The 57,671-nt window shown below is 60.2% G+C and carries 51 protein-coding genes, 1 tRNA gene and 1 riboswitch (1 of these 53 running past the window's edge); of the genes, 17 read left to right on the forward strand and 35 right to left on the reverse strand.

All coding sequences use genetic code 11. The annotated features are described in order from the left end of the window. From IU397_RS15190 to IU397_RS15220, 7 genes are all read right to left on the reverse strand, one after another. Positions 1 to 371, reverse strand: a 371-nt coding sequence (locus IU397_RS15190) for an XRE family transcriptional regulator (RefSeq protein WP_204415333.1), incomplete at its 3' end; no start/stop codon positions are given. Between the two features lie 190 nt (positions 372 to 561). Then, positions 562 to 891 carry a hypothetical protein gene (locus IU397_RS15195; RefSeq protein WP_239479837.1) on the reverse strand — a complete coding sequence of 110 codons (330 nt, stop codon included), beginning with the start codon at positions 889 to 891 and terminating at the stop codon, positions 562 to 564. 30 nt (positions 892 to 921) lie between these two features. After that, a complete protein-coding gene (locus tag IU397_RS15200) occupies positions 922 to 1,224 on the reverse strand; it encodes a hypothetical protein (protein ID WP_204415334.1) in 303 nt (100 codons plus the stop codon). Further along, on the reverse strand, positions 1,225 to 1,380 hold the full coding sequence (locus IU397_RS15205) for a hypothetical protein (protein ID WP_204415335.1): 156 nt from the start codon (positions 1,378 to 1,380) through the stop codon (positions 1,225 to 1,227). A 148-nt stretch (positions 1,381 to 1,528) separates the two neighbouring features. Then, the gene (locus IU397_RS15210; RefSeq protein ID WP_204415342.1) at positions 1,529 to 2,512 is read right to left on the reverse strand and encodes a relaxase/mobilization nuclease domain-containing protein; all 984 of its coding nucleotides are present in this window, start codon (positions 2,510 to 2,512) and stop codon (positions 1,529 to 1,531) included. A 221-nt stretch (positions 2,513 to 2,733) separates the two neighbouring features. Further along, positions 2,734 to 2,810: transfer RNA gene (locus tag IU397_RS15215), tRNA-Pro, on the reverse strand. 15 nt (positions 2,811 to 2,825) lie between these two features. Then, complete coding sequence (locus IU397_RS15220; protein ID WP_204415593.1) at positions 2,826 to 3,821, reverse strand: DMT family transporter; 996 nt, start codon at positions 3,819 to 3,821, stop codon at positions 2,826 to 2,828. Between the two features lie 151 nt (positions 3,822 to 3,972). On the opposite strand from IU397_RS15220, the gene IU397_RS15225 reads away from it, so the two are divergent. After that, positions 3,973 to 5,196 (forward strand): Coenzyme F420 hydrogenase/dehydrogenase, beta subunit C-terminal domain, encoded by a 1,224-nt coding sequence (locus tag IU397_RS15225; RefSeq protein ID WP_204415351.1) that lies wholly within the window; start codon positions 3,973 to 3,975, stop codon positions 5,194 to 5,196. Between the two features lie 42 nt (positions 5,197 to 5,238). Here IU397_RS15225 and IU397_RS15230 read toward each other — a convergent pair whose 3' ends face one another. From IU397_RS15230 to IU397_RS15280, 11 genes are all read right to left on the reverse strand, one after another. Then, a complete protein-coding gene (locus IU397_RS15230; RefSeq protein ID WP_204415353.1) occupies positions 5,239 to 5,697 on the reverse strand; it encodes a hypothetical protein in 459 nt (152 codons plus the stop codon). A 91-nt stretch (positions 5,698 to 5,788) separates the two neighbouring features. Then, positions 5,789 to 6,766: a tripartite tricarboxylate transporter substrate binding protein gene (locus IU397_RS15235; RefSeq protein ID WP_204415355.1), complete on the reverse strand. Its 978-nt coding sequence runs from the start codon at positions 6,764 to 6,766 to the stop codon at positions 5,789 to 5,791. 372 nt (positions 6,767 to 7,138) lie between these two features. Beyond that, the gene (fdhF, locus tag IU397_RS15240; protein ID WP_204415357.1) at positions 7,139 to 9,919 is read right to left on the reverse strand and encodes a formate dehydrogenase subunit alpha; all 2,781 of its coding nucleotides are present in this window, start codon (positions 9,917 to 9,919) and stop codon (positions 7,139 to 7,141) included. Between the two features lie 21 nt (positions 9,920 to 9,940). After that, positions 9,941 to 10,435 (reverse strand): hypothetical protein, encoded by a 495-nt coding sequence (locus IU397_RS15245; protein ID WP_204415359.1) that lies wholly within the window; start codon positions 10,433 to 10,435, stop codon positions 9,941 to 9,943. Beyond that, positions 10,432 to 12,129, reverse strand: a complete 1,698-nt coding sequence (locus IU397_RS15250; protein WP_204415361.1) for an NAD(P)H-dependent oxidoreductase subunit E — start codon at positions 12,127 to 12,129, stop codon at positions 10,432 to 10,434. The genes IU397_RS15245 and IU397_RS15250 overlap by 4 nt, the downstream gene beginning before the upstream one ends. A gap of 87 nt (positions 12,130 to 12,216) precedes the next feature. Further along, complete coding sequence (locus IU397_RS15255; RefSeq protein ID WP_204415363.1) at positions 12,217 to 13,104, reverse strand: LysR family transcriptional regulator; 888 nt, start codon at positions 13,102 to 13,104, stop codon at positions 12,217 to 12,219. Between the two features lie 41 nt (positions 13,105 to 13,145). Next, on the reverse strand, positions 13,146 to 14,012 hold the full coding sequence (locus IU397_RS15260; protein WP_204415367.1) for a DmsC/YnfH family molybdoenzyme membrane anchor subunit: 867 nt from the start codon (positions 14,010 to 14,012) through the stop codon (positions 13,146 to 13,148). 18 nt (positions 14,013 to 14,030) lie between these two features. Then, on the reverse strand, positions 14,031 to 14,807 hold the full coding sequence (locus IU397_RS15265) for a 4Fe-4S dicluster domain-containing protein (protein ID WP_204415369.1): 777 nt from the start codon (positions 14,805 to 14,807) through the stop codon (positions 14,031 to 14,033). A 196-nt stretch (positions 14,808 to 15,003) separates the two neighbouring features. Beyond that, entirely contained in the window at positions 15,004 to 15,243 is a 240-nt protein-coding gene (locus tag IU397_RS15270; protein WP_204415371.1) for a DUF6882 domain-containing protein, read from the reverse strand. Positions 15,244 to 15,447: 204 nt separating this feature from the next. Continuing rightward, the gene (locus tag IU397_RS15275) at positions 15,448 to 15,984 is read right to left on the reverse strand and encodes a DUF6882 domain-containing protein (RefSeq protein WP_204415373.1); all 537 of its coding nucleotides are present in this window, start codon (positions 15,982 to 15,984) and stop codon (positions 15,448 to 15,450) included. A 2-nt stretch (positions 15,985 to 15,986) separates the two neighbouring features. Further along, positions 15,987 to 18,764 (reverse strand): molybdopterin oxidoreductase family protein, encoded by a 2,778-nt coding sequence (locus tag IU397_RS15280; RefSeq protein WP_204415375.1) that lies wholly within the window; start codon positions 18,762 to 18,764, stop codon positions 15,987 to 15,989. A gap of 339 nt (positions 18,765 to 19,103) precedes the next feature. Between IU397_RS15280 and IU397_RS15285 the strand changes: the two genes are divergently transcribed. After that, positions 19,104 to 19,502 (forward strand): ACT domain-containing protein, encoded by a 399-nt coding sequence (locus IU397_RS15285; protein WP_204415383.1) that lies wholly within the window; start codon positions 19,104 to 19,106, stop codon positions 19,500 to 19,502. Here the strand turns inward: IU397_RS15285 and IU397_RS15290 are convergent. Genes IU397_RS15290 through IU397_RS15300 form a run of 3 tightly spaced genes read right to left on the reverse strand, consistent with a single transcriptional unit; the run spans position 19,499 to position 28,306 of the window. Continuing rightward, a complete protein-coding gene (locus IU397_RS15290; protein WP_204415385.1) occupies positions 19,499 to 22,657 on the reverse strand; it encodes an AAA family ATPase in 3,159 nt (1,052 codons plus the stop codon). The genes IU397_RS15285 and IU397_RS15290 overlap by 4 nt on opposite strands. 31 nt (positions 22,658 to 22,688) lie before the next feature. Beyond that, positions 22,689 to 26,804: a GMC family oxidoreductase N-terminal domain-containing protein gene (locus IU397_RS15295; RefSeq protein WP_204415387.1), complete on the reverse strand. Its 4,116-nt coding sequence runs from the start codon at positions 26,802 to 26,804 to the stop codon at positions 22,689 to 22,691. Further along, the gene (locus IU397_RS15300) at positions 26,801 to 28,306 is read right to left on the reverse strand and encodes a hypothetical protein (RefSeq protein WP_204415389.1); all 1,506 of its coding nucleotides are present in this window, start codon (positions 28,304 to 28,306) and stop codon (positions 26,801 to 26,803) included. Before IU397_RS15300 ends, IU397_RS15295 begins: the two co-directional genes overlap by 4 nt. Positions 28,307 to 28,484: 178 nt before the next feature. Then, a riboswitch (glycine riboswitch) is annotated at positions 28,485 to 28,572 on the forward strand. A 146-nt stretch (positions 28,573 to 28,718) separates the two neighbouring features. On the opposite strand from IU397_RS15300, the gene IU397_RS15305 reads away from it, so the two are divergent. From IU397_RS15305 to IU397_RS15320, 4 genes are all read left to right on the forward strand, one after another. Further along, positions 28,719 to 29,957 carry a D-amino acid dehydrogenase gene (locus IU397_RS15305; protein WP_204415391.1) on the forward strand — a complete coding sequence of 413 codons (1,239 nt, stop codon included), beginning with the start codon at positions 28,719 to 28,721 and terminating at the stop codon, positions 29,955 to 29,957. A gap of 167 nt (positions 29,958 to 30,124) precedes the next feature. Continuing rightward, positions 30,125 to 31,015 carry an SPFH domain-containing protein gene (locus tag IU397_RS15310; RefSeq protein WP_204415393.1) on the forward strand — a complete coding sequence of 297 codons (891 nt, stop codon included), beginning with the start codon at positions 30,125 to 30,127 and terminating at the stop codon, positions 31,013 to 31,015. Continuing rightward, entirely contained in the window at positions 31,015 to 31,302 is a 288-nt protein-coding gene (locus IU397_RS15315) for an NfeD family protein (protein WP_204415395.1), read from the forward strand. The genes IU397_RS15310 and IU397_RS15315 overlap by 1 nt, the downstream gene beginning before the upstream one ends. An 82-nt stretch (positions 31,303 to 31,384) precedes the next feature. Next, complete coding sequence (locus IU397_RS15320; protein WP_204415397.1) at positions 31,385 to 31,816, forward strand: NUDIX hydrolase; 432 nt, start codon at positions 31,385 to 31,387, stop codon at positions 31,814 to 31,816. A gap of 40 nt (positions 31,817 to 31,856) precedes the next feature. On the opposite strand, the gene pyrF is transcribed toward IU397_RS15320, so the two are convergent. After that, positions 31,857 to 32,546: an orotidine-5'-phosphate decarboxylase gene (pyrF, locus tag IU397_RS15325; RefSeq protein ID WP_204415399.1), complete on the reverse strand. Its 690-nt coding sequence runs from the start codon at positions 32,544 to 32,546 to the stop codon at positions 31,857 to 31,859. A 455-nt stretch (positions 32,547 to 33,001) separates the two neighbouring features. Beyond that, positions 33,002 to 33,295, reverse strand: coding sequence for a hypothetical protein (locus IU397_RS15330; RefSeq protein ID WP_204415401.1), 294 nt, complete (start codon positions 33,293 to 33,295; stop codon positions 33,002 to 33,004). A 222-nt stretch (positions 33,296 to 33,517) separates the two neighbouring features. Between IU397_RS15330 and clpB the strand changes: the two genes are divergently transcribed. After that, positions 33,518 to 36,133 (forward strand): ATP-dependent chaperone ClpB, encoded by a 2,616-nt coding sequence (gene clpB, locus IU397_RS15335; RefSeq protein WP_204415402.1) that lies wholly within the window; start codon positions 33,518 to 33,520, stop codon positions 36,131 to 36,133. Positions 36,134 to 36,329: 196 nt separating this feature from the next. Here the strand turns inward: clpB and IU397_RS15340 are convergent, their stop codons facing one another. Together IU397_RS15340 and IU397_RS15345 are read right to left on the reverse strand one after the other, a co-directional pair. Next, the gene (locus IU397_RS15340; protein ID WP_204415404.1) at positions 36,330 to 36,902 is read right to left on the reverse strand and encodes a L,D-transpeptidase; all 573 of its coding nucleotides are present in this window, start codon (positions 36,900 to 36,902) and stop codon (positions 36,330 to 36,332) included. 106 nt (positions 36,903 to 37,008) lie between these two features. Continuing rightward, on the reverse strand, positions 37,009 to 37,662 hold the full coding sequence (locus IU397_RS15345; protein ID WP_204415595.1) for a peroxiredoxin: 654 nt from the start codon (positions 37,660 to 37,662) through the stop codon (positions 37,009 to 37,011). Between the two features lie 248 nt (positions 37,663 to 37,910). On the opposite strand from IU397_RS15345, the gene IU397_RS15350 reads away from it, so the two are divergent. Then, positions 37,911 to 39,167: a RimK family alpha-L-glutamate ligase gene (locus IU397_RS15350; RefSeq protein WP_204415406.1), complete on the forward strand. Its 1,257-nt coding sequence runs from the start codon at positions 37,911 to 37,913 to the stop codon at positions 39,165 to 39,167. 57 nt (positions 39,168 to 39,224) lie between these two features. Here the strand turns inward: IU397_RS15350 and IU397_RS15355 are convergent, their stop codons facing one another. Together IU397_RS15355 and IU397_RS15360 are read right to left on the reverse strand one after the other, a co-directional pair. Next, entirely contained in the window at positions 39,225 to 42,374 is a 3,150-nt protein-coding gene (locus tag IU397_RS15355; RefSeq protein ID WP_204415408.1) for an efflux RND transporter permease subunit, read from the reverse strand. A 3-nt stretch (positions 42,375 to 42,377) separates the two neighbouring features. Beyond that, complete coding sequence (locus IU397_RS15360) at positions 42,378 to 43,520, reverse strand: efflux RND transporter periplasmic adaptor subunit (protein ID WP_204415410.1); 1,143 nt, start codon at positions 43,518 to 43,520, stop codon at positions 42,378 to 42,380. A 59-nt stretch (positions 43,521 to 43,579) separates the two neighbouring features. On the opposite strand from IU397_RS15360, the gene IU397_RS15365 reads away from it, so the two are divergent. Next, positions 43,580 to 44,209, forward strand: coding sequence for a TetR/AcrR family transcriptional regulator (locus IU397_RS15365; protein ID WP_239479838.1), 630 nt, complete (start codon positions 43,580 to 43,582; stop codon positions 44,207 to 44,209). A 31-nt stretch (positions 44,210 to 44,240) separates the two neighbouring features. On the opposite strand, the gene IU397_RS15370 is transcribed toward IU397_RS15365, so the two are convergent. After that, complete coding sequence (locus IU397_RS15370) at positions 44,241 to 44,669, reverse strand: hypothetical protein (protein WP_204415412.1); 429 nt, start codon at positions 44,667 to 44,669, stop codon at positions 44,241 to 44,243. A 53-nt stretch (positions 44,670 to 44,722) separates the two neighbouring features. Next, a complete protein-coding gene (locus IU397_RS15375; protein ID WP_204415414.1) occupies positions 44,723 to 45,592 on the reverse strand; it encodes a branched-chain amino acid aminotransferase in 870 nt (289 codons plus the stop codon). A gap of 151 nt (positions 45,593 to 45,743) precedes the next feature. Here IU397_RS15375 and IU397_RS15380 point away from each other — a divergent pair, with 151 nt between their 5' ends. The 6 genes from IU397_RS15380 to dxs all read left to right on the forward strand — a co-directional run bounded on the left by IU397_RS15380 (position 45,744) and on the right by dxs (position 51,124). Continuing rightward, positions 45,744 to 46,241 (forward strand): MarR family winged helix-turn-helix transcriptional regulator, encoded by a 498-nt coding sequence (locus tag IU397_RS15380; RefSeq protein ID WP_204415416.1) that lies wholly within the window; start codon positions 45,744 to 45,746, stop codon positions 46,239 to 46,241. A 2-nt stretch (positions 46,242 to 46,243) separates the two neighbouring features. Beyond that, complete coding sequence (locus tag IU397_RS15385; RefSeq protein ID WP_204415418.1) at positions 46,244 to 46,942, forward strand: response regulator; 699 nt, start codon at positions 46,244 to 46,246, stop codon at positions 46,940 to 46,942. 206 nt (positions 46,943 to 47,148) lie between these two features. Further along, positions 47,149 to 48,084 (forward strand): histone deacetylase family protein, encoded by a 936-nt coding sequence (locus tag IU397_RS15390; RefSeq protein WP_204415420.1) that lies wholly within the window; start codon positions 47,149 to 47,151, stop codon positions 48,082 to 48,084. Continuing rightward, positions 48,081 to 48,323, forward strand: coding sequence for an exodeoxyribonuclease VII small subunit (locus IU397_RS15395; protein WP_204415422.1), 243 nt, complete (start codon positions 48,081 to 48,083; stop codon positions 48,321 to 48,323). Before IU397_RS15390 ends, IU397_RS15395 begins: the two co-directional genes overlap by 4 nt. Next, a complete protein-coding gene (locus IU397_RS15400; RefSeq protein ID WP_204415424.1) occupies positions 48,320 to 49,183 on the forward strand; it encodes a polyprenyl synthetase family protein in 864 nt (287 codons plus the stop codon). Before IU397_RS15395 ends, IU397_RS15400 begins: the two co-directional genes overlap by 4 nt. A 12-nt stretch (positions 49,184 to 49,195) precedes the next feature. After that, positions 49,196 to 51,124 (forward strand): 1-deoxy-D-xylulose-5-phosphate synthase, encoded by a 1,929-nt coding sequence (gene dxs, locus IU397_RS15405; protein ID WP_204415426.1) that lies wholly within the window; start codon positions 49,196 to 49,198, stop codon positions 51,122 to 51,124. Here the strand turns inward: dxs and IU397_RS15410 are convergent. Then, positions 51,107 to 51,742: an exopolysaccharide biosynthesis protein gene (locus IU397_RS15410; RefSeq protein ID WP_204415433.1), complete on the reverse strand. Its 636-nt coding sequence runs from the start codon at positions 51,740 to 51,742 to the stop codon at positions 51,107 to 51,109. The genes dxs and IU397_RS15410 overlap by 18 nt on opposite strands. A 98-nt stretch (positions 51,743 to 51,840) precedes the next feature. Between IU397_RS15410 and IU397_RS15415 the strand changes: the two genes are divergently transcribed. Next, the gene (locus tag IU397_RS15415) at positions 51,841 to 52,533 is read left to right on the forward strand and encodes a hypothetical protein (RefSeq protein ID WP_204415435.1); all 693 of its coding nucleotides are present in this window, start codon (positions 51,841 to 51,843) and stop codon (positions 52,531 to 52,533) included. Here the strand turns inward: IU397_RS15415 and IU397_RS15420 are convergent. Both IU397_RS15420 and IU397_RS15425 read right to left on the reverse strand, forming a co-directional pair. After that, on the reverse strand, positions 52,466 to 53,311 hold the full coding sequence (locus IU397_RS15420) for an SDR family oxidoreductase (protein WP_204415437.1): 846 nt from the start codon (positions 53,309 to 53,311) through the stop codon (positions 52,466 to 52,468). The genes IU397_RS15415 and IU397_RS15420 overlap by 68 nt on opposite strands. Before the next feature lie 6 nt (positions 53,312 to 53,317). Beyond that, on the reverse strand, positions 53,318 to 54,079 hold the full coding sequence (locus tag IU397_RS15425) for a class II aldolase and adducin N-terminal domain-containing protein (RefSeq protein ID WP_204415439.1): 762 nt from the start codon (positions 54,077 to 54,079) through the stop codon (positions 53,318 to 53,320). A gap of 173 nt (positions 54,080 to 54,252) precedes the next feature. Between IU397_RS15425 and IU397_RS15430 the strand changes: the two genes are divergently transcribed. Further along, positions 54,253 to 54,519 carry a hypothetical protein gene (locus IU397_RS15430; RefSeq protein WP_204415441.1) on the forward strand — a complete coding sequence of 89 codons (267 nt, stop codon included), beginning with the start codon at positions 54,253 to 54,255 and terminating at the stop codon, positions 54,517 to 54,519. On the opposite strand, the gene IU397_RS15435 is transcribed toward IU397_RS15430, so the two are convergent. The 3 genes from IU397_RS15435 to IU397_RS15445 form a co-directional block, all read right to left on the reverse strand. After that, on the reverse strand, positions 54,516 to 55,757 hold the full coding sequence (locus IU397_RS15435; protein ID WP_204415443.1) for a glycosyltransferase family 4 protein: 1,242 nt from the start codon (positions 55,755 to 55,757) through the stop codon (positions 54,516 to 54,518). The genes IU397_RS15430 and IU397_RS15435 overlap by 4 nt on opposite strands. Then, positions 55,757 to 57,022 carry a nucleotide sugar dehydrogenase gene (locus IU397_RS15440; RefSeq protein WP_204415452.1) on the reverse strand — a complete coding sequence of 422 codons (1,266 nt, stop codon included), beginning with the start codon at positions 57,020 to 57,022 and terminating at the stop codon, positions 55,757 to 55,759. The genes IU397_RS15435 and IU397_RS15440 overlap by 1 nt, the downstream gene beginning before the upstream one ends. A 71-nt stretch (positions 57,023 to 57,093) precedes the next feature. After that, positions 57,094 to 57,671, reverse strand: partial view of a mannose-1-phosphate guanylyltransferase/mannose-6-phosphate isomerase gene (locus IU397_RS15445; RefSeq protein ID WP_204415454.1) — the 3' portion only. Its footprint extends 835 nt past the window's final position; only the last 578 of its 1,413 coding nucleotides appear in the window; the start codon falls outside the window, past its right edge; its stop codon occupies positions 57,094 to 57,096.

Genomic DNA, 57,671 nt, shown 5'->3' on the forward strand with positions numbered 1-57,671 from the left:
TCTTCCAAGGCCATGTGCGCGCGGGTGCGTTGTATGATGCGTTTGGCCTTCTTGCGAGCCTGAGCCATTACGATCTCCCCGACCGCTCCCTTGTGCGGAATGATCGCGTAGACCAGTTTGCCGCCCATCGCCTCAGCCATCTTGTCCAGCTGGTTAAGGGAGATTGTTCCAGCTTTTTCCTTCTGGATAGAGCTGTAAACGCTGTTCCTGGACACCCCGAGCCGTTCGGCTAGCGCTGGTGCGCTCATGCCAATGGCTTCCTGGAAGGTCGCGATCCAACCTCCCAGTGGCTTTGCGAAGGCTTGAGCCACTTGTCTAGCTTGATTTATCTTGCCTTCGGCTTGCCGCTGTTTTGCGCTTGAAGCGGACATATGCCAACCTATAGGTTTGCATAATTTTTATATTTGTAATATCTTAACATGTCATAAAAGAAAAATTTGCAACACTGTAGTATTTCTAAAACTTTTACTTTACTCTGCTATAGTATCACAAAAATATTAAGCACATTCAAATCCGGAACCACTCAAACTCATTGATTGTGCGGGGAAGTTCGAGCAGCAATCACTCAGTTTCCGCGAGGAAAAATTGCTGTCCAACGGCAATTTTCTTCGCATCAATACCCAACTCCTTGATCGGATAACCATTATCGCCCCACCAACGGATATTTCGCATGTAGCCATTTCCAGCGACGTCCACAAATAAGCAGCGCATGTTCTGGTAGTCGCCCCAGACACCCGCTACGGCAATAAGCAAAACCCCTTCTGGAAGGCAGGCCACCTTTTCAAAACCGCGATAGTCGATGCCATAGTCGCGGGCTTGATAGTAGCCCATGGTGAAGTGGTCGTGTGCAAAACTCATTGGTTTCCCTTGCTCGCTAAAATTCCAGGCCATGGTTGCGGCCTCGTTCGCTCTGCAATTCGTTCAGCTCTGTTTCAGCCTCTCTTCGGCGGCCTTCACTAAGCTCAAGCTCTCGCTCAACTGCGCGTCCAGCGCGTTGTAGGTGGCCTCTTCGTTCAGCAAGCCACGCAACGCCCTCATTGACGCGATCTGCGAGCGTATGAGCAACGTCGCGCAGGCCGCGATACCATCCAACTGGGCTTGCATCCTCTTCGTCGAGCGTGCTTCCAAGCCGCTCAATTCCGCTGCTGAGGTTTCGCAGGCCGTCACCAACCGCTCGACGCAGGCGAGCAAGTTGCGCTCCAAGGCTGTCAGGGGCGTCGTCATTCATTCCTCCTTGATCTTGATGCAGATGACCGGTGTCCCGGCCAGCGTGCAGGTCTTCAGCTCGGTCCGGGCCGGGTCTAGCGTCAGCAAGATCTGTTCCCCCTGGTCGATCCGCATCAGGCCGAGTTCTGTCAGCCCCGCGCGTGTCAGTTGCACCGTTCAGAACCAGCTCGCGGCCATCATCGAGGCGATCCCCGTCACGATCAGCCCTGAGATCACCCAAGGAGAGATCGTCAGCCAGCGCCTGATCTGCTCGGTCCGTGTCTCGAACAAGCTCCTGCTCTCGTTCAGGAAGCGGCGCGTATCATTCTCGATGGTACGCCGCGCGTCGCTCGCAATGCTCGTCAAATCGGTCCTGAAGTTCTCCAGCTGGGAGGACATCGAGGCGGCGTAGTCTTGGCGTATCGTGTCCAGTTCCGCGTTCAATTTCTCGCTCAGCCGGGCCAGCTTGCCAGTTTTCATGAAAAATCTCTCCTTTCAGGCGCCAACGTTCGCCGGTTTCGGGGTCCTGGGCGATTAGGTAAGCTTTGCCGACTCGCGACAGGTCGAAGCCCGCATCGGCAAGGGCATCGAGCATGCTGGCGCGATCCTCGATCAGACCCATCGATATCTGATCGAGGATCCACGCATGCAGCTCGTCGCGGCCCTGAGCGCGGGTCGGGGCCTCGACGGTGTCGCGGACTTCTTGGGTACGCTCCAGCTCCATCGGATCGGCCCAACCGTGGCGCTGGTTCATCAGGTGGCGCAAGCTGTCATAGGCGTCCTGGTAGCCCGGCAGTGCGATGTTGAGGCTGCGCCCTGTGGTCAGCTCCAGGCGCGGGGTGCAGAAATGCAGTTCAATCCGATCCTCGTGGCTGTGACGGACCCGGAGCATGTCATACTGCTCGCTGTCCATCCCGGCAAAGGCCAGCTGCTCAAAGGTGTCCATCACTTCGGCCTGTTGGACCTCGCTCGGCGCATCCACAGCGGCAAAGCTGATCACGCCCGCGCGGTAGGTCCATTGGTGGCGGCTGGCGTCGATCAGAGCTTCTGTGCGCGCCGGATCGCCACGCAGCATCTCGGGCAACGGGTCAACCTTGTTCAACGCTCGCTTGACCGACTTGGCGTGTTTGTCAATGGCTGCACCGATGGTCTCAAAGGATGGGCGGCTTTCCCCGGTCTCATGGTCGGCATGTGCCAGCGCCGGGTAAAGCGCTACGCGCAGGGCGTTGTCGTCCAGCTCATGGTCAGTGACCATCTCCAGCAGGTATTGCAGCTTGATCTTGCAGAAGGGCAGAAGCTCAGACATCGACCCCTCCCGCGATTGCGGTCAAGGGCGCGTGCTGGTATCCATTCAGTGTAAAATTTTCGATTTGGCCGTTGACGCGGGTGCCATCCCAGTCAGCGGCCTTTCGGTTTTCAAAGGCTTTTTCTCCAAAGAATCCCGCCCGAATAGCCGCGTAGTCCGGATCAAATCCGGAGCGGCCGTAAATTGGCGCAACGTAGAACGGGCTAAGTATCTGGATTTATTGGTCGGAGTGAGAGGATTCGAACCTCCGACCCCTGCCTCCCGAAGACAGTGCTCTACCAGACTGAGCTACACTCCGACCGTGCGGGAGGCTCTACCGTTCGAGTTCGGGTTTGTCCAGCGGGTCGGGGGGCGTGCCCTCCCGCATCTCGTCACGCTCCAACAGCGTGCCGGCACGGGGATAGGTGCCGGTTTCCGGGCGGCTGCGGGTTTGCAGATTGGGCCGGTTCTCAGACACTTCCTGGCGCCCCTCTCGCGTCAGAATGTAGATACCGCTTGCAATCACAACGCCTGCGCCGATCAGCGTGACACCATCCGGAAATTCGTTGAAAAACAGCGCGCCATAAAAGGTGGCCCAAAGGATTTGCGAATACTGCATCGGGGCGACAATCACAGCCTCCCCCGCCCGATAGGCTGCGATGATGAACAGCGTCGCCCCGAACGCGCAGGCCGCGATCAAGGCCAGCATCCCAAGATCGATCAACGGCATCGGAACGTACACAAACGGCAAGATGCACCCCATGACCACGAAATTGGCCACCATCGGGTAAAGTATCATCACGACACTGCGCTCCTCCCGCCCGATCTTGCGCACGATGATCGAGGCGAAGGCCCCCCCAAAGGCTGCGATCAGGGCAGCCAGGTGGCCCAGGGTCAGATCCGATGACCCCGGCCTGAGCACGATCAACACGCCGCCCAGGCCAACAAGAACGGCCATCCAACGGCGCAACCGCACGGTCTCTCCCAATATTGGAATGGACAGCACCGTGATGATCAGCGGTGTCGCAAAAAGGATCGCGTAAACCGTCGTCAAAGGCAGGGACGAAAATGCATAAAAGGCGGATGTTGCTGTGACAACCACGGCCAAGCTGCGAAATCCCATCCAGAACGGATGGACAGGGACCAGATTGCCACCTGCCCGATCACGCATCAGCATCAACGTGGCGATGGGAAAGCCGAGCAAAACGCTGAAAAAGACAATCTGGACGGCGTTGTAATTCCCGCCAAGGACCTTCACCAAAACATCATGGCCCGCAAATATTCCAAAGGCCGCAAGGGCCATCAGGGCACCTTTGGTGTTGGCTTGCAGGGTCATGGCGGAACGACTCGGATTTGTGCGGTTAACCCTCCCCTACCCCGCCAGATACCGGTTCCCAAGTGCGAACTCCGCAAAGCCGCTTGGCGTCGCACGCAACGCTGCTTACGTTCGGCACTGGCAACCAGAACGGGGATCACTATCCATGCCGCACCAATCGGACAGCCAAGGCGTTGTGGCACCAGAACTTCCAGCGCCGAAGCCGCGCCCGCTTTGCACCGATTGCGGCCTGTCTCGCATGGCGCTTGCCGGGGAATGTGGCCGGGCCTGCCAATTCATCCAGCCCGATTTTCCTGCACTCGAAGAGCAGGTCCAGGGGCGCCAGCGGGGCAACGTGGATGAAACGTTTTTCGGCCCCCACCTGACCATGCACCGGGCCGCCTTGGACGATCCGGCTCCAGGTGCGCAATGGACCGGCCTGGCGACCCGACTGGCCCAGCGATTGCTGGAAACCGGCGCGGTGGATGCCGTGTTGACCGTCGGACCGCATCCCAATGACCGGTGGCGGCCCCAGCCCATTATTGTCACCGATCCCGCCGGGATGGCACAGGCGCGTGGGATGCGCATGGGATATGCCCCGGTTCTGGCTTTGCTGGAACCAGCAGCTGCGGCAGGCCATCGCAAGATCGCAATCATAGGCATACCCTGCCAGGTCCATGCCCTGCGCGCGGTTGAAGCCAAACTGGGCCTTGATCGGATCTACGTGATCGGCACACCCTGTTCCGACAACACGACGACTGCGAACTTTCATCAGTTTCTTAGCCTGTTATCCGATCAACCCGACACGATCAGCTATCTGGAATTCTGCGCTGATTATCATGTGGAGTTGCGGTTTGACGACGGTCACACAAGGCGCATACCCTTCTTGAAACTGCCGCTCGCCGATTTGCCCGGTGACTTCTTCCCGCTGACCTGCAAGACCTGCGTGGATTACACCAACGTTCTGGCAGACATCACCGTCGGCTACATGGCTGGACAGGGAGAGCAATGGCTGATCGTCCGCAATGCGCGCGGGCAGGAGATGCTGGACGGGATCGCGGGGGAGGTTGAGCTATCCGACCTTGATACCGGCGGGAACAGGGACGGGGCCGTCCGCGGTTTTCTTAAAAACACCGAACGTGCCGCAGGCGGATTGCCCTTGCGCCGCATGCCGGGCTTTCTGCGCGGTATCGTCGGGTGGCTCATGCCCCGAATTGGCCCGCGCGGCCTGGAGTTCGCCCGCGCCCGAGTGGAGATGAAGGCCATCGAAACCATCCTTCACCTCAGGCATGCCCGCCCGGACAAGCTCCGCTCCATGGTTCCGGCTCATGTCTGGGATCTGGCGGCGCGCTACGGACTGAGCCCCAAAAAGGGTGAGCGGTCAGACTGACACAGCCATAACCCCTTAGATACCAGCCCCAAACCGGAACCGTTACGATTGACCTTGCCCTAGGTATCCAGGCGCATCGGGGGCATCGCCCATCATATGAACGCGCCATGCTTCCTGTTCGGCCTGGATCAAGCCGAGTTCCCAAACACAGCCGATCACCGGGCGGGAAGTGGCGTCCATCGGTTCCCGCGCGCCATAGAGCTGGCGGTGCATATGTTGACACAGCACACATCCTTGCACCCACCAATGGGCCGAAATCGACAGACCCAGATCACCGGGATGGATGATCACAAATCCCAACCCGTTGCTATCGCCCATTGCATCGACACGGGTCAAAACACCGCTTTGCAGAAACTGCTCGGCCGCCGCACTCATCTCATCGGTCAATTCCTGACCGTCCGCCAGCAAACCATAGATCTTGAAACGAACGGGGCCGACCTCCCAGACACCGCATCTCAAGACGGTACGTGGCCGATACGCCTCTGTCGGTCCAATGGTCATCAATCTGCACCCTTGTATCGACGGGTCTGCGCCTTGACACGAAAAAGGGCGCCCGCATCGCAGGCGCCCCTGTAACTGTGGTCGATCAGGGTTAGTTGATCGCGCCCGATGCTTTCAGGATGTTTTGATGACGGTCGCGCTGTGTGCCCCAGTAGGACTTCAGATCTTCGCCCGCCATGAACTCACCCATCAGCGACTTGTCGCTTTTGTACTTCTGCCATGCCTCGGACTCGTACACCTTGGTGAAAAGATCCGTGTAATAGGCAGCCGCCTCAGGCGACATGCCCGGCGCACCGACAACGGCCCGCTGCATGAAGTAAGAGAAGTCACCCCCAGCTTCCTTCAGTGTTGGCACGTCGGGGAAAAGCGGCAGGCGCTCATCCGTGAAAGCCACCAGGGGGATCACGTCGCCAGATTCATAGAAACCCAATGCCTCGGACGGGTTGTTGACCGAACTTGTGATCTGCTGGCCGGCCAATTGCTTGGCCACTTCACCGCCACCCTTATAGGGGATGTACTTGATCGAGAGGTCGTAATTCTCGTTCAGGAAATCGGTGATTATGTTGTCTTCTGAGTTCTTGCCGGTGCCGCCCATGACCCAGCCGTCGCCCCGCTCCTGCGCTGCGGCAACAAACTCATCAAACGTGGTGATGCCTTCATCCTTGTGTACCCACAGCAGGAACGTGTCCTCGGCCATACGACCGACCGGGGCAAATTCCATGATGTCCACAGCGAGGCCAGGCTGACGCAACGGTGTCGTGAAAAAGGAGTTCAACGTGACCATGATGGTGTGATCAGGGTCGGTGGCGCCCTTCATATGAACAAGCGCTTCGGCACCGGATCCGCCCGACTTGTTGGTCGGCACAACGGGACGTGCCGCCAGCTTTTCTTGTTCAATGATGGACTGCATGAGACGCGCCATCTTGTCAGCACCACCGCCTTTGCCGGCCATGATTACGAAATCGATTGGTTTCGTCGGCTCAAAGCTGTCGGCATGGACGGCACCGGTCAGGCCAAAGGACACTGCTGCGGCGGTAGCAACTCCCAGAATGGAGCGTTTGGTGAACATCTTTTGTTTCTCCCTAGTCGTCAGATGTGTCTGCGTGCTGCGACACTCCCGCAATTATCTTGCCCCCAGCGACCGGACGTCCAGCGAATAACGCAAACAATGTGGCAATTTCTTCAATGATCTTGCGTCAGGTTGAAATTGTTAACACGCACCAGCGCTATTAACTGTTTGTTATCAAAATCTTGCGCGACAGTGAGGTATTATGCGGATTTGAACTATGTATACGTCGATTTTTACTCGGTTTTTCAACAAAAATGGCCTCGTCCAGCGCTGCTGGCGAGGGTGGTATAGAGATAAGAGGACACCGATAGATGCCCCCAATTAGTCAGGAAAACGAATCACTCAGGACGCAATTTGGTCACAAAGCCGCCATCATTCGGCAGCCATGGCAGACCCTACCGGATTGATCCGACAGGCGGAATACTTGAATTCCGGGATCTTGCCGAAAGGGTCCAATGCGGGGTTCGTCAGGGTATTCGCCGCGGCCTCCACATAGGCGAAAGGCACGAAAACGTTGTCTTCGGCGACGGCACGATCAGCCCGTGCCATGATCTCGATCGCACCGCGCCGGGTTTCGATCCGGATCATGTCGCCCGGCTCCAGCCCCATGGCCCGCAAGGTACGAGGATGGATTGAGGCATTGGCCTCCGGCTCCAACCCATCCAGCACGTTTGCCCGTCGCGTCATCGACCCCGTGTGCCAATGCTCCAGTTGCCGCCCGGTGATCATGACAAACGGATATTCCGCATCGGGCACCTCAGCGGGCGCGATGACGTTGGCAGGGGTGAACTTGGCGCGGCCCTCGGCGCGCGGAAAGCCATCGCCAAAGACAATTGCCTGACCGGGATCCTCGGGGCTAAGCGATGGATAGGTCACGGCATTTTGCTCCAACAACCGGTCCCAGGTGATGTTATCCAGCGACGCCATGTTGCGTTTCATCTCGGCAAAGATCTGGCTGGGGTGGTCATACTCCCAGCCCAGCCCAATGCGGGTGGCCAACGCTGTCGTGATCGCCCAATCCTCCCGCGCCTCACCGGGTGGCGGCACGGCGGGGCGGCCCATCTGGACCTGGCGATTGGTGTTGGTCACGGTGCCGGTCTTCTCGGGCCAGGCCGAAGATGGCAGGATGACATCCGCATAATTCGCCGTTTCCGTCAAAAATATATCTTGCACCACCAGATGATCCAGCTTGGCCAAGGCCGCGCGAGCATGGGTCACATCCGGGTCCGACATGGCCGGATTCTCACCCAGAATATACATCGCCTGGATGTCACCGGCATGGATCGCATCCATGATCTCCACAACGGTCAGTCCCTTTTCAGCACTGAAATCGCCTGATCCCCAGACATCCGTAAATGCGCTGCGCACGCTGTCATCGGTCACCGTCTGGTAATCCGGCAGGAACATCGGGATCAGCCCGGCATCGGACGCGCCCTGCACATTGTTCTGCCCCCGCAACGGGTGCAGCCCCGTCCCCGGACGCCCCACATGGCCTGTCATCAGCGCCAGACTGATCAAACACCGCGAGTTATCCGTGCCGTGGATATGCTGGCTGACGCCCATCCCCCAAAAGATCATCCCGGCGGAGCCACCGGCAAAATCCCGGGCGACGGCGCGCAGGGTGTCGGCATCAATCCCGCAAATCGGCGCCATTTTCTCGGGCGAGAAATCGGCCAGATGCGCCTTCTGCGCCTCCCAATTCTCGGTATAGGCCTCGATATACTGCCGGTCATACAGCTCTTCATCCACGATCACATGCATGATCGCATTCAGCAGGCTGACATCGGCCCCGGGCTTGAATTGCAGCATATGGGTGGCATGGCGCTTCAGCGCCTGTCCCCGCGGATCCATGACGATCAGCTTGCCCCCGCGCTTGGTGAACTGTTTGAAATAAGTGGCGGCGACGGGGTGGTTCTCAACCGGGTTGCAGCCAATGACAATCGCCACATCCGCATTCTCGATCTCGTTAAAGGTCGCGGTGACGGCCCCTGATCCGACATTCTCAATCAGCGCCGAGACGCTGGAGGCGTGGCACAGCCGCGTGCAATGATCGACGTTGTTGTGGCCAAAACCCTGGCGGATCAGCTTTTGGAACAGATACGCCTCCTCATTCGAACATTTGGCAGACCCGAAGCCCGCCACTTCACGCCCCCTGCCCTTCAGACCGTTCGCAGCGGCGTCCAATGCCTCGTCCCAGGTTGCTTCGCGGAAATGGGTCAGCACATCGCCCGGATCCACATTCAACCCCTTGGCCGGCGCATCGTCTCGGCGGATCAGCGGTTTGGTCAGCCGGTGGGGGTGGTGGATATAGTCGAACCCGAACCGGCCCTTGACACATAACCGCCCCTCATTGGCGGGGCCGTCGATCCCTTCGACATACTTAATCTTGCCGCCCTTCACTTTGAACGACACCTGGCAACCCACACCACAGAATGGGCAGACCGACTTCACCTCTTCATCAAAGTCCTTGCGATCGCCCCGCTGGTCTTCATCGATAACGGTCGACGGCATCAGCGCGCCCGTTGGACAGGCCTGAACGCATTCCCCGCAGGCCACACAGGAGGACGCACCCATCGGATCGGCCTGGTCAAAAACCGGATAGGCGTCATGCCCCCGCCCCGCCATGCCGATCACGTCGTTCACCTGCACCTCGCGGCAGGCCCGCACGCACAGGCCGCACTGAATACAGGCATCCAGGTTGACGCTCATGGCGACATGACTGTCATCCAGCAGTGGCACGCGGGTCTGTTCCAGTTTGGGAAACCGGCTCTCGGTCACGCCATTGGCATCGGCCATATCCCAGAAATGCGCGCTGGCATCATGGGCCGCGTCGCGCTCAGGCTGATCCGCCACCAGCATCTCTACAACCACGGCGCGCGCCTTCTCCGCCCGTGCGCTGGCCGCGTTAACCACCATACCATCCGTTGCCTCACGGATGCACGATGCCGCAAGAACCCGCTCGCCCTCGATCTCGACCATGCAGGCCCGGCAATTGCCATCGGGCCGATAGCCCGGGCTGGGCTTGTGGCACAGATGCGGGATGACGAGACCCTTGCCATGGGCCGCTTCCCAAATCGTTGTCCCCGCGGGGACAGTCGTCTGCGCACCGTTCAGGGTAAAGGTCACGGTTTCCAGATTGGCCTGATCAAGCACGGCAAAAATCCTTAAATTGCCCTAGGGCGTGATAGCGGTGACCGCGCGGGTCAGTTCGTTTTGCATGGCCTCCAGATGTGCCCAGAAGGCCTGAAAAGGCTGCAGATCTTTGGGAGCCACAATCTCGGGTTGCTCCATCAGGAACGCGGCAGAGCCTTGAGGCCATGGTATCGTCTGCGCCATCCTGCAGAATTGGGCATAATCGCGAGGCGACCGTTGGCGCAGCATACCAAGGCCAGGATGGCGGTTCTGATCGGTCAGCGGTGCGTCGAGGCGATCCTTGAAATACTGGCCCACACCGCTGTCCACCGGGCAGCCCAGCGAGATATGCAGCGATTGAATGGCCGCCACGTCGCGATCGTCGAACTGCCCGCATTCCTTGCGGTAGTTCACGGCGATCAGCAGATGGGACAGGGGCCGGAACTGCTGATAAAGCCGCCGTGCCTCGGTAAACGGGCACGGGTCCTGCGCTGCGGCCGGACCGCACATCAATAGGATGACGATGAGCCATCTCACCCAATTTCCTCAGGGAAATGTTTCATGACCAGCTTGATCGGGTTGGGGGCCGCCTGGCCCAGCCCGCAGATGCTCGCATCGACCATGACATCGCACAGGTCGGTCAGCAGATCCTGATCCCAGGCATCGGCTTGCATCAGCTTCACGGCCTTTTCGCAACCGACCCGGCAGGGGGTGCATTGGCCGCAGCTTTCATCCTCAAAGAACCGAAGCATGTTCAGCGCGGCGGCCTTGGCGCTGTCCTGATCCGACAGGATCACGATGGCCGCCGACCCGATAAAGCTGCCGTGCGCCTGCAGTGTATCGAAATCCATCGGCACATCACTGATCGTGGCAGGCAGGATCCCCGCGGAGGGACCGCCGGGTTGATAGGCCTTGAAGACATGGCCCTCCAGCATCCCGCCGGCGGCCGCGATCAAGTCGGTAATCGTGGACCCGGCCGGCAGCAGATGGACACCCGGTGCCTTCACCCGGCCCGAGATCGAATAGCTCCGAAGCCCTGTGCGGCCATTCTTTTCGACGCTGTTCAGAACCTCGGGCCCCTCGCGGCAGACGCGCGCGACCCAATGCAACGTCTCGATATTGTGGACCAAGGTCGGCTGCCCGAACAAACCGACCTGCGCCACATAGGGCGGGCGGTGGCGGGGCAGCCCGCGCTTGCCCTCGATGCTTTCGATCATCGCGCTTTCTTCGCCGCAGATATAGGCCCCAGCCCCGCGGCGCAGATCGATATAGCCCTTCGCGACGATCCCGGCCTCTTCCAAGGCACTAATCTCGGTACGCAGAATGTGCAAAACCGCAGGATATTCGTCACGCATGTATATGTAGCAGCGCTCTGCCTCCACGGCCCAAGCGGCGATCAGCATCCCTTCCAGGAACAGATGCGGGACCCGCTCCAAATAGTAGCGATCCTTGAACGTGCCGGGCTCGCCCTCATCACCGTTCACGGCCAGATAGCGGGGGCCGGGATTGCCACGCACGAAACCCCATTTCTTACCCGAGGGAAAACCGGCGCCGCCCAGGCCACGCAGGCCGCTGTCGAGCATATCCTGTTGGACCTGCTCCCAATCGCCGCTCTCACGCAGGCGTTGCAAGGTCTGGTAGCCACCCTCCGCACGATAGGCCAGCAGGGTTTCATAATCCGCCGCGTGGGCATGGATATCGCCCGTAGCGATGGCTGTCTGCACCTTTTCCGGCGTGGCCTGATCGATATGATTGTGGCCGATCTCCAGCACCGGCGCGGTATCGCAGCGCCCCATGCAAGGCGCGCGCAGGACGCGCACCTCGGACGGGTCCAGCCCGTCCTCCAAAGCCGCCTTCAAATGTTGGGCGCCCGCCAGTTCACAACTCAGCGAGTCGCAGACCCGGATCGTCAGCGCAGGCGGGACCGGGTCGCCATCGCGCACCACATCGAAATGAGCGTAGAACGTGGCGACCTCGTAAACCTCGGCCTGGCTCATCCGCATCTCATGGGCCAGCGCGGTGATATGGGCAGCGGAAAGATGGCCGTGGGCGTCCTGGATCAGATGCAGGAATTCGATCAACAGATCGGCACGGCGGGGGCGGTCGCCCAGCAGGTGCTGCACCTCGGCCAAGGCCGCGTCCGTGTATTGACGGCCCTTGGGCGTGCGACGGCCCTTGCCCTTCCCGCTTTTCCAAACGCCTTTGTCAGAGTTTGCATCTAGCGGTGCCATGGCTACTCTCCCGTTTCGCTGAACGCAGCTAAAGCGGTTTGCCTGGGTCGCTCAAATTGCGTCTGCAAATGCCTTCATAAGCAAATTTTATGAAGCAGCCTCGGTAAAGGCCTGGATCAAAGCGGTGGTGGTCGCAGATGGCGGCTCCTGAACCTGCAAGGCAAGGCCAATGGGCTCACTCACATCCGGGTCAGTCAGGGGAAGGCCGACAAGTTCCGATCGGATGGGCAGGGTTTCCACCAGCTTTTCGGGCGCAATTGTTGCCGCGAGCCCGGCGGCGGCCTGGACAAGTGCTGCGGTAAAGGCATTGGTTTCCAGCTCCAGATCGGGGGTGACGCCCAGATCGGTGAAGACCTGGTCGATGATCTTGCGGTTGTTCATGTCCGATGACAGCAGGCAAAGCGGTAATTCCGCAGCCTCCGTCCAGGTGATCGTCTCGCGCAGCGGATCCACCAGACGGCGGGGAGCGATCAGTTCGTAGCGTTCATCATAGAGGGGTCGCGTCTCAATCCCCGGCGGAAAGCGGGTGCGCAGATAGGTCACCCCCAGATCCAACGACATGTCGGTCAGGCCCAGCTTGATCTGGTCGGAAGAGCAGGAGCGTAGTTCCACATTCAAGCCGGGATGTTCGCGGCGCAGCAGGATCGTGGCCTGCGCGGCAAAGGTGGCCGCCGTGGGGACCACGCCAATGCGGACCATGCCGGTCAAGCCAGTACGCGCAGCGGTCAGATCCTGTCGCATGCTTTGCGCCTCTTGCAGGAAGCGGCGGGCCCAACGCAGCGCAATCTCCCCCTCTGCCGTGAACCCGGCAAAGCGGTGCCCGCGGCGGACGATGGGCGTGCCGAGGCGCTGTTCGAGGTTGCGAATGCGGGTCGAAAAGGCGGGTTGCGTAATCCCGCAGGCCTCTGCCGCGCGGCCAAAATGGCCGTGGCGCGCCAGTGCGGCAAGCAGTTCCATATCGCGAAAATCCAACATCGACTGCAGCCTAGGCCGGATTGCCGTTCAGGGACAGGGGCTTAGCGCATCCCGTAGTAAAGGCCGACCACGTGTTCTGCCTGCGCAAAGAACAACCAACGGCTGACCAAGGCCCCCGCGATGTGGCACAAGGCAGCGATCACAAAGCCGACCGGGTTGGGAAAGGCGATGCAGATCAACAGCGGCAGCGCGATGAGCAGGCCAAAAGCGATGACCCGCAGCTTGGTCGCGTGTTTGCGGCCCAGCACATGGACCATTTCGGTCAGCAGGTAGTTGGTGCCGGTATGCGGTGGCTCAAACGCGCGAACCTTGCCAGGCAGGCCGGTTGCGGTGGCGAGAGTCGTGCCGGAGTTTTTGAACGCGCCGTCACCATCATGCCAATGGAGGGCGAGGAGTAAGCCACTGAGAATAAGCAATAAGGTGGTGGCCATGACCTGCCCGGTCAGCATCGCACCGCCGGTGAGCGACAGCGCGATGAAAAGGCCGGGGACGGTCCAGTTGTTCCAGCGCGGCACAGTCTTCATCTGCGCATAGATCATCGAGGTCGTGTAGACGGTGGCAACGGCGGAGGCCGCGCCCAGCCAGCCAAGTACAGTCAAATGAGTGCCGCCAAAGACCGCGAAGAGCGCGTAAAAGCCCATCAATATCAATGTGATAACAGCCATCACACCCTCGCGCGACAACCAGCTGGACTGCCATTGGCTGAGCGCCCGCCAGGCCCGTTCGGGGTGGCCCAGGTGGAAGGTGGAGGAGATGAGGCCGCCGACGGCGAGGGCGAAGGCCAGCACGAAGTATCCGAATGCGACCCAGCCAGTTGGGGCGGGTGAGCCGATGCCAAGCCAGGCCAGCATGCCGAAACCAAGGCCAGACAGAACGGTGAATGCGATGATGGAGGGCGCGGGATGCATGGCTTAAGCCTTTGTCTTTTAGTTATTTTTCTCAGCACCCGGGAGCGCGTCGAGAGCTTTGTCGAGCCAGCCCAGAAAACCCTTGGGCTCTTCACTGACCGGAGCCAGAAGGGGGGCCAACAGGTCGATATCGCCTTTTGGCGTGTGGTCTTGCTTGGGACGCGGGGGCAGATATTTGTTGACCGGTTTGGTGCCTTGTTCCGGCATCAGATCGAAGCCGCCACGCTCGGCAACCAGTTGAGAAACCTCGCTATTTTCGTCACCAAGGTCACCGAAATGGCGGGCACCCGCCGGGCAAGTACGCACACAAGACGGGACGCGGTCCTCCTCCGGCAAGTTCTCATTATAGATCCGGTCAACGCAGAGGGTGCATTTCTTCATCACGCCCTCGGCGGCGTCCATCTCGCGCGCGCCATAGGGACAGGCCCAGGCACAGAGTCCGCAGCCTATACAACTGGATTCATTGACTAAAACGATGCCATCTTCGACCCGCTTGTAGCTGGCTCCCGTAGGGCACACGGTGACGCAGGGTGCATCTTCGCAATGCAGGCAAGATTTCGGGAAATGGGCGAGTTGCGCTGTTCCCTCATCTGGTGTGATCTCATAACTGTGGATCCGATTCAGGAAAGTCCCTTTGGGATCAGCACCATAGGGATCCTGATCACTGAGGGGCGCGCCGTAATTCTCGGTATTCCAGCCTTTGCAGGAGATCACACAGGCATGGCAACCGACGCATGTATCGAGATCGATCACGAGGCCCATCTTGCGGGCGGTGGAGGCAGGGAGTTGGGTCATATCTGGCTATGCACATTCCATGCATATCGCGTATGTATGGCATACATACGCGACATGGGTTTCAGGCGGTGGTTTGGCTTGGCGAAGATCGACGGGAGCGCTGCAATCGCCGATGGGATTGAACCCATGGCGCCGCGACTGTTAACCCCCGGGATGTTTTCAACAACAGGAAACGAGAAGGCCGAACAGGACGCGGTTAGATCGCCCAGACCCGTCGCTCGATCGCGTAGTAGTGGTAATTCGCGTCGTTGACCTTGACGCGATAGACTAGAGACATGTTCGACAGGTGAGCCGTGAGTTTGGTCAGGTGCCAGGCCGCGTGTTCGTCGACCAGCAGCATCCAGTTGGTCAGGATATCCCACGCCTTTTGCTCTCCGACCTCGCGGGATTGTGTGACCCCTTCCAACGCATTGGGATGGATCCCGCCATCCGTCATGCCCCACCACCCCTACATCCAACTGTGCGTGTCGACATTCCAGGACGCAACCAGGCCGTAGCGGGCGAACGAGGACCGACCGCTGGCGGTGGCAAACTGAAAAAGCGCCTTGGTGTCCTGGACGTTCCACCGGCGAAAATGTGACAGTACCGCCAGCGGCGTGGCATGCAGGCCGCATGGCCTTGGAGGAGGCGGGATCACGGATCATTGGCGGGACAGGGTGACGGTGTCAAAGCCGATATAGGCCCAGGGCCCACCGGCATCGAGGCGATAGATGCCCTGCAGGTCGGCCACCAAAATGGCGGTAGCGGCGATGGAAAAACAGGCCTCGAAATCGCATGTGATCTTTGGAGTGGAAAGCTGGTCGATGCCATGCTGCGAGGCATGGCCACGCAGGGCGGCGGAGGCGGTCGCGGTTCCGAGTGGGGCCGATGGGTGATCCCATCCCCAAAGGAAGGTTTCGTCGTTCGGATTCCAGGTGCCCAAAAGCTGTGCCGCTGCTTGGGCTTTTTTTCCGTCTGGAAGGAAGAAGGTGATTGTGCCCGCGCTTAGGTCAACATCGTAGCTCGTGGCTTTGTCCATGCCCCAACCGGCATTATGGCCCGCCTGGAGGGCTTGCGCATGGTGGAAGGCCATTTCGATCAGTTGTTCATAGGTTTCCGGCAGCGGTGGGCGATCCTGCGCCGGTGCACCGGTTGCGGCCAGCCCGGCCAATAGGCCTGTCATAACTTTCTTGATCACGTCTAATCCCCATCAAAGATTGTTTTGGTTCCTTTAGGAACAGGGGAGGACAGAGATGGAAATGCGGGCTGGGCCTCAACCGGGGCCCAACTTTTTTCGATGCGGACTTTTAGATCGAACCAGGCAGCCTGGCCGGTAACCGGGTCGGAATTGGCCCAACGTAGGCCGTCGCCTTTGGCAGGCAGCAGTTCGTGGATCAGGTGGTTTAGGAGGAAGCCCTTGGTGGCCTCAGGCGCCTTTTCATCGAGCGCCCAGGCGCCCTTGCGTTTACCGATGGCGTTCCAGGTCCAGACGGTGTTTTCATTCAGCGCGGCCATATGGGCGACAGGCACGGTGATTTCCCCGTGCGGGGACATGACGCGCGCCCAATCGCCTTCGGCAAAGCCGTTTTCCTCCCAGATCTTGGTCGGGACATAGAGCGGGTTCATCCCGTGGATCTGACGCAACCAGGCATTTTGCGTCCCCCAGGAGTGATACATCGCCATGGGCCGCTGGGTCAGGGCGGTTACGGGGTAGTCGTCGCCCTTGTTGTCATCGGCGGGGTCCCACCAGATGGGCAGCGGGTCGAGCTTTTCGATGATCTGGGCGCGCAGGTGATCCGGCGGTTGGCGGTCGCCGTGCCCCTCGGCTGCGCGCTGGAATTTGCGCATTGGCTCGACATAAAGGTTGAAGAGGTAGGGTTGCGGGCTGTCATAAATGCCCATGCCAACGGCCCAATCCTGGTATGCAGTGTTCCAGGGTTTATAGAATTGTGCCTCTTCAGGGATGTGGTTGACCCAGAAACCGCCATTGTCGATGTATTTCTGGATCTGCTGTTGGTTTACGTCGCCGCGCCCCGATTGGTCGCCGTTTTCGCCGCGGAACCCGGCCAGGGGGCCGATCCCGGGCTTGCGCTGGTGGTTGACGATGTAATCGGCGTAATCGGTGTATTTCGCGCTGCCGTCTTCGTTGGTGAAGTTCGGTAGTTTGAGTTTGTTGGCCAGTTGGACCAGCACCGTTTGGAAACCACGGACGTCGCGGTCAGGTTCGATCACCGGCCAGCGGATGGCATCGGCGGCGGCCTCGGCCTCACAGATCGGGCGGTCGAGCAGGCTGATGCAATCGTGCCGTTCCAGGTAGGTGGTGTCAGGCAGGATCAGGTCGGCATAGGCCACCATTTCCGAGCTATAGGCATCGGAATAGATGATATGGGGGATGACATAGTCGCCATTGTCGTCCGTGTCGGTGAGCATCTCCATGACGCCGCCGGTGTTCATGGAGGAGTTCCAAGACATGTTTGCCATGTAAAGGAACAGGGTGTCGATCTTGTAGGGGTCGCCCGCATGGGCGTTCGAGATCACCATATGCATCAGCCCGTGCGCCGACATGGGGTTTTCCCAGGTGAAGGCCTTGTCGATTCGAGCGGGAGTGCCGTCGGGTTTCAGCGCCAGATCTTCTGGTCCGTGGACAAAGCCCAGATGGGGGCCGTCGAGCGGGCTGTCGGGCGTGACCTTGCAGTGCGGTTTGGGATGCGCCTCGGGCGGCTTGGGATAGGGTGGCTTGAAGCGGAAGCCGCCGGGGACCTCAACCGAGCCGAGCAGGATTTGCAGGACATGGAGCGCGCGGCAGGTTTGGAATCCGTTGGCATGGGCGGAGATCCCGCGCATGGAGTGGAAACTGACAGGGCGGCCTGTCATCTTTTTGTGGCGTTCGCCACGGAAGTCGGTCCAAGGCTGGTCAAGCTCGATCGCCTCGTCAAAGGCGGTGCGGGCCAGTTCGGCGGCGATCTTGCGGATGCGGTCGGCGGGGATGCCGGTCCGGTCGGCCACGGCTTCGGGCGCGTAATCATCGCTGAGGTAGCGCTCGGCGATCTTGGCCATGACACTGTCGGGGCGGGAAAGGTCGGGCTGCACGCCTCTCTGGTCGAACGGGGTGAGTTTGCCGTCTTGCGCGCGGTCGGCGACCAGGATCTTACCATCGTTGTCGCGGACCAGCAGGCCGGTATCGGGGTCAATCAGCGCGGGCGCGTTGGTGTATTGCGCCAGGTAGTGCAGATCGATCTTGCCGGCCTTGAGCAGACAGTGGACCAGCGACAGGATGAACAGGCCGTCGGTGCCCGGCGTGATGCCGACCCATTCATCGGCGACCGCGTTATAGCCCGTGCGGATCGGGTTGACGCCAATGACCTTGGCGCCGCGTTCCTTGAGCCGGCCCAGACCCATCTTGATCGGGTTGCTGTCATGGTCTTCGGCGACACCAAAGAGCATGAAAAGCTTGGTCCGTTCCCAATCGGGTTGGCCAAACTCCCAGAACGCGCCGCCCATCGTGTAGATCCCAGCGGCGGCCATGTTGACCGAACAGAACCCACCATGGGCCGCGTAGTTCGGCGTGCCAAAGCCCTGAGCCCAAAAGCTGGTAAAGCTTTGCGACTGATCGCGGCCGGTGAAAAAGGCGAGCTTTTCAGGATTATCCCTGCGAACAGGTTCAAGCCAGGAAGCGGCGAGGTCGAGTGCTTCATCCCACGTGATTTCCTCGAATTCGCCGGAGCCACGGGGGCCCACGCGTTTCAAGGGCATGCGCAGGCGGGAAGGTGCATTGACCTGCATGATCCCGGCGCTGCCCTTGGCGCATAGGACGCCACGATTGACGGGGTGGTCGCGATTGCCCTCGATATAGGCAACCTTGCCGTCCTTCATATGGACGTTGATCCCACAACGGCAGGCGCACATGTAGCAGGTGGTTTTCCGGATCTCGTCCGACACTTTTGGAGATGTGTCGAGTACGGGTTGCACGGGGGCCATGGAGAGACGCTCCTGCTTGTAATTTTGTCGCCCGAGCGGGCATTTGACCGAGAGGCGATCCGGTTGTCGCCGTGCCCATTGGGCGGCCATAGGACCAGTTTAGCAAGCGCTATGTGGCCAAAACTGACAATTGGTCGCTAACACGTTGTTTTCAGATTTAAATAGTTCATGCGGACCCGTTCGCGTACCAAGTGCGATATCTTGGCCAGCAGTCTCAATAACCGACCAATCCGAGAACAAAGTACCTGTTCGCTCACGTATCATTAGAAATGAGACCAAAAATACCAGTTGATGTTTTAATGAAATTACGGGTCTCAAATTTAACGATGGATGCTTGAAATGACTGTCGTGGTAGATCTGGAGCTGTTGGCGGAAACCTACGCGGTCACACGGCTGGATCCCAGCGGGCCACTGCCTGACTGGATCCACGGCCCGGGCCTGATCAACGTGACCCAAGCGGCGGACGAAACGTCAATTCTGTGCCAAGCGGATCGAGTGCCGGACGGGGTGGAGACATCGCCGGATTGGGTCGCGATCAAGGTATCGACCAAGTTTGAGTTCGACGAAGCCGGCGTAGTGTTGTCTGTTGTGCGCCCGCTTTCGGAGAACGGGTTGGGGCTTTTCGTAATCTCGACCTTTTACCGCGACTATCTTTTGATCCAGGGCAAGGATCTTACGGCTGCGCGGAACCATCTGGCAAAGGCCGGGCATCGCTTTGTCGGGGATCAGGCGGATTAAGCCGCCAACAGGGCATCGATCCGGCGCATGAGGTGACCCAGTTGGTGCGTCGCGGCGATCCTGTGCGCCTCTGCCAATGCCGCGCTTTTTTCGGCGCCCTTGCGCATCAGCGCGGCTTCGCAGATCCGCAGGCGCGCATAAATGGCGCCCTCGGGACGACGGAACAGTTCACGGGCGGCGCGCAGATCCCGGCGTGCCATGCGGCGCCCCGCCACCCGGATGCGAAGCGCCGTGAAGATATCGGCACGGGTCATGCGCGCGGGATTGACGACCGACCGGTCCGGTCGATCAGGGGCCGCGGGCAATGGGCGCAGAATGCCCGCGATGGTCATTGCAACCTCGGCCCGCAGGATCAGGACAAACTTGGCATAGGGCACATTGCTAACTGAGGCCACGTCATGCACCAAGGCATCAAGCTGTTGCCAGCCAAGCGCCAGCCGTTTTGTCCGCAGGTTTGCCACGGCCTGTGTCATCCGATTGCCGTGGATCATGTTGTAATCGGACAGGCGTTCAGCCTTTTCGATCAGATCCTCCATGACGTCGCGCAACTCGTCCGGATTGGGGCCCTGGGCCGTCGCGGCCCCGAGGATCGATAGGCAGACATAGCCATCCGCGGTGCCGGGAACAGCCAATGCCTGACCCTTGCGGGCCAGGTCCGCGCTTTTTTCGATCTCGTCACTGGTTTGCAGAACGATGGCCTCGGACCAGCAGGCATAGGAGCGGGCGCGCATATCGTCATTGGCATCAGCGAACCGCATCAGTTCCTGCCCCGCGAGGCGGGCGCGGCTGACATCACCCATGGACCTGAAATGAGCTGACAAAAGGTAACGCGCCATCATCTCTAGCCGGTGATCCAGATTGTATCGGGCGTATTGGATCGTGGTCTGCGCCAGTTCCTGGATCGTATCGGGCTCTTCCCAATCGGTTTCTTCCAACACACGTATCAAGGCGGCACGGCACCAGCCGCCCCCGGATGTATCTGAACGGGCATCGCAGCGGGCGATCGCCTCTTCCAGGATCTGGCGGGCGCGGGTGTAATCGCGCACATGGGCCAAGGCCATGCCGAGCATGGCGATAACGCGATCCGCCTCGGCCACGGCCCCACTGGATTTGATGCGCGGCAAAAGCTCCTCACCCACATTGATGAGGCCACGGAAATCGCCCATGTCGTTCAAGGCCGTGACCCAGATGATGCACATCTGATTGTGGGTATCGTCATCAATGATCGCGGGATCCCGACGTATGAAGTCCAGTGCGCGCGACAGGTCAGCATTGACCTGATCCAACGCGTAGACCCGGGCGTTGCGCATGGCGCTGGCGACCAGGTATTTCACGGCGCGCGCCGGGTCATCGGCACGGGTGAAATGATAGGCCAAGGCAGCGCTGAGATCCGTGTTCTGGGTGGTTTGCCACTCCACCATCGCCGCACCGATCTGTGCGTGGATCTGTTGGCGTTGCCCTTCCAAAAGGGCGTCATAGATCGCGTCGCGCAAGAGGGCATGGACAAACCGCCAGTCTTCGGAACCAGCGGTCGGGTCCTGTTCGATCAGGCCAGCCTCAACCCCCGATGACAGGACCTGCGCCACATCCTCTTCGGTCACCAGGCGGCCCAACAGGGCGGTGGCGAATTGCCGACCGATAGCGGCGGCATAGGACAGGGTCGTGCGCACCTCTTGCGACATCGCGTCGACCCGGCGCAGGATCAGTTGTGCGACGTTGCCCATGACCAGATCGGGCATATCGGCCGTCTCCAGCGTCAGACCGTCCGGTCGATCCTTGAGCAGGTCCCTGGCCGTCAGGAACCGCAGGATTTCCTCTGCAAAGAGCGGAACACCTTCGGCCTTTTCATAGAGAAAATCGTTGAGTTCGACAGACAGGTCGCGGTCCGACAGGTGGCGGGTGGCCAACACTTTGGTCTGATCGCGGGTCAAGGGTTCGAGCGGCAACCTTTGGACCGCACCATGGCCCATCCACACGGGCGCAAATTCCGGACGGTGGGTCAGGATCAGCGCCCAGGGCGTGTCCATCTGCTGGGGGCCGCTGCTGAAAAGGCTCCCCAAGAGGTTGGCCGACGCGCTGTCGAGCCAATGGGCATCTTCGATCACCACGATCGTTTCCTGCTGTTGAAAGAGCGCAGCCATGGTGGCGACGATGGCGTTGCGCAGGCGCACGAGGTCTTCACCCGCGGCAGGGCTGTCGCCCTCCCTGGAAAAGAGCAGCGACAGATCGGTGACGGGAACGCCTGACGGGATGGCTTGAGACAGCGCGGCGAGGGTTGCCACGCCATCCTCCTCGGATGTCGTGCCGGCGGCGGCGCAAATCAGCTCGGCAAAGGGTTTATAGGGGATCTTGGCCGTGGCGGGATTGCATTGCCCCAGCAGGATCCGCGCGGCACTTTGGTTTTGAAAATCATGCAACAAGCGGGATTTGCCGATCCCCGGCGGGCCCGAAATGGCGGCGATGGTAGGTGCGGTGACATGCGCAAAGATCTGGGAGAGGCGGGCCATCTCAGCCTCCCGCCCGACCATGGGCACAAGGCCGCGGCGAGCCGTGGCATCGAACCGGGCACGGGTCTGGTGCAATCCGATCAACTGATAGATCCGGGTCGGCTGGGCAAAGCCCTTCAACTTGCGTTCGCCCAGATCCGTCAGGTCCAGCCAGCCTTCGGCCTGGGCGGCGACAGCTTCGGAGATCAGGATCTGCCCCGGTTCGGCCAGCGCCTCAAGCCGGGACGCCTCGTTGACCGGGGCGCCCATGATATTGAGGTCCATCTTCCCCTCCAGCCCCATGCGCCCCATCACGACCATGCCGCCGGAAATGCCCACGCGAAATTCGGGCCGGACGCCAAACTGCTGGTCCAGCCGGTCACATTCGGCCACGAGTTGGCGTTGAAATTCCAGACTGGCCCGGCAGGCCTGCAACGCGGCATCCTCCAGCGCCTCGGGCGCCCCGAACGAGGCCAGAAGACTGTCACCGGCAAAGGTCAGGGGTTTTCCGCCATGCTGTTCGACGACGGAGACCGCAATTTCAATGACACGCGAAACCAGTTGGTAAGTCCGTTCGGACCCCAACGCCTCGGTCACAGCCGAAAAATTCGCCATGTCAGTGAAGAAGACTGCGGTCCATCGCCGTGTGCCTTCGGCCAGCTTGTTCATGGGCCTCCCCTAAGGCCAGTGCGCGCGCAAACTATCCGGGTTGTCGCCGTTTTTCCAGTCGCTCCAATAGGTAGGGGAAGATGTCGGTGTGGCTATTGCGCCCGACGAACAGGTCCATATGGCCATAATTGCGGAAAACATAGCGGGAGAACATATCCTTTGGCGCCTCTGGGTGGGTCTTTTGCAGCCAATGGAGCGTGCGCAGGGTGGTTTCGGGGTAGAAGATCTGGTTGCGGGAACCCGCGATAAAATCGATAGGCACGCGGATCTTTTCGGGTGTGGTCATGTAGGTATCGGCGCCGGTGACATCGACGGCGCGGCCCGCACGCATGATGGTAGCGAGTTGCAGAAACGGGGTCGAAGAGACCTCCCCAAACACCTGTCGGAGGGCGTTATGGGTGGCCTCGTTCAGTTGATCATGGACGTAGCTGGCGCCAAACACACCGAAAACGCGGTGACAGACGGGATTGAGGCACGGCATTTCCCCCGGGAACGGGATGTTGAAGAGGAACGCGTCGATGGCCTTGTCGCGCTTGTAATTGGGGTCGGCCGGGTCATCGGTGGTGGTCATGCTGACCGTGGGCAGGCCGTTTTTCAGCAGTTCGGCTGTGGCGGGATCCAGGCCCAGCCGGTCGATCATGCCATCCATGCTTTTGGGTGCGCCGTCTTTCAGGACGCTGGCCAGGTGCATGTCGGCCTTGGCGTAGTTGAGCCAGGAGGTAACGGGGTGGAGCGAGGTCTGGGACGAGATCACCGACCGCACGCCTGTCACACCCTTCAGCAGTGACATCAGCAGCGACATGGAACCCACGCAATGGGCGATGATCTGGACATCGTGGCCGGTTGCCTCGCGCACCATCCTGATCGCTGTGGGCCAATCCTTTTGCGCGACGTTATCGATGGTGAATGGCTGTTGGGTAGCTTTCAATACAGGGCTGCCGCGATAGTCAAAAAGCCAGACGTCATAGCCTTGGGCGCACAGGTATTCCGTCAGGTTCACATCCGTTGTGTCCATGACATAGGACGCGGCCGTGACGCCAAAACCGGGGGCGAGGATCACCGGGCCCTTGCTTCCGCCATTGTAGCGGGTCAGCGCCAGATCGACGCCAGCCTCTGGGCGTGGGATGTGGTGTTCAGGCTTGGGCGCGGGGTGTTTGCGCGTCAAAGGGTGAGTTTTGAGGTATTCCGTGCGCTTGGCATCGTCGGCGCCGGGATAGTCCTGCAAATAGGACAGGATGCCGCCATAGCTGCGGAAAATCAGGTTGGCGAAAAGCGCGCCGAACCGCGCGACATAGCTTTGCCGGATCAGGTTGGCGAGCGCGGGGTGGCCAGCATGTGCCGCCTTGACCAGCATCAGCTTCATCAGATCGGCGCGCATTTCGGGGTCTTCCAGCTTGTCAGCCAGATGATCGCGGAACCAGCTCCACCCGAGTTTCAGACCAAGCGTGGTTTCATCGGGGGCATCGAACTCTTCCACCAGGGTCGAGCCCTGCTTGGCCAGGTCCTGCAGGCCAAGGGTCATCATTCCGCGCGCCACGACAGGCGCCGCGCGGCTGTCACCATCGTGGATATCAACGGCCAGGGTGGTGACATCGCCCCACCACGTGCTGCCGTGGCGTTTTTGCAGGGTCTTCTGACCGTGAAAGTAATAGCTGTGGCCAAAGAAACCGGATGAGATCTGCCCGGCATAGATCATATTCCAGCATTCGACCTTGCCATCGTTCGGTTTGAACAGCTCGAATGTGGCACCGTCTTGGATGGTGAACGGGCCTTTCAGGTAATCGCATTCGATCGTGCCGCTCAGGATCGCGGGATGGGTTTCATCCGCCAGCATCGCATCCAGTGAATCCGTAGCGATATGGAAATGGCCGGTGATTGCGTGGTCATCGCCCAAAGCCGCGCCATCGCGGGCGGCCACGGCATGGGCATCGCTGATCGGGTGCGCACGGTCGAGACCGCTGGGCGAGATGTGACCGCGCATCGTCTCGGAAAACGCCAGACCGGGGGAGAAATCGCCCATCGCGTCGCGTAGCACCTTGAGGGCTTGCCCGTAATTCTTGGCCGTGATGGCCCGTTCCAGATCCGTCAGGATTGGCATGAACTCGGCAATCACCGGCCCGACATTATGCTTGAGCTTGCCGTCGGTGAGCAAAAGGGCAAGGATAGCATCGCTGAGGATGTGTTTCAGGTCATCTTCAGGTGCCAGGACGGTGTCATAGGCGGCAATCACAGCGTCCCGGGCGGCACCAAAATCACCGGTATCAATGTCATGCTTGATCGTGGCGAGGATTGTGATGACCCCGGCCAGCATTTCGGCAGTCGTCTGGTCCGGCAGGGCCGGTGCGGCGGCGTCTTCGGCGATCTGGGTCGCGGCAGGCAGCGGTTTAAGGCTGTCATGGTCGATGCGCCATCCCTGCCGGTGGGCCAGCTTGTCCATCGCATGTTCGGTCAAGGCAGAGATCGTGAGCAACGGATTGACGCCCAGCGCGCCGGGGATCGTGGCACCATCGCAAACCATGAGCCCGTCATGGACCGGTTGGCCATCGGCATCGCGATGGTCCCCTGCTGGGGCAAAAACCTGACCAAACGCGTTGACCACGCCCTGTTCGGGGCCGTCGCCCATGACGCAGCCACCGATGGGATGGACGGTGATCAGCTTATCCCCGAACGGGTCGGTCCAGATCGGGTTTGGCATGAATTCAGCCCAGATCCCGTCGGCAGCCTGTTGCAGGATATTGTTGTCGCGCGCATAGGTTGGCTCGCGTCCGACATGGGGCCAGGTGACCCCGGCGCGACCCGTCCCGTGATCTAACGTAATTGTGCCGCTGCTGGTGTCATGGCTCATCACCAGGTAGGTCTGGGTACGCGAAATCGGGCCCTTATAGGACCATTCGGTCAGATGGGTCGGGTCAGTCTGAACGGCGGCGCCGATATCCGCGGCATCCTGCAGGCGCATCGCGAAATCACCGTAGCGGGACATGTTGCCCGCCACAGCCTCGTTCAGGAAAAAGATCGCGGACCACGCGGCCTGGAGCGGGCCAGGAAGAATGCCGTCTTCGATCACCAGACCTTCGGTCACTGGGCGATCCTTGGGGCGCATGTCGATGACACCGGCGATCACCGGGCCGGGCTGATATTCAGGGCCGTCGGGCGCGTGGGCTCCTGCCCCTACCCCATAAAGCGGCGTGCGTTTGTCGGCATCGTTGGCCTCGGCCTGAACATTGGCGTTGTAACCAAAGGCCAGCACATCGCCGTTGCCCGAGAAGCGTTTGCCCAATTGGCCCGAGAATTTCAGGTCGGTCTTTTGGGCGCTGCGCAACAGGATCTCAGTCGACCCCAATGTCCCTGCTCCAAGGATCACATGTTCGGCGGTGATGGGCGTATCGCAACCCGTAATATGGACCTGCCAATGGGTGGCTTTCGACAGATGGCTGACCTCAGCCCCCGTAAAGATCTGCGCGCCCCAGGCCACGGCATCGGGCAGGTAATTCATCAGCGTCGTGTTCTTGGCGGCGTAATTGCAGCCAGTGCAACAATCGCCGCACAGGGTGCAGGCGCTTTGGTCGAACCCAAAAGCGTTGGCGCCGTCTTTGAACGTAACGTTAATGGGGGGGTTATAGACCGGTTGCTGCATGGCGCGGGCGGATTGGCGCAACGCGTCCAGCTTGGGCAGGTCTTGGTACTCATCGGGATAGGGGGTGGCGCCAAGCCCCTTGCGCGCCCGGTCAAAATAGGGGGCCAGCATGTCGGGATTGTCGCGATAAAGCTTGGGCCAGCCGAAATAGTCCATTAGCCGCGTGTCAAATTCGAGCGAGACATTGGCGTTGATCAGGGACGTGCCGCCCAGGCCGCAACCGACCAGCACATTCATGTCGCCGTTCAGACGGACATCGAACAGGCCATCCTTGCGGCCGAGCGTCTCGCCCGAGTTCTGGATGGTGACCTGCGCCTCCTCCAGAATGTCGCCCATGGCACGGGGGTAATCGCCCGGACGGATCTCGCGCCCGCGTTCCAAGACTGCGACATCGCGGCCAGCGCGCGCCAGGCGGGAGGCAGAGATTGCGGCACCGTAACCAGACCCGACGACGATAACATCGTAATGATCGGCAGCTTTGGCCAGGGGCTGAGACAGGCGGATCTGGGTCATAGGATCGCTCCGGTCTGGCCAGCTTCGGCATCCATGGCGTCAAGTTGCGCGAACATCATCGTTTGGCGGAGGCGGTAGGCGTCTGCTGCGGTCTCGGACAGTGCGTCCCATACGGCCAGCCCGTCCTGCACATAGCCGCTGATCTGGTCATGAAACGCGGTGGCCGAGGGGGAAGGCCTCGACACCAGATCGACGCTGACCCGGGTCGGGATGTCGTTGGTCGGCACCCCGAAATAGCGGATGGAGACGGCATTCAGATCCTCGTCAATCAGGACCATGGCGGCCCCGTCGCGACTATCAAGCCGGGTATTGTCCAGATACCACCCGCCGGTATTGGCGACGGAGATGGATTGGCCAGCGGCGGTCAACACCTGATCAACGAACGGTTTGTGGGTGTGACCGAAGATAAAGGTGAGGTCGGGGGGGACCGCACCCAATTCCTCGACCAGTTGAGGTTTGACCGCGCCGTCCAGATAGGTCGTGAGGCCGGTCAGCCCGTCGGGGGACAAATATAGGGTTTTCGAATATCGTTCACTGTCGGACCAAGCCCCCAGCGTGGTGTCGAGCCCCGCGAGCACGCCGCGTTCTATCCAGGTTTGCAGGGTCGTATCGCCGCCCATGGGCAGCTTGGCAACGATGGCACGCTCGATCAGCTTGGCGGCGCGGTCGCGGAGTTGGCGCGCCTCGGCGCCATTCTCGGCCCCGGTGTAAAGATCGTTAACAATTTTGCACAGATCAGAGGCCTCGCCAAAGCTGGACCAGCCAAAATCGATCCAATTGGCGTTTTCATCGGCCAGGGCTTGCGCAGAATGGCGGCGGCGCTTTCCGGTTAGCACATCCACGAGGCGGCTCATCATCGTGTAGGTCGCATCGACGAAATGACCGTGATGAAAGACAACGGCGCGGGCGTGATCGTCTGACACAAGCGCGAAGTTCGGATAGTTGATGGTGACCGTGCCCGGCAGACCGCAGCGCCGGTTCAGGGCGGTGATCATGGGGGCAAGGATGCCGGAAGCCGTGGCAGACCCGCGCAATCCATCAGCCAAGGCGGGTTGCGCTGCCTTGGTGGCCGCAAGCAAACCCTCGACCTGGCCCGTTTCGGCCGCGCGCGCCTCATCCGCGAACCGGGCGGCTGTCCATAGGGAATGGTCGTGGTTGCCCGGCAGCATCACTGCGTCATCGGCGAACCAATCATTGCCGCCGCCGGTGATGGCACTGAACCAGCTGCAATAGCTCACCGCCGCGTCGGCCCGGTTGCAAAAGGCAAGGTCCAGCAAATCCCCCATCAGGATCGCCATGGGTTTGTGGGCCCCGGCATAGGGCGCCCCGAACTGATCCTGATTGTGCCGCGTGAGCAGATCCTGCATCGCGGTGCCAAAGGCGGCAGAGGTCGGGCTGGGCGCTGCGGGATGCACCGCCAATGCATCATCAACACGGGTCGCCAGGCTGGCAGCCGCCCCCGCATGAACATCCGACAAACAGACATGCGTGATGCGGCCCATTCAGCTTTCCCCCGTCGCATTTTGTTGAATTGACCAAACCATGGCGCGCCGCGTCAGGCAACGATTGCAGCTTTGACATATCGCAATGCTGCACCAGCAAAATCACGCGCATCTCATAAACATGTTGAATGGATTTGATTTGAGAAAACAGGCGCTTCATGTCATGTATCCAAGTGTACACGACAGACCGGGAGAGTGCGGGAAAACCCGCCGCCGAAGGAGCAATCGCCCCGAAAACTCTCAGGCAACCGGACCGGTCTGGCGTTCACACTCCGAAGAGTGGCTGAAAGGCCCGCCGCAGGAGCAAGCCGGATGCGAAACGCGTATCAGGTGAATCTCTCAGGCCAGTGACGGAGGGGGTTAGGGAGGTTCGCTGCGCGCGGCCTGTCTGCGCCCCAAGGAGACTGTCAAAATGCCCCATATCGCTGTTCTTGGTGCCGGGATTACCGGTGTCACCACGGCCTTTCATCTGCATCAACGCGGGTTTGACGTGACGGTCTATGACCGGCAGCGATACCCGGCCATGGAGACCAGCTTTGCCAATGGTGGCCAACTCAGCGCCAGCAATGCCGAGGTGTGGACAACCCTTGGCACCGTGCTGAAAGGTTTGAAATGGATGTTGCAGGCGGAGGCACCGTTGCTAGTCAACCCGCGCCCCTCCTGGCACAAGGTCAGCTGGATGGCGCAGTTTCTGGGCAATATCCCGAACTATCGCCGCAACACGATCAAAAGCGCCCGTCTGGCCATCGCGGCCCGCCCCTTTCTGTCAGAGATGGCAGACAGGGCCGGTGTGGATTTCGATCTGGAAAAGCGCGGCATCCTGCATGTCTATCGCGAGGTTGGCGCGCTCCATCATGCGCGCAAGGTGACCGGCCTTTTGGCAGAGGCCGGGCTGCACCGGCAGGAATTGACGGGCGACGAGGTGCGGGCCCGCGACGCCGCCCTGACCGGTCCGTTTGTCGGCGGTTTTTGGACGGAAAGCGATATGACGGGCGACATCCACAAATTTACTGTCGGCGTGGCGCGGTGGCTGGAGCGCCAGGGCGTGGTTCTACGGTTGGGGCACGAGATCACGGATCTGCGCCGCGGCGGTGACCAGGTCCATGTCAATGATCAGGCCTTTGACGGCATCGTCGTTTGCGCCGGGGTGGCCAGCCGCTGGATGGCGCGGGCCCTTGGAGACCATGTGAACATTTATCCGGTCAAGGGATATTCGATCACCGTCAACCTCAATGATCAGACCAGTCAAGGGGCCGCGCCATGGGTGTCGCTGCTCGATGATGAGGCCAAGATCGTGACAAGCCGCCTGGGTCCAGACCGGTTGCGCATCGCTGGCACGGCAGAATTCAACGGCGAAAACCGGGACATCCGTGCGGATCGCATCGCGCCACTGGTGCGCTGGTCCGAAACCATGTTCCCTGATGTCTCAACCCAGGATGTGACACCATGGGCAGGTTTGCGCCCCATGATGCCCTCGATGATGCCAAAGGTTGGGCGCGGGCGGCACCCGCAGGTCTTTTACAATACCGGTCATGGCCATCTAGGCTGGACCCTCAGCGGTGCAACGGCGGACATGATCGGACATGTGGTGGCGGGAGCTTATCGGCCAACGGCCCAACCTGTCACGATGGGCACGTCGCGTCCGGCATGATTCCTTTGCGTTATGTCAAGAAATCTGCCTTGACACGCCGCCATTGGGCCAAATTTCGCCGTTGCGGAGTCAAATAATGGTCAACCATTCCTATATGTGAGCTGTGACACATCCCGTTGGGTGCAGCCCCGGGGGGCGTGACACGACGATTATAAAGGAAGGACTTCATGGACTTAGACCTGCCATTCATACTTTCGGGCGGCCAGATCGTTATCTTGCTGATCGCGATTTTCATCATCACCTGTATTTTCCTTGGGGTTCGGATCGTTCCCCAGTCTGAGAAATACGTTGTCGAACGGTTTGGGCGTCTGCGTTCCGTACTTGGGCCTGGCATCAACCTGATCATTCCGTTTCTGGATAAGGTTGCGCACAGGATCTCTATACTGGAGCGACAGTTGCCCAATGCCAGCCAGGACGCCATCACCAGTGACAACGTATTGGTACAGGTTGAAACGAGCGTGTTCTACCGGATCCTGGAGCCAGAGAAGACGGTCTATCGGATCCGCGACGTCGATGGTGCAATTTCCACGACGGTAACGGGTATTGTCCGGGCCGAGATCGGCAAGATGGAACTGGATGAGGTGCAGTCGAACCGCGCCCAACTGATTGCGCAGATCAAGTCGCTGGTCGAGGATGCGGTGGATGACTGGGGGATCGAGGTCACGCGGGCCGAAATCCTGGACGTCAACCTGGACCAGGCCACGCGCGACGCCATGATGCAACAGCTGAATGCCGAACGCGCCCGTCGGGCCACGGTGATGGAAGCCGAAGGCACCAAGCGGGCGGTGGAACTGGCCGCAGATGCGGAGCTCTATGCGGCTGAGCAAACGGCCAAAGCGCGCCGGATCGAAGCCGATGCCGAAGCCTATGCCACCGGCGTTGTGGCCGAGGCTATTCGCCAGAACGGGTTGGAGGCCGCGCAATATCAGGTTGCCCTGAAGCAGGTCGAGGCGTTGAATACCCTTGGCGGTGGCGACGGCACGCAGACCATCGTTCTGCCTGCCAATGCGTTGGAAGCCTTTGGCGACGCGTTCAAGATGTTGAAGGGAGCCCGTTAATGGAGACGCTCTGGAACACCTGGTGGGTCTGGATGGCCGGGGCGTTGCTCTTTGGCATCCTGGAAATGCTGATCCCCGGCTATGTGTTGCTGGGGTTCGCAACCGGGGCCGCGCTGACAGGGATGGTCCTGGTGGTCACTAGCGCGATCGGGATGTCCGCCTCTTTGCCTGCGCTGTTGGCCTTTTTCGCGATCATGTCGCTGGCCAGTTGGATCGTGCTGCGCAAGGTGTTTGGTCTGAAAACCGGCAGTGTTCAGACGTTCGAGCATGACATCAACGATAACTGAGGCATCGCCGATCTCACTGGGATAGACCGATTGCCAATGGCGAGGCCGCGTTTGGCCTCGCCTTCGCATGAAGGGTGACGTGATGGACGAAGCCGCCGATACAACTGCGTTCCAAGGGGCCAAGGTGGCATTGCTGTGCGGCGACGGCGTGATCAGCCTATTGCGGGATGACAAGCCGGGCCTGCCCTTCGCCAATATGTGGGATTTGCCCGGCGGTGGCCGCGAAGGAGCGGAAACACCCGAAGAGACAGTGCTGCGCGAGACATTGGGAGAGGTCGGCCTGGATCTGCCGCAGGACCGGCTAATCTATAAGTCGCAATATAGGGCTCTTTTGCCCGGCCCGCCGCGGGGATGGTTCTTTGGCGGATGGCTGACCGAGGCCGAGGTCGCAATGATGGTGTTAGGCGACGAAGGCCAGGCTATGCGTCTGATGCCCGTCGCCGAGTTCCTCAACCATCCGCAGGCAATCCCATCCCTTCAATCCCGGCTGACCCAATTTTTGGCCACCCTTTGACGCGGCCATCATGACCGACGCGGCGGGACAAATGCCCGGATCAAAGCGTCGCAAGAATGGCCTGCGCCGCACCACGGGGATCCGGAGCCTGACAGACCGGTCGACCGACAACGATGTGGTCCGCGCCATTGCTGATCGCCTCTTGCGGCGTCGTGATGCGCTTTTGATCGCCCGATGCGCTGCCCGCCGGGCGAATACCCGGCGTCACGATCAGCTTGCCCTCGGCCTCAGGTAGCGCCCGGACAAACGCTGCTTCCTGCGCCGAGGCGATGACACCATCCGCCCCGGCCTCGAACGCGCGCACGGACCGTTCGATCACCAGATCAGGCAGCGCGCCGTCACAGATCATGCTGGCATCCAGATCGCCACGATCCAGGGAGGTCAGGATCGTCACCGCCAGGATTTTCATGCCGGACCCGCCGCGCCCCTCTACCGCGGCGCGCACCACATGGGGGTCACCGTGGACAGTCAGCAGATCCAATTCAAACTCGGCCAACCCGCGGGTTGCGGCCTCAACCGTGTTACCGATATCGAACAGCTTCATATCCAGGAAAATGCGTTTGCCGTGTTCCTGTTTCAGCTCATTGGCCAAGGCCAGCCCGCCACCGGTTAGCATCCCCAACCCGATCTTATAGAAACTGACCGCGGGGCCGATCTTTTGCGACATATCCAAGCCCGCCAAAGCGTTGGGCACATCCAGTGCCACGATCAGTTTATCGGATGGGGTCATGGGCAGGATCCTTTGTCGGCTGTTCGCTGAAAACCTCCGGAGACCGCCCTTGTCAAGGTGCGCCGCCCTGCGCAACCTGGGCCGATGAGCTTGGAAACCAATATGAAAAACGCGTCAGAAACCGAAATCTGGTATGTCCTGTTAATTGTTAAGGATGTCTTTCACCTGTCCACCGGTCGCGTCATTGTCGTGCCAGATTTTCCCCATCACGGCACACAATACACCCGCGCACACGGTCGGATCAGGGGAGTTGATGGCGCCATAACCCCCTGCGGCATCGGTATATCACCCGCGCATTACAACATCCCGGGTTGCACCGATGTGACCCGGAAATGGCGTTGGACAGTCGAGCCGCTGTTGACAAGAGATCAAACCATATCGGCCGGGGACCAACTGCATATTTGCGACCCCGATCTTGCCGCACTACTCAATCTGGAAAGGGCGAAGCCCGCCGATCAACCCGACGCCGCCACCGGATCGAACCGCACGGGAGATTGATCTGATATCGCTGCGCGGTAGCCCTCCTCAGCACGGTGAAACAGCTGGGCCATCTGGTGCGCCTCCTGGTGCAACCTGTCCCGCAGGCTGCCTTCGGCCAGCGGTGCCTTGGCCGGAACGCTGACCATCAGGCTTTTGCCGCTTGGCCGCGCGCCCGGATACTCTTGAACCAACAGATGTACACGCGCTTCGACCCGTCCGAAATCCCGCTCCCAATAGGCTTGCGCCACTTTCGTATGAAGAACCTTCATCGTCCGATCCCTTCTGGCTCACACCGCTCTCCGCGGTATTGAATGCCAAATGGGCACTGGCCGCCGGGCGTTACATCACCGTGTCACGCCCATGTGGTTGATCGTGAAAACGGTGTGACATCTTGTGATCAGCGCCCCGCTTGCCCATGTAGGGATCAGGTCCAAGGGGTAGGCTGCGAATGCGGGTGCCCGGTGAGATGCTGAACATGAAGGAGAGACCCGATGGACATGGAAAAGTTCACGGAGCGGTCGCGCGGATTTCTGCAGGCGGCCCAGACGATAGCGATGCGCGACGATCACCAGCGCCTAGTGCCCGAACATCTGCTCAAAGCCCTGATGGATGATGATGAAGGGTTGGCCACCAACCTGATCAAGGCCGCAGGCGGTGCCCCTGAACGCGTGGTCGAGGCATTGGAGGGCGCGATGGCCAAGCAACCCCAGGTCTCTGGCGGTGCGGGGCAGCTTTATATGGATGGCCAGACCGTTAAGGTGCTGTCCGAGGCTGAAAAAATTGCCCAGAAGGCCGGGGACAGTTTCATCCCTGTCGAGCGGATCCTGACCGCGCTGGCCGTTGTTCGCTCCGGCGCCAAGACCGCTTTGGAAGCCGGTGCTGTGACTGCGCAGAAGCTGAACGAAGCGATCAATGATGTTCGCAAAGGACGCACCGCAGACAGCGCCAATGCCGAACAGGGCTATGACGCGCTCAAACGTTATGCCCGGGATCTGACCGAGGCCGCGCGGGACGGCAAGATCGACCCCATCATTGGCCGCGACGATGAGATCCGGCGCACGATGCAGGTGCTGAGCCGCCGGACCAAGAACAACCCCGTTCTGATCGGTGAGCCCGGTGTGGGTAAAACGGCGATTGCCGAAGGCCTCGCCCTGCGGATCGTCAATGGCGACGTGCCCGAGAGCTTGCGCAACAAGCAGTTGATGGCGTTGGATATGGGTGCGCTGATCGCCGGTGCGAAATATCGCGGTGAGTTTGAAGAGCGGTTGAAATCGATCCTCTCTGAAGTGACATCCGCCGCCGGTGAGATTATCCTGTTCATTGACGAGATGCACACATTGGTCGGCGCCGGGAAGGCTGACGGGGCCATGGATGCCTCCAACCTGCTGAAACCCGCCCTGGCGCGGGGGGAATTGCATTGCGTCGGCGCCACGACCCTGGATGAATACCGCAAACATGTGGAGAAAGACGCGGCCCTCGCCCGCCGGTTCCAACCCGTGATCGTCGAAGAGCCCACGGTCGAGGATACGGTCAGCATCCTTCGGGGCATCAAGGAAAAGTACGAGTTGCACCATGGCGTGCGGATCAGCGACAGCGCGCTTGTGGCCGCCGCAACGCTTAGCCACCGCTACATCACCGACCGGTTCCTGCCAGACAAGGCGATTGACCTGATGGACGAAGCCTCAAGCCGGCTGCGCATGGAGGTGGACAGCAAACCCGAGGAGCTGGACGCGCTCGACCGTGAGATCCTGCAAAAACAGATCGAGGCCGAGGCCCTGCGGATGGAAGATGACCAGGCGAGCGCTGATCGGCTGGACAAGCTGGAACGGGAATTGGGCGATTTGCAAGAACGCTCAGCCGAGATGACGGCGCAATGGCAAGCAGACCGCGACAGTCTGGATATTGCGCGCGATCTCAAAGAACACCTGGATAAAGCCCGGGCAGAATTGGACGGTGCCAAGCGGCAAGGCAACCTCGCCCGCGCCGGGGAGCTGTCCTACGGCATCATTCCCGGCCTCGAAAAACAGCTCGCCGAAGCCGAGGACGGGCAAGATACCCGCATGGTCGAAGAAGCCGTGCGGCCCGAGCAAATTGCCGAAGTGGTGGAACGCTGGACGGGAATTCCGACCTCGAAGATGCTGGAAGGCGAGCGCGATAAATTGCTGCGCATGGAAGAAGAGATCGGCCGCCGGGTGATCGGGCAGCACTCCGCCGTAAACGCCGTGTCAAACGCCGTGCGCCGCGCGCGGGCCGGGTTGAATGATGAGAACCGGCCCCTGGGGTCGTTCCTGTTTCTCGGGCCCACAGGTGTGGGCAAGACCGAGCTGACAAAGGCCCTGGCCGCGTTCTTGTTCGATGATGACAGCGCGATGGTGCGGATCGACATGTCGGAGTTTATGGAGAAACACGCGGTATCGCGACTAATCGGCGCGCCGCCGGGCTATGTCGGCTATGATGAAGGCGGCGTGTTGACCGAGGCTGTGCGACGCAGACCCTACCAGGTCGTGCTGTTTGATGAGGTGGAGAAAGCGCATCCAGATGTCTTCAACGTGCTGCTGCAGGTGCTGGATGACGGGATGCTCACCGATGGGCAGGGCCGGACAGTGGATTTCAAGCAAACGCTGATCATTCTCACCTCGAATCTCGGCGCGCAGGCCTTGAGCCAGTTGCCCGATGGCTCGGATGCAAGCGATGCCAAGCGCGATGTGATGGATGCCGTGCGCACCCATTTCCGCCCCGAATTCCTGAACCGATTGGACGAAACGATTATCTTTGACCGGCTGTCCCGCGGGGATATGGACGGGATCGTGGATATCCAACTGGCGCGGTTGACCAAGCGCTTGGCGACACGGGGGATCACGCTGGATCTGGATGAGGAGGCGCAGACCTGGCTTGCCGACGAAGGCTATGACCCTGTCTTTGGGGCCCGACCCCTGAAGCGGGTGATCCAACGAAGCCTACAGAACACGCTGGCCGAAATGCTGCTGGCTGGCGATGTCGGGAACGGCGACACGCTACAGGTCAGTGCCGGTCCCGACGGTCTACTGATCGGCGACCGGATCGCAAGTTCCAACAGACCCGCCCCGGACGATGCCGTGGTTCACTGAAATCAACCGGAGGGGAACTCCCGCCCCTTTTTGACTGCATCAAAGATGCATCCTAAAGCGTTGGGCCCGACAGCTGCGCCGGGTCCTTTGGACCGGGACGCAGCTGCCGCAACGAAGCAATTAAACGGCAAACCTACCGCCATTATGTGTTCAGAAATATCCCCGCCGGAGGCACGAAATCATTCTGTATCAGTATTTAGTATACGGTAACTTTGGTGCCGATGGGAATACGCTGATAAAGCTGCGTCACGTGCTCATTCACCATGCGGATACATCCCGAAGAGACTGAACGTCCAATTGTCCAAGGCTGCGGAGTGCCGTGGATCCGGTAATAGGTATCGCGGCCCCCACGATAGAGATAAAGGGCACGGGCACCGAGCGGATTACCGGGACCGCCAGCCATGCCCCCCGCGAAACGAGCGTATTTTGCAGGTTCACGCGCGATCATGTTGGCGGTAGGCGTCCAACTGGGCCATTCGACCTTGCGCCGGATCGTGGCGCTGCCTTTGAAGTTGCGCCCCTCGGATCCAACAGCGACTCCATAGCGCACGGCCTTCCCATCGCCGAGCGTAAAATAGAGGTAATGGCTGCCGGTCACGACATGGATCTGACCCGCGGCAAGCTCCTTTTTTACCTTTACCAACCGCGGCTTATGCTCATCAGCGAGCGTCCAACCCTTTGGGCCATTCGCGGCGTGGGAGACAGATATCAGGGCGGGTGTGGCAAGAGCAGCAAGGCCACTTGTCAAAAGATGACGGCGTGTTGTCATGGGTTTTCCTTGGCAGACTTTTGAATGGAGCAGAATGCAATTCGAGGAGCCTGCCACGGGGTGATGTGGTCTGACAAGGCTGTCAAACCACACCTATTTCAGACGTCTAGCCCGGCTGTTTGGTCGTCCTAAGATACGGTAAAACCTTTTTAAAATCGCCAAACTTCGCCTTGGCATCATCATCCGAAACGGTGGCGGGGATGATGACGTCTTGCCCGGTTGTCCAGTTAGCGGGGGTGGCCACGCCATGCTTGGCCGAGGTCTGTAACGCATCGAGGGCGCGCACGATCTCCCCGAAGTTGCGACCTACCGTCATCGGATAAGTCATTGATAACTTAATATTTTTATCCGGACCGATGATAAAGACGGACCGCACAGTCGCGCTGTCGGCAGGAGTACGACCGTCGGGTAAATAAGCCTCTGCGGGGAGCATGTCGAAGGCCTTGGAAATTTCCAGGCCATTATCAGCGAGGATGGGAAAGCCGACAGAAGCGCCGCCGACCAGCTCAATATCTCCGATCCATTTCTTGTGATCCTCGACCCCGTCCACCGATACACCAATGACCTTGGTGTTGCGCTTTTCCCATTCCTCCGCAAGCTGGGCCACCGCCCCGAATTCGGTCGTGCAAACCGGAGTGAAGTCTTTGGGGTGGCTGAACAAAATCGCCCACTGATCCCCGATCCAGTCATGGAACGTGATCTCACCCTGACTGGTTTGAGCGGTGAAATTGGGCACGGTATCATTGATGCGCAAGGCCATCTTGCGTCCTTTCTGGTCGCTGTGAATCGTCCAGCACGGTAGCGAGAGCACTGACCAAGGGGAAGCCAAGCCCCCCGTGTTTTTGCGATACAGAACCCATACACATTCCATGCATATCCCATACATACGCACCGCGCGGAGCGTCAACATATTGGCGCAACAGCCATCGTCGGCGCCGTGGCGATCAAGGTGCATCATTTATAAAGGAGACCGTGCCAGTATGCCGCCACGAAACGAATGGAGCCAGAATGGTACCTCAAACACGAATCGGCTTGGCACAATTGACGAGCATGGCCTTTAATGGAGCGGATCTTGGGCCGCTTAGATCCGATCTTGCGGCGCATTGCCTCCATGGCGCGGACAGCGCGGGCGCATTGATGGATCTGTCGGTCGTCGAGCAGCTTCATGGAAACCGGGAAACGGGTCTGCACTGGCAATCCAAGGCGTTTGAAACATGCCGGATGTTTCGAACCTGGCAACGACAGGAACGCCGGAAAAAGCTGCTGGTCTTTGCCGCGCCGATCCATATGGGAGGCAACACGCCAGTCGAATTCCTGATGCGAGACTCTGAGTTCGAGGTCATCACGTATTATCCGAATTTCGACCAACCCAGTCAGGCGCGCCGCCCCCTGCCCGACCATGACATCGCCTTTTGCGCAGCACCTGCGGACGCGGAAGGGATCAAGGCCTTTTTTGACAACGTGCGGCATTTGACGGACGGCACCGGACAGCCGGTTCTAAATTCACCCGAAGATTTTATTCAACTCGACCGGGATATGTTGGACCACAGGTTTCGCGGACAGGACGGGTTGAGATTTCCAAAAACCATGCGCGTTTCTCGGCACACCCTGCTGGAGGCGGAGGATATCTGCCGCAGCAACCTGGGGGACTATCCGCATGTCATTCGGCCGGTTGGGTCCCATGCTGGGATGGGGCTGCGGCGGATTGCGTCCAAAGACGATCTGATGGCCTATTTGGCAGAGCGGGACGAACCGGATTATTACCTGTGCGAGTTCATTAACTACGCCTCTCCTGCAGACGGGCAGTTTCGAAAGTACCGCGTGGTCTTTGTCGATAGCAGGCCCTTTCCGGTGCACATGGCAGTCTCGGACCAATGGGATGTCTGGTACATGAACGCAAAGATGGCGGATTGTGCCACCAAGCGGGGCGAAGAGGCGGCCTTTATGGCCAGTTTTGATCACGACTTTGCCCGGCGTCACCAGAAAGGGTTTGAGGCACTGACCGAAGGGATCGGCCTTGATTATTTCGGGGTTGATTGCGCCGAGGATGCGGAGGGTAATCTGGTCGTGTTCGAGGCGGATAATGCCTTGATCGTCCATGACATGGATTGCGAGGTGACCTTTCCATACAAAGCGCCGCATATGCGCAGTATCTTTGCAGCGTTCGAGGAAATGCTGCTGAGCAAATGCCATTCCGATGGTGCGCCGAACACGATGCCGGATCGTGCGACCGAGATGGGTCGCGTTCAAGCTGCGCTAGTGTAAGGCAGTTGTATTGTCAGGCTCCGGGGCGGTCGTGCCAAAGGCGCCCCGGAGCTTGCGTTATTCCGCGGCCATCGGCAGCGAGATCGGCAGTTGCTGCTGCGTTTCGGCCGCTTCCACCGGCTGCGCTTGTTTCGCTTTCTTGCGGTAGAACAACGCGAACATAGGTGGCGTGAAATAGAACGAGATCACCGTCGAAAGCAGGACCCCGCCCGCGATGGACATCGCGAAGGGGGGCCAGAAGCCACCGCCCGCGAGGATCAGGGGGAGGAAGCCGCCAAAGGTCGTGATAGTTGTCGAAACGATATGGCGGCTGGAGCCAGAAACGACTTGGGCCATGGCGGCTTTGTCACCTTGTGCGGCTTTTTCATCGGCTTGCAACCCGGTCAGGATGATGATGGCCGCGTTGATCGAGACCCCGATTGAACCAATCACACCGATGATGGCGTTGATCCCGAACGGGTATTGAAAGACGGCCAGCGCCAACATCGAAAGGCCCGCCGATAGGATGGCCACGACCAGGGTGATGGCACTGAGGCGGAACGAATTGAAGGTTAGCACGATGGTGGCGATGGTCAGCGTGACGATCAGCCCGACCGAAGCCAGCAGATTGCCAAGGGTATTGGAGCGGGCATCGGAGTCGCCACCTAGTTCCAGCCGGTAGCCCGCGGGCACGGTGAAACCTCGATCATCAAGGGCGGTTTGGACGGCTTTCAAGGCCTCCTCTGGCAGGATATTCGGCGGGATATAGGCCTGGACCGTGTTGGCACGCTCGCCATTGCGGCGGGTGATGACGCTTTCGGCAGGTTCCAACCGGGCGGTGGCCAGTTCGGACAATGGAACGGTCGATAGCTGACCATTGGCCGAGAGGATGGCAGCCGTGGGCAGTTGAATCGGCAGGTCGGAGACGGCGGAGAGGTTGCTGCGCAGGGTATCGGTGAAGCGCACGCGGACTGGAAGCTCCTCGGTCCCTTCCACAAGGGAGCCGCCGGTGACCCCTTCAAGGCTCGCCTGGAGTTGGGCCGCCACGGTGGTGAGATCCAGGCCAAGGAGGCGCACCTTTGCTTCGTCGATGTCATAGCGGATCTTTGGAACGCCCCCGCTGACGGTGCTGCGCACCTGCGTGACGAAATCGAGGTCGGACATGATGGAGCGGGCCTCATCCCCAAGCTCGCGCAGGACAGTGATATCCTGGCCAACGAACCGCAACTCAACCGGTGCGGCGACGGGTGGACCCTGGACAAGACCGCGCACGAGAATACGCGCCTTGGGGAATTGCTGGTCGAGCGTTTCCTGCAGTTCGGGGACAAGGCGTTTTGAGGCCTCGGGCGAGGCCGAGTTGATGAGCGCCTGGGCAAAGCCGGGCTCTCGGCTGCGATCGCCCACGATGTTGTAATAAAAGGCGGGCCCAGATTTACCGATGGACCAATAGACCGAGTTGATACCGTCATCATCGGCCAGGAGCATGTCTATTTCGCGGGCAACCTGTTCCGTTTCGATGATGGAAGTGCCGCCGGGCATCTCGACCTCAAGATAGAACTGGTCGCGGTCGACGCCGGGGAAAAACTGCGCGGTGAGTGTCGGGAAGGCGGCGAAACCGAGGACCGGCAGGATCAAGGCAACGGCGATGGATTTGATCGGGTTGTTGACCGACCATTGAATGGTGCGCTGGAAAGCGCGGCCCAGTGCGCCGCCTTTGATGCCGCTGGCGAAGATGCCGCCTTTGTCGGTCGTGGGCAGAATCCACCCGGCCAAGGCGGGCGTGACGGTGACAGCCAGGAAGAGCGACCAAAAGAGTATGAGAACCACGGCGATGGCGATGGATCCGACGAAATCCCCAGCGGGACCTGGCAGCAGGATCATGGGCGTGAAGGACAAGGCCGTGGTGACGGTGGAGGCCAGAAGCGGAGCCACGAGGCGTTTGACCGATTGGCCCACGGCATCGATCCGGGCCATGCCGCGTAGCAGGCGCTGGCGCACCTCGTCGGACATGACGATGGCAGCATCGACCAGCAGACCAAGGGCCACGATCAGCCCGGTGACCGACATCTGGTGGATGGGCAGGCCAATGATGTTCATCGTGGCAAGGGTAGCAAGGCTGACCACGGGCAGGATCAGCGCGACGATCGCTGCCGCACGAACCCCGAGGGTAAAGAAGAGGACGGCAACAACAAGGGCCACGCCGATGGCCATATTGGTGCCAACCTCGGCCAAGCGGGCCTGGGTGTAGGTGCTTTGATCGAAAACGAGCGTGCGTTCCATCCCCACCGGGACCTCGGCGCTGGTTTGGTCGAGCAGGTCGTGGACAAAGCCCATCCAGCGGTCGATCTGCAGGTTATCCTGGGCCAGTACACCAAGCAGGATCGCCGGCTTGCCATTGTACAGCGCGAGTTCTTCGGCCGGAGTTTTGGCGCCGCGGGTGATGGTGGCGATGTCATCAAGCAATGTCAGGGCGCCATCGGCACTTTGCCGCACGGTGATGGTGCGGAGGCGGTCCAACGCTTTGATCTCGCCCGAGATGTTGATCGCGAGGTCTGTTCCGGTGTTGCGCAGGCGCCCGGCCTGGACCTTGCCGTCGGCGCTTTGAATTGCGGTGGCAATGTCCTGGGCCGTCAGGCCAAGGGCGGCGGCACGGTCCATATCGACGGCAACCAGAACTTCTTCATCAGGTTGACCGAACAGTTCGACAGCCTTGGTGCCGGGGATGCCGCGAAGGCGGTCGGCAAGCCCCTCAGCATAGCGGGAGACAAGTGAAATCGGTACGTCGGGCTGTGCCGTATTGACGGCGATCACGGTGGAATAAGCGCTGATCCCGTCCGCGTCGAAATCCGGAACCTGGACACCGGCGGGAAAGTCACGGCGCGCGTCTTCGACGGCGTCGCGCGCCTCTCCCCAGACCTGTTCGATGGTGGCTTCGTCCAAGGTCTCAAGCAATTCGACCGACACGACGGAGATGCCATTGCCCGAGACCGAGTCAATCGTATCAACCTCGGGGATCTCGCGCAGTTCTTCTTCAAGCTTGGCTGTCACCAGGGCCTCAACCCGGGCGGGGTCCGCGCCGGGGAATGATGTCGTGATGGTCGCGAAAAGGTTGGTGATGGTCGGATCTTCCTGACGACCCAGCGACAGGAACGATGAGGCGCCCGCAGCGATCAGGACCATCAGGATCAAGGCGACAAGGCGCGGCTGTCGAAAGGTCAGGGTCTCCATCGATCAGACCTCCCCTGCGATGCGGACCGTCTGGCCGGGTGTGACGCGGTGCGGCCCGCTGTCGAGCAAACGATCCCCCGGCGCAAAGCTGCCGCGGACAAAGGCGCGATCCGCCTCGGTATGCAGGATCTCAACCGCAGCGGGCCGAACAATGTTGTCATCGCCAACGGTCAGCACGGTCCACAAACCCTGGGTCCCTTCGCGCATGGCCCGGGTCGGCACCCAGGCCCCTTTCGCGGAAACCTGACTGTCGAATTGCACCGTCACGATCTGGCCGTAGGCCGGGCGATCAAGGTCTGAAAGGTTCAATATCGCCGTGCGGGTGCGGGTCTGCGGATCAACATCCGGGCGCAAAGTGCGCAGGGTCGCGGTGTGCGGCACACCCTGCAATACGACCGTGAACGTGTCGCCTGGTTGCGCATTGATGGAAAGCGGAAGGCCAACGCGCACCCTGGGATCCTGCGTTTGCAGCAACGTGGCAATCGATTGAGCCGGGTTGACGGTGGCACCGATATCCACCCCTCGTGCCGCAATCCGCCCATCGAACGGCGCGGTGAGTGTCGATTTTTCGATCTGGATGCGCGTCCGGGCCATGGCGGCCTTGGTTTCTGCCAGACGCGCAGTCAACTCATCCCGAGTGGCAATGGCCTGGTCGAAGGCTTCGGTTGCGGTGAACCCGTCCCTTTTCAACTGTTCACGCCGTTCGACCGACATCTGGGCAAAAGACAGTTGAGCAGAGAGAGCGTCGCTGGAAGCTTGCAACCGCTCCAACTCATTCGCAAGCAGGGCGGTGTCGAGTTTGGCAATTATATCGCCTTTGGCAACATCGCTGCCTTCATCGATCAGGACATCGGAGACGAGGCCTGCAAATTCAAAGGCCAGATCAGTGCTTTGCGCCGTTTCCACCTGGCCGATAAAGCGCCGGGTCACGGTGTAGCTGTCGGTAAAGGTCACGGGGCTGACCGAAACCGGGATCGGCTTGGCGGTGCCTTCGGGTTTGGCCGCCGTGGCCCTTGCCTGCAACAGGTCGGCCCCCACCGTCACGGCAAACCCCGCACCCAGGAGCGTAACCCCAGTGACCGTGACAATTGCGATGCGCCGGATAGCGCGCCTTAGAAATCCGGGACGTTCTGCGGTATCAGCCATGGCACCTCTCCTCGGCTATGTTAGAAACTCTAACTTTGACAAGAGGTACGGAGGCCCCCATGTATCGGATCATGGAAAAGACGGAAAAATCGAAAAAGCGCGAAAGCTATCATCACGGTGATTTGCGTGCGCAATTGATCGAGGCAACGCGGGTTCTGGTCGAGGATAAGGGGCCCGATCATTTCTCAGTATCGGAGGCGTGTCGGGAGGCTGGTGTGTCGACGGCCGCTCCCTATCGCCATTTCAAGCACAAAGACGAGATGCTGTTGGCGGTCACCAAAGAGGGTATGGATCGCAAATATCAGCGCATGGTCGCCGCGGTGGAGCAGCACCCCGAAGGCAGCCTGGAGCGGATTGTAGCATTGGGGCAGGTCTATGTCGGTTTTGCCCGGGACGAGCCTGGTGTGTTCCGACTGATCTTTGGCAATACGCGCGACCACAAGATGCATGAGGGCCTGATGGAAGATGGCCCGCGGCATTACGGCTTTGTCGAAGGTGAGGTCGCGGCGTTTCTGGGCCGGGGCGGCGTGGATGAAGATGCCAAGGAACGGGCCTTTATGCTGTGGACCTTTGTCCATGGCCTGTCCTTTCTGCTGATTGATGAAAAGGTCTCTTCCACGGATCACAGCTTTGACCTGGACCGGCTGTTGCTGCAGGTGGCGCGCCGGGTGATGATCGACAGCGCCTAAACCAGCTGTCCGGTTCGGCAACGCGCAGCTCCTAGAGCCCGTTTGCCTCCTGCTGCATCCAGTAGGCTTGCGTCGCTGCATGTATGCCTGCCGACGCATTGCGGGCGGCAAATGGACCAACCTCGGTCGCGCCGACGCGGTAGGTGATTGTCATTTCATCCAGGCCGCTTTGGCGACGCACCTCAACCGGGACATCGAGCCCCCTCCCCTTGAACGCGGCCTTGATCGTCCGCGCGTAGTCTGGGACCCGGGAGAGGGATGTCTGGTCATCGGGCACATCCACATAGGCTCGCAGCCGGGGCCGACCGGATTGCGACACTTCCAAACGGTCGACCGTGATGCCGAGGGGGCGAAAGCTGTAATCCTGTGTCAGGACAAAAATACTGAGCGCAATGGTCGCCGGTGTGGCGACAATCACTGTGATGATCGTGAGGAGGGAAAGCCCGTCGCGTTCTGCCATATGCCTGCTCCAGCTATTAAGAGCAGTCTTAGGCCGAAAGGCTATACATCCCCTTAATCGCGCACGAGTTTTTCATATCCATCAGCAATGTCGCGGGTCAGGGTGCCGACCTCGAAGTTGTAATCGCCGATCTGGCCCACCGGAGTCACCTCCGCTGCGGTGCCGGTGAGCCAGCATTGCTGGAAATCCTCCATCTCGCCGGGGTCGATATGGCGCTCGACAACTTTGATCTGGCGGTCGCGCAGCATGCCGATGACGGTCTGGCGGGTAATGCCGTTGAGGAAGCAATCGGGGGTGGGGGTGTGGACCTCACCATCCTTGACAAAAAAGACGTTGGCGCCCGTGGCTTCGGCGACATAACCGCGATAGTCGAACATCATTGCGTCGGAACATCCCTTGGCCTCTGCCGCGTGCTTGGACATGGTGCAGATCATGTAAAGACCGGCGGCCTTGGCGTGGCTTGGGATCGTCTCGGGACTGGGGCGTTTCCATTTCGAGATATCGAGCTTGGCGCCCCTGGTCTTGGCATCGCCGTAATAGGCGCCCCACTCCCATGCGGCGATGGCAAGGCGCACCGGATTACGGGCAGAGGCGACACCCATATCCTTACCCGCACCGCGCCATGCAACGGCGCGGACATAGGCGTCAGACAGGCCGGATTGCTTGAGCGTGGCCTCTTTCGCGGCCTCGATTTCGTCAACCGTGTAGGGGATGTCAAAGTCGATCATCTCGGCTGATTTTTTCAATCGCTCCGAATGTTCACGGCTTTTGAAGATTGTGCCGTTATAGGCGCGCTCGCCCTCGAACACGGAGGAAGCATAGTGCATGGCATGGGTCAGAACGTGGACGTTGGCATCGCGCCACGGCACCATTTTGCCGTCCATCCAGATCTGACCGTCGCGGTCATCATATGCGCCTGCCATCGTCGAACCCTCCGCAGATTTCCAAATATTGCGCAATATAGGTCCGGTGCGGACATTTAGTTGCGCAGAAAGTGAGGATCGCTACCAATTGATTCTGGTAAAGTCAACAACGCTGACTTAAAAATACGAGAAACATAAAACGAGGGATGCCATGGCGGACGGGCCCGGTGGCGAGACATTACTGTTTCTGACGGACGAACATCTGCGCAAGGGTATTGAAGCGATGTTCTTTGCTTATCGCGGGTTCACCGCCGACCCGGATCGTATACTAGAGGATTATGGATACGGGCGCGCGCATCACCGGGCTATCCACTTCATCCACCGCACGCCGGGCACCACGGTGAATAACCTGTTATCCATCCTTGGGGTTACCAAACAGTCACTGAACCGGGTGTTGCGCACGTTGATCGAAGACGAGTTGGTGGAAAGCCGGGTGGGGCAGCGGGACCGGCGGGAGCGCCATTTGCACCTGACCCCAAAGGGTGAAGCCCTGGAACAGGCCCTGTCCGACGCGCAACGCGCCCGCATGCGGCTGGCCTTTCGCAGCGCGGGGCCCGAAGCTGTGGCCGGGTTTCGCACTGTTTTGGAAGCTATGATGGACCCCGATCTTCGACGGCACTATCAAAGCGTCGTGGAGAGAGGACAGTAACCATGGATGTCGATGCCCATTTGCTGATCGTTGATGACGACGAACGGATCCGCCAGCTTTTGCAGAAGTTCCTGATGCGTCACGGTTTTATCGTAAGCGCGGCGCGCGACGCGGCCCATGCCAGGCGGCTGCTGAGTGGGCTAGAATTTGATATGATCGTGCTGGATGTGATGATGCCCGGGGAGAATGGGGTGGAGTTGACGCAGGCGCTGCTGGAAACGCTGACCACCCCCATCCTGTTGTTGACAGCCAAGGGCGAGACCGAGGACCGTATTGCGGGCCTTGAGGCCGGGGCGGATGACTATCTGATCAAGCCGTTCGAACCCAAGGAACTGCTGTTGCGGATCAACGCGATCCTGCGCCGGATGCCCGCGGAGATCACGCCGGAAGATCGGCCCAAGGTATTGAATTTGGGGCCAATTCGCTATGACATTGACCGGGGCGAGATGTGGCGCGGCGAGAACCTGGTACGCCTGACCGCGACCGAAACGCAATTGATGCGGATCTTTTCCGGCTCCCCGGGGGAGGCGGTGAGCCGGTCGAAACTGGTGGAGGATCTGGGTCGTGATGGCGGGCAAGCGCAGGAGCGGGCGGTCGACGTGCAGATTACCCGACTGCGCCGCAAGATCGAGAGTGACCCCAAACAGCCCCGTTATTTGCAGACGGTGCGCGGGGCGGGATATATGCTGGCCCCCGACTGACCGATCTGCGCCCGGTGTTTGGCGAGATATGCAACACATTGGGCAGGAAAGCCAGTTTTATCCCGTTACATCAGGGATTTACTAAATGCACAAAGCGTGCACATCCCATGCACAAACCATACATACGATCTGCACAGCTTTCGGGCTGACACCGTGCATCGGATTGGCTATCCAAGTTGAACGGTGGAATGCAATAAGGGCGCGGCATGGCAACGGCTTTGTACTGGCACGATGATTGTCTGAACCACGTGACACCGCAGGGGCACCCTGAGCGGGTGGCGCGGCTGGAGGCCATTCGGGAGGCTCTGTCTGATCCAACCTTTGACGCGCTGGACCGGCGGGAGGCTCCGATTGTGGACCGGGCTGAGTTGCTGCGCGTTCATCCCGAACACCATGTTGCGGCGATTGAGGCGGCAGCGCCTCAGGCGCATGGCGTGTCGCTGGATGCTGATACCCATATGTCGCCGGGATCACTGGTAGCAGCCCAGCGCGCGGCGGGAGCCTGCGTGGCGGCGGTTGATGCGGTGATGGCGGGTGCGGTTGCGAATGCGTTTGCCGCTGTTCGGCCGCCCGGGCACCATGCGGAAAATGCAACGCCCATGGGGTTTTGCCTGTTCGGCAGTATCGCAGTGGCTGCAAAGCGGGCGCTCGATCACCACGGGCTATCCCGCGTGGCGATAATGGATTTCGACGTGCATCACGGCAATGGCACGCAGGACCTTATGTGGGATGAGGCGCGTTGCCTTTTCGCCTCGACCCACCAGATGCCGCTTTACCCTGGCTCTGGCGCCCCGAGTGAGACGGGCGCACATGGCAATGTGATCAACGCGCCCCTGGCGCCGCATACGAATGGAGCGGATTTCCGCAAGCTGATGGAGCGAGAGGTTTTGCCTGCCCTGGATCAGTTCGCGCCGGAGATGGTGCTGATCTCTGCCGGGTTTGACGCCCATCGGGATGACCCGCTGGCAAACCTGAATTGGGAAGCGGCGGATTTTGCCTGGGTCACCGGGACCTTGTGCGATCTGGCGGACAAACATGCCGGGGGTCGCGTGGTTTCGACCCTTGAAGGGGGATACGATCTGGGCGGGCTGGCTGACAGCATCGCCGCCCATGTGAAAGTTTTGATGGAGCGCGGCGCATGACCGACACACCTGTGAATGAGATGAGCTTTGAACAGGCGATGGCCGAGTTGGAGAAGGTCGTGGGACAGTTGGAGGCAGGCGACGTGCCGCTGGAAGCCTCGATTGAACTTTATGAACGGGGATCGGCTTTGAAAAAACGCTGCGAGGCGCAGTTGAAAGCGGCGGAGGAAAAGGTCGCTGCGATCACCTTGGACGGCGATGGGCAAGCCACGGGCACCAAACCGGTCGAGGGTCTGTGAGCTTTCCGCAAGCTTTAACGGCAGCGGCGGACCGGGTGCAATCGGCCCTTGAGGCTGAGCTTGCAAGTGATGCCGACGCACCGGTGATCCATGCGATGCGATATGCCCTGGGTGGCGGCAAGGGGTTGCGCGGGTTTCTGGTGCTGGAGGGCGCAGCCCTGCACGGCGTTACGGCGGACCAAGCAGTGGCGGCCGCAGCGGCGGTTGAGGCGGTTCACGCCTATTCGTTGGTGCACGACGATTTGCCTGCGATGGATGATGACGACCTGCGGCGGGGGCAACCGACCGTCCATGTGAAATGGGACGATGCGACGGCGATTTTGGCAGGGGATGCCCTGCAATCGCTTGCCTTTGAGATGTTGGCGCGCGGCGATGACACGGGCGTGGCGATGGCTCTATCGGGCAGCTTGGCAAAGGCGGCGGGCGCGCGCGGCATGGTTCTGGGCCAGGCCTTGGACATTGCGGCGGAAACGGCAGAGGCGCCTCTGGATCTGGCGCAGATCACGCGGTTGCAAGCCCATAAGACCGGTGCGCTGATCGAATGGGCAGGCGTTGCGGGTGCTGTTTTGGGGCGGGCTGACCCTGCGCCGCTGCGGCTTTATGCGCAGACCCTTGGCCTCGCCTTCCAGATCGCAGATGACATATTGGATGTTGAAGGTGATGCGAAAACCGCCGGAAAACGTCTGCAAAAGGATGCAGGCGCCGGGAAGGCAACGTTTGTGTCCCTCATGGGGTTGGAGCCTGCCCGGGCGAAAGCGCAAGCTTTGGCGCATGAGGCTTGCGATGCCCTAGCACCCTATGGTGCAGCGGCCGATACCCTGCGCGACGCGGCGCGCTTTGTGATCACCCGCGACCGGTAAGGACTGGACGACATGACGACCGACAGACCCAAGACCCCGCTTTTGGATAAGATCCATTCCCCCAAAGACATGAAAGGCCTGGGTGACCGCGATCTGGAGCGGCTGACGCAAGAGCTGCGATCTGAGACGATCAGCGCCGTCTCTGTCACGGGCGGGCACCTCGGCGCGGGGCTGGGTGTGGTGGAACTGACGGTGGCATTGCATGCCGTGTTCGACACTCCGCGGGATCGGCTGATCTGGGATGTGAGCCATCAGTGCTATCCCCACAAGATCCTGACCGGGCGGCGCGACCGGATTCGCACCCTGCGCATGAAGGACGGTCTCAGCGGGTTCACCAAACGCTCGGAAAGCCCATACGATCCGTTTGGGGCGGCCCATAGCAGCACCTCGATCAGTGCCGCGCTTGGCTTTGCCGTGGCGCGGGATCTGGGTGGCAAGACCGATGAGGGGATCGGCGATTGCATTGCCGTGATCGGCGATGGTGCAATCAGTGCCGGCATGGCCTATGAGGCGATGAACAATGCCGGGCACCTGGGCAAGCGGCTGATCGTGATCTTGAACGACAATGAGATGTCGATTGCCCCGCCCGTGGGCGCGATGTCGTCTTACCTGAGCCGTCTTTATGCCGGTGCCCCGTTTCAGGAGTTGAAGGCCGCCGCCAAGGGTGCCGTCAGCCTGCTGCCGCAGCCGTTCCAAGATGGGGCCAAGCGCGCCAAGGAGATGCTGAAGGGCATGACCGTGGGCGGGACGCTGTTTGAGGAGCTGGGCTTTTCGTATCTGGGCCCGATCGACGGCCATGACCTTGAGCAGCTGCTGAGCGTGCTCCGCACCGTGAAGGCGCGGGCAGATGGGCCGATCCTGATCCATGCGATCACGCAGAAGGGCAAGGGATATGCGCCCGCCGAAGCGGCACGGGATAAGGGGCACGGCGTGTCCAAGTTCGACGTGGTGACAGGGGAGCAGAAGAAGTCCCCCTCCAACGCGCCGTCCTATACCAAGGTTTTCGCCGAGAGCCTGTTGCAGGAGGCCGCCGACGATCCGCGTATCACCGCCGTCACGGCGGCGATGCCTGACGGGACGGGGCTAAAGCTGTTCCATGACCGCTATCCTAGCCGGTGCTTCGACGTAGGCATTGCCGAGCAACATGCGGTGACCTTTGCCGCGGGTCAGGCGGCGGGCGGACTGAAGCCGTTCTGCGCTATCTATTCGACCTTCCTGCAGCGCGGTTATGATCAGATCGTCCACGATGTTGCGTTGCAGCGGCTGCCCGTGCGGTTTGCAATTGACCGGGCCGGGCTGGTCGGGGCGGACGGGGCAACCCATGCCGGTGCATTCGATATTGGATTTCTGTCCAACCTGCCCGGTATGGTGGTCATGGCCGCTGCAGATGAAGCCGAGTTGAAGCATATGGTCGCCACCGCCGTGGCCCATGAGTACGGCCCGATTGCCTTTCGCTTTCCCCGTGGCGAGGGGGTGGGCTGCGAGATGCCGGAACGAGGCGAGGTGCTGCCGATCGGCAAAGGCCGGATCATCGCGGATGGCGCGGGCGTGGCGCTGCTGTCCTTTGGCACGCGGCTGTCCGAAGTGCAAAAGGCGGCGGAGGCTTTGGCCACACGCGGTATCAAGCCGACGATTGCAGATGCGCGATTTGCCAAGCCGTTAGACACTGAGATGATCCTGGATCTCGCCGCGCGACATGATGCGCTGATCACCATCGAGGAAGGCGCAGTCGGGGGCTTTGGCAGCCATGTGGCCCATTTTCTGGCGGAGGAAGGCGTATTTGATACAGGCCTCAAATACCGCTCAATGGTGCTGCCTGACATCTTTATCGATCAGGCCAACCCTGCTGACATGTATGCCGTCGCCGCCATGAATGCCGAACATATCGAGGCGAAGGTGTTGGAAGTCTCGGGCGTCGAGGTGTTAACCAAACGTGCTTGACAGGAATGTGAGCAGTGCCGTGGCGACGCCGGCAAAGATCCCGTAACCCAACAGCACAAAGACACCATCCCGTGCAAGCAGGCCAAAGGCCATGAACGCGATGGAAAGGGCTGCGACGGAACTGAGCAGCGGAATGATCTCCATCGGTGGGATTGCGATACAGATGAGTGCCGTTAACAGAAACGGGATCCAGGATAGAGGGCCAGATATCAGCACATTCAACCGCTTGCGGCTGAACCGATCAACCCAGCGGACAGGTTCATCCATGGTATCGAGCACCTGATTGAACCGCCGCGTTGGCACCCCGCGGCGCAGCAACATCGACGGCAGCCACAGATCCCGGCGACGGACGAGAGCCTGCGCCGAAATCAGCAGCATTATCAGTGCAAGAATGGTGGGCACCCCGAAAATGCCGGACAGGGGCGTTATCAAGATCAGCGCAGGCACTAACAAGGCGGGCGCATAGGATGCGCCACCGATGGTTTCGAATACATCTGCTACGGTCACGACCTCTTCGTCGCCGGCGTCGCGCAAGTCGTCAATGATTTGCGGCAGCGGCCCTTCGGATTCGGGCAGGAGTTCAGCAGATGACGCTAACGGCTTTGGCGGCTCTTCCATGGAGGTGAAACGCAGGACACGCCATTTTGTTCAAATTTATCTGGCACCAGAGCGGATCAGGCTCAAAATGTTGATCAGTAACGAGGAGACAGCATGCGATGGACCCCTTTTTCCGCCCGGTTTTAGTATATCGTTGGATCGTGTTTCTGCTGGCGGCGAGCTTTGCCGTCTATCAGATTTTCACCGCCAGTTATGACGGCGCTGGCGGGCCATTTCGCTATCTGACAAATTGGGCCTTGTTGCTGTCATTCTATTCTGCCTCGCGCATGCTGGCCGTGTCGGAGGGGCGGATCACCCGGCCGCATCTGGTGACGGCCAGTGTCACAGCGGTCCTGAACGCAATGGTGGTGATCCGGTATTGGCGGCTTTACCTGCAGGATCCATCTTTGGTGAGCGGCAGTCGAGAGATTGACTGGGTTCTTGATTATTACCTGCATCTCGTCGGGCCGTTGCTACAATTGATTGATGCGATGATCATCGCCCGCGCGTTTCGGCGACATGTGCCCGCCCTAGGCGCGCTGCTGGCGTTGGTTTTGGCCTATGCTGCCTGGGCCGAGCTGTTTGTGGGGCCGCTGAACCGCACACCCATTGGCAGTGTCACCAGTGGCCTTCCCTATCCGTTTCTGAACGATATGGAGGCGCAGGCACGCGCGATTTTCTATTGCATTAATCTGGCGGTTGCATGGATTTTATACGTGATCTTTGCCGTGTTGGCGGCTGGAGTCAGGCGGTTGTCTCGGCCGCCAATAAAGCCTTCAGACCCGCCCGGTAGTCCGGATAGTGCAAGGTGACACCAAGTTCATCTTTGATCCGGTTGCTTCGGACGCGGCGGCTTTCGGCGTAAAAACTGCGGGCCATAGGGGTCATCTCTGCCGTCTCAAAGTCTTCCTCAGGCGGCAGTGGCAGGCCAAGGAGTTCTGCAGCATAGCCCAGCACATCTTCGGGCGGGGCGGGTTCATCATCGCAGACATTGTAGATGCGACCGGGGTTCGGGGCGGCGATAGAGGCCGCCACGGTCTGGGCGATGTCATCCACGTGGATGCGGCCAAAGACCTGGTTTGGTTTAATGATCCGCCGGGCCGTCCCGTTGCGTACCTTAGCAAAAGGGCCCCTGCCCGGCCCGTAAATACCTGCCAAACGAAAGATGTGCGCGCCGTGATCCAGCCATTGCTGTTCGGCCCGCGCCCGCCATTTGCCGCGGGTATTGCCGGGGGTGCAGGGCGTATCCTCGTCAACCCAGCCGCCCTGGTGGTCGCCATAGACGCCAGTGGTGGACAGATAGCCGATCCAGCCCGGTTTCCGCGTTTTGAGCGCATCGAAAATGAGCGGCAGGAACGGATCGCCGTTTTCGTCAGGGCTGGCAGAGATCAAAAGATGCGTGGCCCGAGCAAGGTCGGCAGTCAGATTATCACCGGGGACGGTCCGAGGGTCGACGCCGGTTGCGCGCAATGTCTTGGCCTTTTCCGCGGAACGGGTCGTGCCGATAATCGTCCAGCCGCGAGACAGAAGGAGTGTCGCCAACGCCTTGGCCGAGTAGCCATGCCCGAGGGACAGGAGCGTGCCGGTCATCCAGGGCTATTGCGCATAGTTCGCGCCTTCGGCATCCAGGATCAGTTTAAGCTCGGACAGATGTTTGTCGGCCTGGCCGGGATAATCCTCAACCTCCTGAGCGGTCTTTTCTGCGATATCCTTGGGGATCAGACGGAGGCGCTGGCCGGTTTGGAGGGCGCGGATATAGGTTTCTGCCGCGCGTTCGAAATAGTAGAGGCGATTGAACGTGTCAGCGACCGTGTCACCGATCACCATTACGCCGTGATTGCCCATGATCAGGATCTTTTTCTTTGGGTCGTTCAGGAGCGCCGCGCACCGCTCCCCCTCCTCCTCGAAGGCGAGGCCGCCATAATCTTCATCGATGACGGTCCGGTCGTAGAACGTGGCGCAGTTCTGATCGATGGGCGGCAGGCGGCTATCCTCAAGAGAGGCCAGGACGGTGGCAAAGATCGAATGCACATGCATGGCACAGCGCGCATGGGGGCAGTGGCGGTGGATCGCACCGTGCAGGCCCCAGGCGGTGGGGTCGGGCGCGTTGGGCCCTTCGAGGGTTTCGGGATCCTCAGCATCGATCAGCAGCATGTCCGAGGCCCGGATGCGTGCGAAATGCATCTGGTTGGGGTTCATCAGGAACTTGGTGCCGGTGTCATTGACGGCGAGGCTGAAGTGGTTCGCCACGGCCTCGTGCATGTTCAGCCGGGCCGTCCAGCGGAAGGCTGCGGCCAGGTCCACGCGGTCGGACCAATGGCTGATGTTGGGCAGGTTGCTGAACAGAACAGATGACATATCACCCCCGATTTTTAAGGATCGTATCGTGTTTTGGGGGCGGGGTGAAACGGAATTCGGTGTTGCGCGCTGACGGGACCAGCGTACGGCATGGTAAGCCGATGGGTAAGAATTGCGCCTAGAACGTGCCCCACGCAACCGGGTGCCCCCCGGCCCATGTTCAGGAGTTTCCGATGACCGCAACCGACAAATTCCAAGGCTTTGCAACGAGCCCGACCTCTCCCGCCGAGCGGATCGAGGCGATTGTCCCCAATGACGCGAACGATCTGGCCTATGTGACCCGCGCGCTGAATGTGTCGGGCAGTGGCACGATGCGCGTGACGACCGCAACCGGTGATATCGGTGACGTTTACGTGGCCGCCGGATCGATGTTCCCGATCCGGGTCTGCAAGGTCTGGGCATCTGGCACCACGGCCACGGGGATCCGCGGGCTGTCCTAGGAGGCGGCCCGCTGATAGGCCTTGACCAGGGTGTCAACCTGGTGGTCCCAGTTCAGCTCAGCCTCGACCCGCGCGCGCCCGAACTGACCCATCTGGGCGCACTTGTCAGGGTCTTCCAGCAGTTGGGCGATCTTGTCGGCCATATCTTTGGTGTCGTTGGGCACCGCATAAAGCGAGGCATCCTGGGCCGAGAACCGCCCCTCGGCCACCTCGAACTGCACGATAGGCTTTGAAAACGCCATATATTCCAAGATCTTGTTCATCGTGGATTTGTCGTTCATCGGATTGACGCGATCCGGATTGACGCAGACATCCGCGGTGGACAGCACCTCGAACAGGTCCTGATCCGGGGCGCGACCGGTGAAGGTCACATGGTCCTGCAGGCCCATATCAGCAGCTATTTCTTGCAGATCGGCGAGCGCCGGGCCGCCCCCCACCAAGACGAACTGTACGTCGATGCCGCGGGTGTGGACCATGTCTTTGGCACTTTCCAGCAGCAGGTCGAGACCCTCCTGCTCTCCCATAACACCGACATAGCCGACCATGTATTTGCGCCCATTGCGCCAGGTGTCATTCGACGGCAGGACGTGCAGGCGGGTGAGATCGGGGCCGGAGCGGACGACGAACACATCCTCGGGCTTTTTGCCACCGCGGGTCATGGCGATGTCGCGGTAAGAATTGTTGGTCGAGATCACAACTTTGGCCGATTTGAAGGTTAGCTTTTCGAACAGGACCATCAGCTTCCAGAAAAAACCACGCTTGTTGAATTTGGCCTCGTAAAGCTCCGGGTTGATGTCGTGGTGATCGAAAATGTAGCACTTGCCGAAAAGCTTGAACGGCAGGGCCACCAAAAAGATTAGATCGGGCGGGTTGCACCCTTGGATCGTATCAAAGCCGTGCTTGCGGGCGATTTTTATGGCAAGGCGCATCTCGTGCCACAATGCCGCGCCGTATTCCGCCAGATAGCCCACGGCGCCGGAGGCATCCAGCGGCAGTCTGTGGCGGTAGATATGGACGTCGTCGATTTCCTCATACGCCTTTTCATAGCCCTTGCCGGTCGGGCAGATGACGCAGACCTGGGCGCCCGCCGCTGTCAGCGTGCGGCATTCGTGCCAGACCCGGCGGTCAAAGGGCAGCGGCAGATTTTCAACGATGATCAGGACCTTGCGCCCCGCCAGCGGTTGAGCGGCGCGGATCGCATCCATACGGGGGGTCTGGGCTTCGGTGACGGCATCCATCAGGGCAATGTCCCCAGATCGCGGATGAGCGAGGCATCTGACAGGTCCAACTCTTTCACCGTCGCATTGGTGGCGATGATGCGGGCGTAGCTGCGGGTTTGCGCGGTTTCGCGGTCAACCAAGATACGTTCGAGCGTGGGCAATTGGCTGAACGCGTAGCCCAGATTGGCTCCGACGAGCATATCGGCGGCGATGGCGGGGTCAAAGATATCGAGCTTGAACCCGGCGGCTAGCAGCTTGCGCGCTAGGTCCACGTTTGGGCTTTCGCGCAGATCGTCGGTACCCGCCTTGAATGCCAGACCAGCCATGAGAATCGCGTCACCTTCGGCGAGACCTTCGCTGGCATAGGCGTAAAGCGCGTGTTTGTGCGCCTCGTTCGAGCGGATGAGGCTATCGACCAGATGCAGGTTCGATCCCGTATCGGAGCCGATATATTGCAAAGCGCGCACATCTTTGGGCAGGCAAGAGCCGCCAAACGCGCCACCGGGCCTGGTGTAATAGGGTGAGATGTTCAGCTTGGTGTCACTGACAAAGATCTGGTGAACCTGCGTGGCGGAGATACCGGTTTGCAGACAGACGCGCCCGATTTCGTTGGCGAAGGCCACCTTGACGGCATGCCAGGTGTTGTCGACGAACTTCGTCACCTCGGCCTCCCGGTAGCCCACATGGAAGGTGGGTGCCTCGATATTGGCGTTGAGCGTTTCCATCGCGGGGTTGGGCTGACCATCCGCAGTACCGATCACGATCTTGGGTGGCTCGAAGTAATCCTGCACGGCAGAGCCTTCCCGCAGGAATTCGGGGTTATAGACAATGGCAATCCGGTCATCCGTGCTGTCGCCCAGAACAGAGCGGAAAATCGGCATGATCAGCTCTTCGATCGTGCCGGGTCGAATGGTGGAGCGATAGGCGATGGTCAGTTTGCCGGTACCTTCGGCATGGGCGAGTGCGATCTGACGGCTGACATCCGCGATATAGGCCATGTTGTGGGAGCCATCGGCAGCCGACGGCGTGCCAACGCAGACAATCGCCAAATCCGCGCCGTCCAGATATCCACCGATCTGGGTGTCAGCAATGAACAGGCCCTTGGCGCGCGCCACGGTCAGCATATCAAACACTTTGGGCTCAACGATGGGAGCCTCACCCGCATTGATCGCATCAACCTTTTTCTGGCTGACATCGATACCGATGACCTGGTGCCCTTCGGACGAGATACAACAGCCCGCCGTAAAGCCCACATAACCCAGACCAAAAATAATAACCTTCATAGAATTCTTCGCCTTCCTATGCGGATCGTCGGCTGGGCCTTACCGCATCGTGTCTGGGTGTTCAAAGGGGACTAGCCGCGATTGTAGACATCTTCGTAGCGGACAATGTCATCTTCGCCCAGATAAGTGCCGGTTTGCACCTCGATCAGGTACATTGGAACCCGGCCTGGGTTCGCCATGCGGTGGACCGCACCCAGGGGGATGTAGACGGATTCGTTTTCCGTGAGCAGTTTCTTATCATCGCCCACCGTGACCTCGGCTGTCCCACCGACGACAATCCAGTGCTCGGACCGGTGGACATGGCTTTGCAGCGACAAGATCCCACCCGGTTTAACCATGATCCGCTTCACCTGAAAGCGTTGACCCAGACACAGCGTCTCGTACCAGCCCCAGGGGCGGTGGAAGCGCGGGTAGTGCTCAGCCTGTTCGATCTGCGCCTCTTTCAGGAGGGACACGGCCTTTTTGACGTCTTGCGATTTGGTCATGTCGGCCACCAGAACGGCGTCGCGCATGGCCACGGCGACGATATTGCTGAGGCCGACGCCTACAAGATGCAGGCTGTCTTCTTCCGAGCGGAGGAAGGTGTTTTCACATTCTACCGCCGTCGCCGCGCCCTGGGTCACAATGCCTTGGGCATCTGGAGCAGAAG

The organism is Actibacterium sp. 188UL27-1, assembly GCF_016901225.1.
Taxonomy (GTDB): domain Bacteria; phylum Pseudomonadota; class Alphaproteobacteria; order Rhodobacterales; family Rhodobacteraceae; genus 188UL27-1.

Bases quoted from the DNA above. Each gene is read 5' to 3' on its own strand.
- IU397_RS15195 (WP_239479837.1), bottom strand. From the start codon at position 891: ATGGCCTGGAATTTTAGCGAGCAAGGGAAACCAATGAGTTTTGCACAC.
- IU397_RS15200 (WP_204415334.1), bottom strand. From the start codon at position 1,224: ATGACGACGCCCCTGACAGCCTTGGAGCGCAACTTGCTCGCCTGCGTC.
- IU397_RS15210 (WP_204415342.1), bottom strand. From the start codon at position 2,512: ATGTCTGAGCTTCTGCCCTTCTGCAAGATCAAGCTGCAATACCTGCTG.
- IU397_RS15225 (WP_204415351.1), top strand. From the start codon at position 3,973: ATGCCGCACCAATCGGACAGCCAAGGCGTTGTGGCACCAGAACTTCCA.
- IU397_RS15230 (WP_204415353.1), bottom strand. From the start codon at position 5,697: ATGACCATTGGACCGACAGAGGCGTATCGGCCACGTACCGTCTTGAGA.
- IU397_RS15235 (WP_204415355.1), bottom strand. From the start codon at position 6,766: ATGTTCACCAAACGCTCCATTCTGGGAGTTGCTACCGCCGCAGCAGTG.
- IU397_RS15250 (WP_204415361.1), bottom strand. From the start codon at position 12,129: ATGGCACCGCTAGATGCAAACTCTGACAAAGGCGTTTGGAAAAGCGGG.
- IU397_RS15255 (WP_204415363.1), bottom strand. From the start codon at position 13,104: ATGTTGGATTTTCGCGATATGGAACTGCTTGCCGCACTGGCGCGCCAC.
- IU397_RS15260 (WP_204415367.1), bottom strand. From the start codon at position 14,012: ATGCATCCCGCGCCCTCCATCATCGCATTCACCGTTCTGTCTGGCCTT.
- IU397_RS15265 (WP_204415369.1), bottom strand. From the start codon at position 14,807: ATGACCCAACTCCCTGCCTCCACCGCCCGCAAGATGGGCCTCGTGATC.
- IU397_RS15270 (WP_204415371.1), bottom strand. From the start codon at position 15,243: ATGACGGATGGCGGGATCCATCCCAATGCGTTGGAAGGGGTCACACAA.
- IU397_RS15280 (WP_204415375.1), bottom strand. From the start codon at position 18,764: ATGGCCCCCGTGCAACCCGTACTCGACACATCTCCAAAAGTGTCGGAC.
- IU397_RS15285 (WP_204415383.1), top strand. From the start codon at position 19,104: ATGACTGTCGTGGTAGATCTGGAGCTGTTGGCGGAAACCTACGCGGTC.
- IU397_RS15290 (WP_204415385.1), bottom strand. From the start codon at position 22,657: ATGAACAAGCTGGCCGAAGGCACACGGCGATGGACCGCAGTCTTCTTC.
- IU397_RS15295 (WP_204415387.1), bottom strand. From the start codon at position 26,804: ATGACCCAGATCCGCCTGTCTCAGCCCCTGGCCAAAGCTGCCGATCAT.
- IU397_RS15300 (WP_204415389.1), bottom strand. From the start codon at position 28,306: ATGGGCCGCATCACGCATGTCTGTTTGTCGGATGTTCATGCGGGGGCG.
- IU397_RS15305 (WP_204415391.1), top strand. From the start codon at position 28,719: ATGCCCCATATCGCTGTTCTTGGTGCCGGGATTACCGGTGTCACCACG.
- IU397_RS15310 (WP_204415393.1), top strand. From the start codon at position 30,125: ATGGACTTAGACCTGCCATTCATACTTTCGGGCGGCCAGATCGTTATC.
- IU397_RS15315 (WP_204415395.1), top strand. From the start codon at position 31,015: ATGGAGACGCTCTGGAACACCTGGTGGGTCTGGATGGCCGGGGCGTTG.
- IU397_RS15320 (WP_204415397.1), top strand. From the start codon at position 31,385: ATGGACGAAGCCGCCGATACAACTGCGTTCCAAGGGGCCAAGGTGGCA.
- pyrF (WP_204415399.1), bottom strand. From the start codon at position 32,546: ATGACCCCATCCGATAAACTGATCGTGGCACTGGATGTGCCCAACGCT.
- IU397_RS15330 (WP_204415401.1), bottom strand. From the start codon at position 33,295: ATGAAGGTTCTTCATACGAAAGTGGCGCAAGCCTATTGGGAGCGGGAT.
- clpB (WP_204415402.1), top strand. From the start codon at position 33,518: ATGGACATGGAAAAGTTCACGGAGCGGTCGCGCGGATTTCTGCAGGCG.
- IU397_RS15340 (WP_204415404.1), bottom strand. From the start codon at position 36,902: ATGACAACACGCCGTCATCTTTTGACAAGTGGCCTTGCTGCTCTTGCC.
- IU397_RS15345 (WP_204415595.1), bottom strand. From the start codon at position 37,662: ATGGCCTTGCGCATCAATGATACCGTGCCCAATTTCACCGCTCAAACC.
- IU397_RS15350 (WP_204415406.1), top strand. From the start codon at position 37,911: ATGGTACCTCAAACACGAATCGGCTTGGCACAATTGACGAGCATGGCC.
- IU397_RS15355 (WP_204415408.1), bottom strand. From the start codon at position 42,374: ATGGAGACCCTGACCTTTCGACAGCCGCGCCTTGTCGCCTTGATCCTG.
- IU397_RS15360 (WP_204415410.1), bottom strand. From the start codon at position 43,520: ATGGCTGATACCGCAGAACGTCCCGGATTTCTAAGGCGCGCTATCCGG.
- IU397_RS15365 (WP_239479838.1), top strand. From the start codon at position 43,580: ATGTATCGGATCATGGAAAAGACGGAAAAATCGAAAAAGCGCGAAAGC.
- IU397_RS15370 (WP_204415412.1), bottom strand. From the start codon at position 44,669: ATGGCAGAACGCGACGGGCTTTCCCTCCTCACGATCATCACAGTGATT.
- IU397_RS15375 (WP_204415414.1), bottom strand. From the start codon at position 45,592: ATGGCAGGCGCATATGATGACCGCGACGGTCAGATCTGGATGGACGGC.
- IU397_RS15380 (WP_204415416.1), top strand. From the start codon at position 45,744: ATGGCGGACGGGCCCGGTGGCGAGACATTACTGTTTCTGACGGACGAA.
- IU397_RS15385 (WP_204415418.1), top strand. From the start codon at position 46,244: ATGGATGTCGATGCCCATTTGCTGATCGTTGATGACGACGAACGGATC.
- IU397_RS15390 (WP_204415420.1), top strand. From the start codon at position 47,149: ATGGCAACGGCTTTGTACTGGCACGATGATTGTCTGAACCACGTGACA.
- IU397_RS15395 (WP_204415422.1), top strand. From the start codon at position 48,081: ATGACCGACACACCTGTGAATGAGATGAGCTTTGAACAGGCGATGGCC.
- dxs (WP_204415426.1), top strand. From the start codon at position 49,196: ATGACGACCGACAGACCCAAGACCCCGCTTTTGGATAAGATCCATTCC.
- IU397_RS15410 (WP_204415433.1), bottom strand. From the start codon at position 51,742: ATGGAAGAGCCGCCAAAGCCGTTAGCGTCATCTGCTGAACTCCTGCCC.
- IU397_RS15415 (WP_204415435.1), top strand. From the start codon at position 51,841: ATGGACCCCTTTTTCCGCCCGGTTTTAGTATATCGTTGGATCGTGTTT.
- IU397_RS15420 (WP_204415437.1), bottom strand. From the start codon at position 53,311: ATGACCGGCACGCTCCTGTCCCTCGGGCATGGCTACTCGGCCAAGGCG.
- IU397_RS15425 (WP_204415439.1), bottom strand. From the start codon at position 54,079: ATGTCATCTGTTCTGTTCAGCAACCTGCCCAACATCAGCCATTGGTCC.
- IU397_RS15430 (WP_204415441.1), top strand. From the start codon at position 54,253: ATGACCGCAACCGACAAATTCCAAGGCTTTGCAACGAGCCCGACCTCT.
- IU397_RS15435 (WP_204415443.1), bottom strand. From the start codon at position 55,757: ATGGATGCCGTCACCGAAGCCCAGACCCCCCGTATGGATGCGATCCGC.
- IU397_RS15440 (WP_204415452.1), bottom strand. From the start codon at position 57,022: ATGAAGGTTATTATTTTTGGTCTGGGTTATGTGGGCTTTACGGCGGGC.